The sequence below is a fragment of the Mycobacterium sp. PS03-16 genome, from assembly GCF_004570325.1.
In the GTDB taxonomy this organism is placed as follows: Bacteria; Actinomycetota; Actinomycetes; order Mycobacteriales; family Mycobacteriaceae; genus Mycobacterium.
Map to the genome: position 1 here is coordinate 1 of NZ_SPQO01000035.1, position 47,030 is coordinate 47,030.

The following is a 47,030-nucleotide window of genomic DNA, read 5'->3' on the forward strand; positions in this document are numbered from 1 at the left end:
CGGTCAGCCGAGCATTAGCGTGGGACACGAGGACCTCCGTGTGTGTGAAGACGTCAGACATCTCCACTAAGCCCGGAGGTCCTCCCCTCTCACAGCCAAACCGTCAACAACGTCCCTGCCGAGTACACCTAGGGCTCTACCGGATCGTCGCCTCGCGTGTGTGCGGACTCATCCGCCCGCGCGGCGTGTCGCGTATGACACCGCACGCCGAGACGCGTCAGACGTCGTACTCCCACGCGTCCGGGTCCGCGTTGCGCCGGCTCCGCGGGCGGCTGCGGTACTCCACGTCACGCTCACCGTCCTCGGCGCCGCGGTAGCGCACCCGCGATACCGGGTGGTGGGTGGAGCTGCCGTTGGACCCGTGCGGTTCGAGGGGTTCGTAGTCGTCGAGGCGACGGCGGCGCGGCCGCTCATAGGTGTCGCGCCGGTCGATCGGCGGCAGCCGACGGGCGTCGCGGCTCGGCCGCGGCTCCCGGCTCTCGCGTCCGGTCCGCGGCTCCCGCGATTCCCGCGGCTCTCGTTCCCGCGATGCCCGCGTCGTGCGCTCGCGCGGCTCCCGGCGTTCACGACCTTCGCGGCCCTCCCGGCGCTCCCGGCCTTCCCGGGGGGACTGGCTACGCGAACGCCGGCGCGGCTCGGCGTCATCCGACGATCGCGCCGTCGAGCGGGACCGGCGGGGCCGGTCGACCACCGGTTCCATGATCTCGGTTTCGTCGGCCCGTGGGCGGCGCGACCGCGAGGTGCCCGACGAGCGGGTGCCCGGCTTGCGGGTGGTGCGACTGTCCGACGACCGCGACGCGCGCGGCGGCGTGCTGCGAGCCGACCGCTCCGACGTCCGCGACCGGCGCGCAGGTGGTGCGTCGTCCTCGTCGTCGTCCTCGTCATCGGGCGTACTGCGACCGCCGACCAGGCCCGACACCTTCGCCGCCAGGGCCGCCGCGAGTCCGCCGGCCGCTGACCTGCGGGCCGGGGTGTCCTTCGCGGACGGTGCCTCCGCCGCCGTCCCGCTGCGCCGGGACGACATGCCGAGATACCAGCGCGCCATACCGACCAGCAGCACGGCCGCCGAGGTGAAGAACATCAGCGGGAACCGCTCGATCAGCGGGTATCCGCAGTTGATCGCGAGGTCTTTGAGGCCGTGGATCTCCGAACTGTGGAACAGGTAGTAGGCCCCGGGGACGGCGAAGAACAGCAGCAGCGGTGGCTGGATGACGGTGGTGAAGATGTTCGCCTGACGCACGGCCAGGACGGCGAGCAGGCAGCCCAGCGCGTAGCAGGCCGAGAAGACCGAACTCAGTTCCCGCGTCCCCGAGCCGGCGTCGAACGCGAACCCGGCCGTGGTGAGCGTGACCGCCAGCAGCACGGCACCCCACCACGGCAACCCGGGAAATTGCGGATGCACAGAGCGGTGGTCGGCCGGCACTGCCGACCGTGCGCGCTGTCCTGACACAGGTAGACCGTACCGGCTCGACCCCGAAGCGCGACGCCAGCGCGCGGGAGCCTCCTCGTCGGCCTCTGGCAGACTGTCATCCCTGTGGGGCTCAATCTCGGAATCGTCGGCCTGCCGAATGTCGGCAAGTCGACTCTGTTCAACGCGCTGACGCGCAACAACGTGCTGGCGGCGAACTATCCGTTCGCGACGATCGAACCCAACGAGGGTGTCGTCGCGCTCCCGGATCCCCGGCTCGACGAACTCGCGAAGATGTTTCATTCCGACAAGATTGTGCCCGCGCCGGTCACGTTCGTCGACATCGCCGGCATCGTCAAAGGGGCGTCCGAAGGCGCCGGGCTGGGCAACAAGTTCCTGGCCAACATCCGCGAGTGCGACGCGATCTGCCAGGTGGTGCGGGTCTTCACCGACGACGACGTCACGCACGTCGACGGCCGGATCGACCCCAAGTCCGACATCGAGGTGATCGAGACCGAGCTGATCCTCGCGGACATGCAGACGCTCGAGCGCGCCGTGCCCCGGCTGGAGAAGGAAGCCCGCACGCACAAGGACCGCAGGCCGATCTTCGACGCAGCCGTCGCGGCGCAGGAGGTGCTCAACGGCGGGACCACGCTGTTCGCGGCGGGCACCGACACGTCGCTGCTGCGTGAGCTCAACCTGATGACCACCAAACCGTTCCTCTATGTGTTCAACGCCGACGAGGGCGTGCTCACCGACGAGGCCCGCAAGGCCGAGCTGCGCGAACTCGTGGCGCCGGCGGACTGCGTGTTCCTCGACGCCAAGATCGAATCCGAGCTGATCGAACTCGACGAGGAGTCGGCGGCAGAACTGCTCGAGTCGATCGGCCAGACCGAGCGCGGGCTGGACGCGCTGGCCCGCGCCGGCTTCCACACCCTGCGACTGCAGACGTTCCTCACAGCCGGGCCCAAGGAGTCGCGGGCCTGGACGATCAACCAGGGCGACACCGCCCCCAAGGCCGCAGGCGTCATCCACACCGACTTCGAGAAGGGTTTCATCAAGGCCGAGATCGTCTCCTACGACGACCTGATGGAAGCCGGTTCGATGGCCGCCGCGAAGGCGGCGGGCAAGGTGCGCATGGAGGGCAAGGACTACGTCATGGCCGACGGCGACGTGGTGGAGTTCCGCTTCAACGTCTAGAGGATCTCAAGCGGCCCTGGCGTGGCGATCGCGCCAGTATTGAGTACATGACGGACGCTTCCGTTGGCCGAGGTTCGGGCGAACCTCTCCGAACTCGTCGATGAAGCCGTGCGAACTGATCAACGCATCGAGGTGACGCGCCAGGGGCGTCGTGCCGCCGTGATCTTGAGTGCCGATGACTATGACTCGATCATGGAGACGCTGGCCATCCTCAGCGACGCGGAGCTGATGCCGACGGGCGAGAGGCTGAGCAGGACGACGAGACGTCACCCATGCCCTCCCCGAACCCGTCGCTGTCGCGTGTTGGGAGTTCATCCGGGGTCCGCTTGCCGAGGATCCTCACCGCGTCTGCGAACCACTCCACGGTCAACTGGCGGGTCGAACCTCGGCTCGGCGTGGCGAATTCCGGGTCATCTACCGGATCTTCGACGACCGAGTCGTGGTCAGGGTCGTCCACATTGCGCACCGCCGCGACGTGTATCGGTGATGACGCGACGGATGCCGCCGCTATCGCCTCGGCGTTACAGTCGATCCGTGGTGGGTGAAGACCTGACCAGGCGCGAGGAGTCGCTCGCGCGGCGCGAAGGCGAGGTCTCGCGGCGCGAGCACATCGCCGACGAACGGGACCGCATCGCCGACGAACGCGACCGCATCGCCGACGAGCGTGAGCAGGCGGCAGACGACCGCGAGCGGCGCGCGGACGCTCGCGAAGGCGCCACCGCCCAACGGGAGCGCGACCGCCTGCAACGCGTCGAGGATCGCGCCGAGCGCGAGCGCGCCGCCGACCGGCGGGAGAGCGCCGAGATCGGACGTGCCGTGGCGGAGACCGAACGACGTGCCGAACGCGAATCGTCGTCCGGTGAGGCACCGCCGGACTAACTCGACGAGCCAGATGATGCGGTGTTTGGACAGCGGATCCGCGGGTATAGGCTTCGCGCGGGTTGCCAGACGTAGTTGCATCCTCGAGCTCCCCGCTAGGTGATCGCTCGGACGCAACTCAATGTGTCAAGCAGCGTGCACCTTGTCGGGCGGTCACCGCCATTTCGCCACTTGAACGCCGGACGTCGACTCTGCGGTGTGCGGCGTCGATCGCGGCGTGTACAGCGTTGCGCAAACCGGTTAGACGCCGAGGTGTGTCATGGCCGTGACCCGGCCGCGACGGTCACCCAGCACGCTCGTGGAGGTGACGGCGGTCGAGACGATCTATCTGGTGGCGGCGCTCTGCTGGATCGTCGTGGTGGCCGGCGGTCTCTGCGTCGCCGGATACGTCGCCGTACGGATGCGGGCCCGCCGCCGCCGCATCGACCACCTGCTCGACGCCATCCATCTCGCCGCCCGAATCCGGCGGCACGGCATGTCGTTCGTGCAGCGGCGAGTTCGGCGCTGATCGACTCGGAAGTGGCGAGCGCGCTACGGCGTGGCGACCTGCCGTTGCATCCCGGCCAGCCGCTCCTGCAGCGCGTCACCGAGCCGGTCGAGTGTGCGCAGTTCGACCTCGAGGGCATGAACGACACGGCGCAGTTCGCTGACCCTGGCCGCCAGTCCCGCGTTGCGGGCCTTCTGTAATTCGATGCCGTGGCGGGCGAGTTGAGAAGAGGCCGCGAGGCGCATGTCACTGAGTACGCGGCGGAAGTACTCAGCCTGTCGAGCGTCGGCCTCCCGGCTGTGCGCCGCGTCCGCATCCATCTGGGCGACGAGGCTGTCCGAGTCGGTCATTCCAAACACATTAGAACCTGACTTATGTTCTTGCGAAGGCAATGACGGATCCTCACCCACCTGTCGGTGACGTGATCCGATCGGCGGTCACCGCCACCTCGGCGCCGAGCCGGTACCCGTCGGCCAGCGGAAGGTCATCCCCGCTCCAGAACGACCCCGGGTCGAACCAGTTGTGGTGCTTCTCGGTCTGCAGCAGACCCATCTCCTCGTAGGTGATGGCGACGGTCTCCGCGCAGTATGCGGTCTGCAGACCGGCCGACATGGTGCGTTCCCTGCGGCGCTCCGCGGACTCGCGGACCTTGCGGTGCACGTAGGGAATGCCGCGGGTGAAGTCGCTGACGGTGGGCAGCCGGCCGCGCAGCCAGCGGCCCGTCAGGCGCGCCGTGGTGGGAAACGGCGTGCCGTCCATCCGGGCGATCACCCGCAGCATCCGGTCCTCCTGCGCCCGGGACGCCTCCGGGGTGAGCTGACGCAACCAGCAGCGCTGCCCGTAGCTGTGCATCCACCGCTCGACAGCCTCCCGGGCGTCGTTGAGCTGCACCCCGCGGTGATGGGTTCCGGTCCACAGGTCGAGCAGCTTGTCGCCCAGCTCGGCGTGCCAGATCAACGGCGGCAGATCGTCGAGCGCCACGGTCATGCCGACATGGTTGACCGGGGCGTTCGTCATCGTCTGGATCGCGCGGTCCGGGCCGGAGCCCCCGCGGAACAGCCAGATGTCGCCGGTCCGGGTCTCCTGCAGCGCCCGCGTCAACGACACCGTGTTCGCCTCCACCCCCGCAGCTTAGGCAGACTCACCCCATGCGCAGCATCTGGAAGTGGGTGGGGCTGGCCGGTGCGGCCGGTGTGGTCGCCGGTGGCGTGCTCGTCGCGCGGGACGAACGGCGGCGCCGGTCCTACACCCCCGACGACATCCGGGCGCGTCTGCACCAACGGCTCGCCGAGGCCGACGGCCGCTAATCGGTCACCGCGTAGAGCCGGTGGGTACCGGAGAAGCCCTTCAGGTCCGCCTCGCGGCTCTCGCCGACAGTGATGCCGTCGATGCCCGACACCGCGTCGCGCACCGCCTGGCTCACCAGCACCTCGCCGCCCTCGGCCTCGGCTGCCACCCGCGCGGCCATCGCGACGTTGCGGCCGAACAGGTCCTCGCCGCGGCGCACCGACTTGCCGGTGTGGATGCCGATGCGGACCCGGATGCCGCCGGGCTTGCGGCGCATCGCCCGCTGCAGTGCCACCGCGCAGCGCACCGCCTGCTCCGGCGCGGCGAACGCCACCATGAAGCCGTCGCCCTGGCTCTTCACCACATGCCCGTCGTGGTCGCCGACGTGGCGCTGCACCAACCGTGCATGCCTGCCGATGAGCCGTGCCCACGCCCGGTCCCCGATGCGGTTGTTCAGCGCGGTCGAATCCTCGATGTCGGAGAACAGGATCGCCACCCGACCGTCGGGCGCCAGCCGCGCCAGATCGGGCCGTTCCACTTCGAACCAGTCCGCCAGGTCCTCGATCGAAGAGCGGATCGCCCCGCCGAAGCCGCGCTCGCGGACCAGGTTTGCGGTCTGCCACATCTGCTTGACCGCCTCCCGGCCGCCCGACAGCAGCATGGCGCGGGTGTCGACGCGGCCCCGCAGTTCGTCGGCCTCGCGGCGGGCCCGGCTGAGCAGCACCCACAGCACACCCAGTCCGACCGCCTCCGCCAGCACCAGTGCGGCCAGGACGTACGCGGCGATCTCAGCTCCCGTCACCGCCTCAGTATTGGCGGTGGCGCGCTGATTCCGCGGAACCACCCCTGGCGGCGGCGCGTTCAGACGCCGGTCGAGGACCCCGGGCGCACGATCATCAGCACCGTGACGATCACCCACAGCAAGTTGAAGATCCCGGTCGTCATGGCCAGCCGCGTCACCACGGTGCCGTCGAGCGCCGCGCGCTGATCGGGCAGAATGAACGCGAGCAGCACCACGGCCGCCGCCGCGGTCAGCGCGATCGAGACCAGTACCCACGCGTCGGTCAGCACACCCATCGACACCGCCGTGGCGAAGCCGAGCACCGGAACGGCCAGCCCCAGCACGGCGTACGTGCGGCAGATGCGGTGCAGGACGGTCGCCACCGGCAGTGCCGAATCGTCCGGCCCGGACAGTGCCGAATCGTCCGGCCCGGACAGTGCCGAATCGTCCGGCCCGGACAGTGCACGGGCGTAGCGCGGGAACATGCTGGCCGCCACCGCGATCGGCCCGACGGCCAGGATCGCGACGACGACGTGGGCGCTGAGCAGGAAGGCGGACATCGCGGTCGACGCTAAGCCATTCCGCGGCACGCCACGTACGGCGAAAACGCCACGTGCCGACGGGATCCGGCCACTCACCAGCCTTCGGTGAGCACCCGGTCCAGCATGTCGACGTAGAAGTCGGCGGCATCGGTGTCGATGCACAGCGGCGGCTTGGTCTTGAGGATGTTCGAGTGGTCACCGGTCGGCTGGATGATCACGCCGAGGTCCAGCATGCGTTCGCAGATCGCCGCCGTCTCCTCCTTGGCCGGTTCCAGCGTGTGGTGATCGCGCACCATCTCCACGCCCAGATACAGGCCGACGCCGTGCACGGTCCCGATGATCGGATGCCGGGTGGCCAGCTCCTGCAGCCGGGCCTTCAGGTGCCCGCCGACGCGAACGGCGTTGCCCTGCAGGTCTTCTTCCTGCAGCACGTCGAGCACGGTCAGGCCGATCGCGCACGACAGCGGACTGCCGCCGGTCGAGGAGAAGAAGTAGCCCTGGGAGCGGAACGCCTCGGCCACCGCACGGCTGGTCACCACCGCGCCCAGCGGATAGCCGTTACCGGTCGACTTCGCCATCGAGACGATGTCCGGCACCACGCCCTGCTGCTCGAATCCCCAGAACCAGTGCCCCAGCCGGCCGTACCCGACCTGCACCTCGTCGGCGATCGCATACCCGCCGGCGGACCGCACCGCCCCGTACACCGCGGCGAGATACCCGTCGGGCAGCGCCATCCCGCCGGCGTTGCCGTACACCGATTCGCAGATGAAGCCGGCCGGCGGCCGGCCGTCGGAGGTCAGCTGCTCGATCTGGGCGACCGCGTCGACGGCGTAGCGCCCGACCTCGTCACCGCGGTACTTGCCGCGGAAGCTGTTGGGCGACTCGACCGTGTGCACCCAGTCGGGCCGGGTGGCCAGGGCGTTCGGGTTGTCGGCGGTCGACGTGGACACCGCGTCGGTGCCGTAGGTCCACCCGTGGTAGGCCTCGCGCATCGCGACCACGTCCCGGCGCCCGGATGCGGCCAGCGCCAGCCGAATGGCCAGATCGCTTGCCTCCGACCCGGAGTTGACCAGGAACACGGTGTCCAGCGGGTCGGGCAGTTCGGCGACCAGTCGCTCACTGAACTCGACCACCGACGAGTAGTTGAACCGCGAATTGGTGTTGAGCCGGCGCAACTGCCGGGAGGCGGTGTCGGCGACCCTCGGATGCGCATGGCCGAGCACCGTGACGTTGTTGACCATGTCGAGGTAGCAGCGGCCCGCCGTCGACATCAGGTGGTGGCGCCAGCCGCGCTCGATCTGCGGCGGTGTGCGGTAGTAGTACTCCTGGACGGGGGCGAAGCTGCGGTGCCTGCGCGCCACCAGGTCGTCGGTGGAGGTGACCACGGCATCGGCGGACAGGCCGAGCAGCGGCCGGGGGTCCCGGCACATCGCCAGCCAGCCCGGCGCGTACTCCGCGCGGACCAGCGGCGGCGCGGCGACGGTGCCGACCGGGCGGACCGTGATCTGCGCCCACGTGTCGGCGGCGCAGTCGGCCAGCGACGCGCCAGCGGACACCGTCTCCGAATCGATCACCGGACGCGCCCCGGTCACCGTCACCTCGAACGCGTTGCCGCGTAACGTCACCGCATTGGCGGTGCGGTCGACGACGGTGCCGTCGAACGGCGCCGCGAGGGTCAGCGGGCTCGCGGGCCACACCCGCACGCCGGTGGGCACCACCTCGGCGCTGACCGGGCTCAGTCGAGGGGCCAGGCTGAGGCGGGGCTCCCCGAAGCGGGTCACCACCAGCGCGGCGCCGTCGGCCACGGCGCGCCGTGCGGCGCGTTCCTCGATGTCGGCGGGCAACCAGCCGGCGAGGTCGAAGGCCCCGTCGAAGACCTCGGAGGTGGGCGAGAGATCGAGCGCGGCAACGCGTCCGGCGTCGATGTCCGAGACCATCGGCGCCTCCCCGCCGGCCGGCTCCGGCGGGAGCGCCACACCGAGCGCATCCCGGATGACCGCGGTCATCACGTCCATCGGGATGGAGCTGGCCTGCTCGAACATTCGCCGCTCACCGTCGGATTCCTCGGTGACATAGGTGTTGTGCGGCTCGAGCGCGGCCTGCTGGGCGCCGCTGACGATCAGCACCGCGGTCCGCAGCACCAGCAGCGGCCACAGCGCCTCGATCTCGTCGTCGGTCAGCGGCCGGATGGCGTGGAAAGCCCGCACGGCGGGCAGGATCGACACCGGCTCGGCGCCGGTGTGCGCGAGCACCGACGACGCGGTCACCGCCAATTCCGAGACGGTCCAGCTGTTGGTCAGGTCGCCGAAGTCGATCACGCCGTCGGGGTGGCGGCTGCCGTCCGGCGCCGTCGACACCACGACGTTGGCGTCGGTGATGTCGAGGTGCACCGCCTGGCGGGGCAGGTCGTCGGCCACGCGGGCGAGGCGTTCGGATGCCTCCCGGCTGACCTCGAGCACCCGGGTCCGCAGCGTGGGCTCGGAGACGTAGTCGATGAGCTTCTCGATGACGTCGGCGCTGTAGCGCAGATCCCACTGCAGGATCCGGTCCAGGCCGTCATGTTCGAAGCCGCTCAGGGCCCGGCTGATCCGCGCGGCCACCTCACCGAGCCCGGCGACCGCGGCGGGGGACAGGTAGTCGGACTCCAGCAGCGCCCCGCCGGGCAGATAGCGCAGCAGCCGGGCGAAGACCGTTGTCGGCGAGCGTCCCTCGATCGGCGTCAGGGTCTGCCCGGCGGTGTTGGGCAGCGGCACCGCGATCCGCAGATCGGGTTCGGCGAGCGCGATCCACTGGGTCGCCGCGTCCTGCGCGGCCAGCTCGACCTCCCCGAACGCGAGGTTGGCGACCTTGAGGACGCCGAGGACGTCGCCGCCGTCGCCGCGGATCAAGAAGTTGCGGTCCTGCTGGCTGCCGAGCGATTCGGCGATGCCGGACAGCCCGTAGTGCGTGGCGACGATCGCCTGCGCCTCGGCCTCGCTGACGTCGGGGCAGAGCAGCTCGGGCTGGTCGAGGAAGTTGAAGCCCGTGGTGCGGTGCTGGGTGGACATGTCCCCGGTCACCGGCTGACGAACTGCACGACGACTTCGCTGAACGCGTCGTTGTCGTCACCCGCGGCGGTGTGCCCGGCCTCGGACAATTCGACGAATTCGGCGCTGGGCACCTTGTGCAGGAAGTCTTTGACACCCTCGGGGCTGACCACGTCGGAGAGCTTGCCACGGATCAGCAGGATCGGAATGGTCAGGTCGATCGCGGCCTGCTCGAGCTTCTCCACCCGGATGAACGGGTCGTCGCCGGGTTTGGTCAGGAACGCCGGATCCCAGTGCCAGTACCACCGGCCGTCGCGCTCGCGCAGGTTCTTCTTGAGTCCCTCGGGGCTGCGCGGCTTCGTGCGGTGCGGCAGGTAGGCGGCCACCGCGTCGGCGGCGTCCTCCAGGGAGTCGAACCCGTGCACGTGGCTGAACATGAAGTCGCGGATGCGGGCGCTGCCGTCCTTCTCGTACCGGGGCACCACGTCGACGAGCACCAGCTGCGTGACCCGCTCGGGTCCGGCATCGTGTGCCACCTGGATGCCGGTCAGGCCACCCATGCTGGCGCCCACCAGCGCGACCGGCCTGCCGATCTGGTCGAGCACCCGCAGAACGTCCGCGCACAGTGTCTCGACCGCGTAGTCGGCGTCGGGGGACCGGTCGCTGTCGCCGTGCCCCCGGCTGTCCAGCGCGACGACGTGCAGACCCGCGTCGGCGAGGATCTGACCGGTCTTCTTCCACGAGAAGCGGTTCTGTCCGCCGCCGTGCAGCATCAGCACCGTGGGCCGGTCCGCGGCCGACGCGGCGCCGCGGTTCCATTCGTCGCCGACCAGGGTGAGCCCGCCGACGCCGGTGAACGTGACGGTCTGCGGTGCGCTGTGCGCGGTGTTCGCGGTGCTCACGGACATCCTTTCGGCTCGCCCCGGGGAGGAGATTACCTGCGCCGCCGGGCGGCGCCGGGACCGCCGCCGCGATGACTTCCCCGGCCCAGGCCGGTCTGTTCCGATGACCCATCCGCACGAACAGGAGACCGAGATGCCCGCGATCACCCCGTCGCTGTGGTTCAACGGCGATCTGGAGGACGCCGCGGCGTTCTACACGTCGATCTTCCCCAACTCGACGATCGAGAAGTTCGACCGCTACACCGATGCCGGGCCCGGCACCCCCGGCGAGGTGGTGTCCGGGACCTTCGTCCTGGACGGGACCCGCTTCATCGGCATCAACGGCGGACCGCAGTTCCCATTCACCGAGGCCGTGTCGTTCACCGTGCACTGCCGCGACCAGGCGGAGGTCGACTACTACTGGGACCACCTGGTCGCCGGTGGCGAGGAGTCGCAGTGTGGGTGGCTCAAGGACCGTTTCGGCGTGAGCTGGCAGATCGTGCCCACCCGCCTCGACGAACTGGTCGGCGACCCCGACCCGGCGCGGGCCGCGGCGGCGACCAAGGCGATGCTCGGGATGCGCAAGATCATCGTCGCCGACCTCGAGGACGCCGTCCGCGGAATCTGATCCGCACGGCACGTCGCCGACTGACACCCCGGGCCCGCCACGTAACGTTTGGCGGACGGCACAGACGAGGCGGTGCCGCGGGCCGCAGAGGAGCAGATATGGGCGACGACGCCCTCTCAGGCGACGGTGCACCGGTCGCCTCCGAGGCCGGGCCGGACCCCTCGGACGTCGCACCGCAGACCGCGGCCGAGGACCCGGCCGGTGACCGGTCGCCTCTGCGGTGGGTGCTCATCGCGGGGTTGGCGGTGGTCGTCGCGCTGGCCGGGCTGACCGGCTGGCTGGGCTACCGGGCCCACCAGCAGCAGCAGGACGACGCCCAACGCGAGGTGTTCCTGCAGGTGGGGCGGCAGGCGGCGCAGAACCTGACCTCCATCGACTGGGAGCAGGCCGAGGCCGACGTGCAGCGCGTGCTCGACGTCGCGACCGGGACCTTCTACGACGACTTCCATAACCGCGCCGAGCCGTTCATCGAGGTGGTCCGGGAAGCCAAGTCCCGGTCGGTCGGCACCCTCGGCGAGGCCGGGATCGAGTCGATGTCCGGAGATCAGGCGACGGTGCTGGTCGCCGTCACCGTGACGTCCTCGAACGCCGGCGCCCCGGAACAGGCCCCGCGCGCGTGGCGGATGCGGCTGACCGTCCAGCGTGTCGGCGATGACGCCAAGGTCTCGCAGGTGGAGTTCGTGCAGTGACCGACAAGCCCGACCAGGACACCATCGCGGACACCAATGAGGTCACCACCACCCAGGGGACCGAGGCGCCCGAGGCGACCGAGGCGCCCGAGGCGCCCGAGGCGTCGGAGGCGCCCGAGGCGACCGGTGGGGACACCGTTGGTGGGCGCCGGCGGCCGTCCCGGGCGCGGCTCGTCGCGTTCGGGGTGCTGCCCGCGCTGGCGGTCGTGCTGGCCGCCGTGGCCGGATACCTGGGGTGGCGCGCCCTGTCGGCGGCCGAGATAGACCGGGCGCGTGCGCAATCCGTGGACGCCGCCCGTGACATCGCGATCGAGATGCTGACCTACCAGCCCGACACCGTCGAACAGCAGCTGGCCGCTGCGCGCGAACGGCTCACCGGCGAGTTCCGCGACACCTACGGGTCGATGGTGGACACCGTCGTCATCCCCGGGGCCAGAGACAAGCGCATCTCCGCGGTCACCGAGGTGCCCGCGTCCGCGTCGGTCAGCGCGCAACCCGACCACGCCGTGGTGCTGCTGTACGTGAACCAGACCGTCACCGTGGGCGCCGACCCGCCCACCGGCACCGCGTCGAGCGTGCGCGTCACCCTCGACAAGATCGACGACCAATGGAAGATCTCCCGATTCGAGCCGATCTGATGACACCCCGATGGCTGGACATCACCGCCCCCACCGTGCAGTTGCGCGCGCTGGTCTGGGGTCCCGACGACGGCCCGATAGCGTTGTGCCTGCACGGTTTCCCCGACACCGCGTACGGGTGGCGCAAGGTTGCGCCGGTGCTGGCCGCGGCCGGCTGGCGGGTGGTCGCGCCGTTCATGCGTGGGTACGTGCCGTCGTCGGTGCCGTCGGACCGCAGCTACCACGTCGGTGCGCTGATGGACGACGCGCTGCGGGTGCTGCAGGCCGCGGGGCCGACCGGCCGCGACGTCCTGATCGGGCACGACTGGGGGGCGATCGCCGGGGCGGGGCTGGCGGCGATGCCCGACAGTCCGTTCCAGCGCGCCGTCATCATGTCGGTGCCGCCCGCCGCGGCCTTCCGTCCGCTGGGCACGGTGCCCGACGCCGCGCGGCTGGCCGCGCAGCTGCCCCGCCAGTTGCTGCGCAGCTGGTACATCATGTACTTCCAGTTGCCCTGGGCGCCGGACCGCTCCGCGTCCTGGGTGGTGCCCAAGCTGTGGCGGCAGTGGTCACCGGGCTATCCAGCCGCCGAGGACGTCCGTCACGTCGACGCCGCCATCGGCGCCCGCCGCCGCTGGCGTGCCGCGCTCGGCTACTACCGCGCCACGGTGCGCAACTCCACCCCGCCCGCGCAGTACTCCGAGCTGCACCGGCACTGGCTGTCGGCGCCCGCGATGCCGACGCTGTACCTGCACGGCCGCGATGACGGTTGTGCCACCCCGGAGTACGCACCGTGGGTGCAGCGGGTGCTGCCCGACGGCAGCGACCTCGCGATCGTCGACGACGCAGGCCACTTCCTGCAGCTCGAACAGCCCGACGTGGTCGGCGGGCACATCGTCGACTTCATCGGCACCGGCCGCTAGGACGTCGTGGCGGCGCGTCGGCTCGCGGCGTTCGACGCCCAGACGCTGTGGCTGGCGGTCAAGATCCCCAGTGACCAGCTGCTGCTGTACGCGTTCGCGGGCACGCCCGACCCGGTGACCGCCGTATCCGGTGTGCTGGCCCGAGCGCGCGCCTGCGGCGACCTCCGCCTGCGCGTCGCCGACCGCGGTCCGCTGACGTATCCGGTGTGGGTGGACGCCGGCGTCACCGCCGATCAGGCGGTGGTGCATCCGCCGGTCGGCGACTGGGCCGACTGCCTCACCGCGGTCAGCGCCCTCGCCGACGACCCTCTCGACCCGCAGCGCGCGACATGGCGGCTGCACGTCATCAGCCCGGTCCGCGGAGTGCCCGGCGTGCCCGGCGACGCCACCGTGGCCGTGGTGCAGATGAGCCATGCATTGGCCGACGGGCAGCGCTCGGCTGCGCTGGCCGGGTGGCTGTTCGGCCGCCCCGCGATGGTGCCGGACATCCCGCCGGTGCCCCGCTGGCTGCCCGCCGCCCTGCCGGTGCGGGCAGTGCGCGCCGCCCGCGCCCACCGCCTGCTCATGCGCGACGAGGCGGCGGGAGTCGTTGTGCGCCCGGCGCAGTCGCGTCCCGCGCTGCGCAGCAACGCCCGCCCCGACGGGGGTCGCAGCGTGCGGACCCTGGTGCGGTGCAGGCGGGCGCTGCCCGGGCCGACCGTGACCGTCGGGGTGCTCGCGGCGGTGGCGGAGGCGCTGGCCGAGCACCTGCGTGCGCAGGGGGATGACCCGGCCACGCTGGGCGCCGAGGTGCCTATGGCCAAGATCGGTCCGCGGCTGGCGCACAACCACTTCGGCAACGTCGGGGTGGACCTGCATCCGGATGTGCCGTTTGACAGACGCGCCGCGCGCATCGCCGCCGAACTCGCCGAACGCCGGCGACGCGCCCATCACCCCGGCATGCAGACGGCGAACCGCGCCTTCGCCGCGCTGCCCGCCCCGCTGCTGCGCCGCGGTGTCGTCCAGTTCGACCCCACGCTGCGGTCCCCGACGGTGACCGGCAACACCGTGGTGTCGAGCGTCGATCGCGGCCCGGCCGACCTCACGTTCGGCGGCGCCCCGGTGGTCATGACGGCCGGCTATCCGATGCTGTCGCCGATGATGGGTCTGGTGCACGGGGTGCACGGCATCGGCGACACCATCGCGGTCAGCGTGCACGCCGCCGCATCGGCCGTCGGCGACATCGACTCCTACGCCGACCGGCTGGCGGCCGCCCTGGACCGCGACCGGTAGCCGGCGGGGGCTGGGCAGCGACTTAACAGATGGCCTAGATTCTGTTACATGACTGCGGTGGATGTCGGTGTTCTGATCCTGCGCGTGGTGCTCGGCCTGACCATGGCCGCACACGGCTACAACAAGTTCTTCGGCGGCGGACGGATCCCCGGCACCGCCGGCTGGTTCGACAGCATCGGCATGAAGCCGGGCATGTTCCACGCGCGCGTCGCCGCCACCACCGAGATGGCCGCGGGCATCGGGCTGGCGGTGGGCCTGCTGACGCCGGTGCCGGCCGCCGGGTTCGTCGCGCTGATGCTGGTCGCCGCGTGGACCGTGCACCGCGCCAACGGCTTCTTCATCGTCAAGGAGGGCTGGGAGTACAACCTGGTGCTGGCGGCCGCCGCGGTCGGTGTGGCGACCATCGGCGCCGGCCGGCTCAGCCTCGACTACGCCCTCTTCGGTTCGAGCGGCTTCTACGATCTGCTGCACGGCTGGTGGGGTCTGCTCATCGCGCTGGGCCTCGGGCTCGCCGGGGGCATCGGCCAGTTGGCGATCTTCTACCGCCCACCGGCCAAGACCGGCACCTGACGCCTCCGTCTTCTGCGCGCGCGAGTAGGGAGAACCTCGCGCGAGTAGGGGAGAACCGGTTCCGCGGGACTAGAACACGTTCTAATCTTTGAGGCTATGGGATTTCTCAAGCCCGACATGCCCGTCGTCGACTTCGCGGAGTGGAGCGCGGGCACGCGCTCGGAGAAGATCAAGCCGATGGCCCGCCACTGGGCCGAGGTCGGCTTCGGCACGCCCGTGGTGATGCACCTGTTCTACGTCGCGAAGATCCTGCTCTACATCCTCGGCGGCTGGTTGTTCGCGCTGGCCACCCACGGGGTGGACGGCTTCACGAACGTGGCGCAGTGGTGGACCGAGCCGATCGTGTTCCAGAAGGTCGTGCTGTACACGATGCTGTTCGAGGTCGTCGGCCTCGGCTGCGGCTTCGGCCCGCTGAACAACCGGTTCTTCCCGCCGCTGGGATCGATCCTGTACTGGCTGCGCCCCGGCACCATCCGCCTGCCGCCGTGGCCGGACCGGGTGCCGCTGACCAGAGGGGACACCCGCACGCCGGCCGACGTCGCGCTGTACGGGGCGCTGCTCGTGGTGCTGCTGATCGCGCTGTTCTCCGACGGCACCGGGCCGGTGCCCGCGCTCGGCACCACGGTCGGCGTGCTGCCGATGTGGCAGATATGGACCATCCTCGGTCTGCTGGCGGTGCTGGGCCTGCGCGACAAGGTGATCTTCCTGGCCGCCCGCGGCGAGGTCTACGGCTCGTTCACCGTCGCGTTCCTGTTCGTCGGCTACGGCGTCGACATGCTGCTGGCCGCCAAGCTCGTATGCGTCGCGATCTGGATGGGTGCGGCGACGTCGAAGCTCAACAAGCACTTCCCGTTCGTGATCTCGACGATGATGTCGAACAACCCGCTGATCCGGACGAAGTGGCTGAAGCGCAAGTTCTTCGAGAGGTTCCCCGACGACCTGCGGCCGGGCCGGGTCTCGCGCGTCATCGCGCACTTCAGCACCGCGATCGAGATGCTGGTGCCGCTGGTGCTGCTGTTCTCCCACGGCGGCTGGCCGACGGCGATCGCCGCGTTCGTGATGCTGGTCTTCCACTTCGGCATCCTGTCGGCGATTCCGATGGGCGTGCCGCTCGAGTGGAACGTCTTCATGATGTTCAGCGTGGTGACCTTGTTCGTCGGCCACGCGGACCTCGGTCTGTCCCAGATGAGCACGCCGCTTCCTGTCCTGTTGTTCGCCGTGCTGGCCGCCACCGTGGCGCTCGGCAACCTGTTCCCGCGCAAGATCTCGTTCCTGCCCGGCATGCGGTACTACGCGGGCAACTGGGACACCTCGTGGTGGTGCATCACACCGTCGGCGAACGAGAAGATCGAGCGCGGACTCGTGGCCATCGCCAGCATGCCCGCCTCCCAGCTCGAGAAGTTCTACGGCAGCCAGGAACAGGCCATGATCTACCTGTACAAGGGATACGCGTTCCGCGGATTCAACTCTCACGGCAAGGCGCTGCTGACGCTGGTGCACAACGCGCTGGCCGGGCGCGACCAGAACGACTACGTCATCACCGAGGGAGAGCGGTTGTGCAGCACGGCCGTCGGCTGGAACTTCGGCGACGGGCACATGCACAACGAGCAGTTGATCGCGGCGATGCAGAAGCGCTGTCACTTCGAGCCGGGCGAGGTGCGCGTCATCCTCCTCGACGCACAACCCATCCACCGGCAGCGCCAGGAGTACCGCTTGGTCGACGCCGCCACCGGTGAGTTCGAGCGCGGCTACGTGAACGTGGCCGACATGGTGACCGGCCAGCCGTGGACCGACGACATCCCGGTGCAGGTGACGTGGCGGCGGGACAGAGACGAGGCGCCGAGACTGCGCACAGATCACAAATCCGCGCAGTGAGGTGATCTCACCGCAGTCTCGAGGAACTCACCCCATCACGTCGCGGACTTTGACGTCCTCCAGACCCTGCAGCAGGAGGCCCCGTGCGGTGTCGAGGTGTTTGCGCCAGTGCGCTTCGGCCGCGACGCCGTCCCCGGACCGCATCAGCTGCATCAGCCGGCGGTAGGAGCGCATCAGCTTCTCGTAGTCGGCACGCGACGGCGGATTGCTCTCCTTCATGGCAAAGGCCGTGTGGCGCACCGTGATCTCGTGCAGCATGCCGGCGATGATGTCGAGTGTCGCGTTACCCGACAGCTCCACCATCCGGCGGTGGAACTCCCCGGTGGTCTCGGCGAGCCGGCCGGAATCCCAGCCTTTGGGCACATCCTCGCTGAGCGTGCGTTCGAGTTCGTCGAACGCGGCGGTGTCGCCGGCCTCGGTGAGCAGCCGCACCGCCATCGGCTCGATCCCCGAGCGCGCGGTCATCACGTCGGCGATGGTCGCCCCCGACAGCTCGAGCAGCAGTCCGGCCGGGCGGGCGACGATCTCGGGACCGGGCACCCGGACGCGGGCGCCGGTGCGCGAGCCGCGACGGACCTCGACCAGGCGTTCGGATTCGAGCACGCGCACCGCTTCGCGTAGCGTCGGGCGGCTGACCCCGAAGTGCGCCATCAGTTCGGCCTCGTTGGGCAGGAAGTCGCCTTCTTTGAGCTGTCCGTCCACCACCATCCGGCGTAGCGTGCCGGCCACCAGCTCGGCCGTCTTGGGGGAGCGCACAGCGGTGCCCGCAGCGCTTGCCCCCATCATGGGGGCCAACGGTGTCGTTCGAGCCACCTGTTCTCCCGGTAACGCCTTCGCCGGCCGGCGGCCAGCTGTACAACTCAGTAAACCATCTGCGCAGCCCACGCCGCGACCAGTCAGCTCTACCAACCAGTAGGTTGACCTAGTAAACCTGGTCCTCTACCGTCGGGTGCACACGCGCGTTCATTCGAGCGGATTCGACTTCGAAGGAGAAGTGTCATGGCTGAAGCCGTCATCGTCGAGGCCGTCCGGTCCCCGGTCGGCAAGCGCAACGGGGGACTGTCCGGAGTGCACCCGGCGGAGCTGTCCGCCCAGGTGCTCAACGGCCTGGTGCAGCGGGCCGGCGTCGACCCGGCGCTGGTCGACGACGTCATCTGGGGCTGCGTCATGCAAGCCGGTGAGCAGGCGCTCGACATCGGTCGCACCGCGCTGCTGACCGCCGGCTGGCCCGAGTCGGTGCCCGGCGTCACCGTCGACCGCCAGTGCGGATCGAGCCAGCAGTCGGTGCACTTCGCCGCCGCCGGCGTGGTCGCCGGCCACTACGACGTCGTCGTCGCCGGTGGCGTCGAGTCGATGTCGCGCACCCCGATGGGCGCCTCGCTGGCCAACGGCGGCAACCCCTACCCGGCCGGCTTCAAGGACCGCTACAGCCAGACCCCCAACCAGGGCATCGGCGCGGAGATGATCGCCGAGCAGTGGGGCTTCGACCGCAAGACCCTCGACCAGTTCTCCCTCGACTCGCACGAGAAGGCCGCGGCGGCACAGGATGCCGGTGCGTTCGACGATCAGATCGTGGCGATCAAGGACCAGGACGGGAACACCATCCTCAAGGACGAGGGCATCCGCCGCGGCACCACGCTGGAGAAGATGGGTCAGCTCAAGCCCGCGTTCAAGGAGGACGGCGTGATTCACGCCGGCAACTCGTCGCAGATCTCCGACGGTTCGGCCGCGCTGCTGTTCATGTCGGCCGAGAAGGCCAAGGAACTCGGCCTCAAGCCGATCGCCAAGGTGCACACCGCGGTGCTCGCCGGCGCCGACCCGGTCATCATGCTGACCGCGCCGATCCCGGCGACCCAGAAGGCGCTCAAGCGCTCCGGACTGTCCCTCGACCAGATCGGCGCCTTCGAGGTCAACGAGGCGTTCGCGCCCGTGCCGATGGCGTGGCTCTCCGACATCGGCGCCGACGAGAAGAAGCTCAACCCCAACGGCGGTGCGATCGCGCTCGGCCACCCGCTGGGCGGCTCCGGCGCCCGGATCATGACCACGCTGCTGTATCACATGCGCGACAACGGCATTCAGTACGGCCTGCAGACCATGTGCGAGGGCGGCGGTCAGGCCAACGCCACCATCCTCGAGCTGCTGTGACGTCGGAGACCGAGGCGCCCCCCGCCGCGCTGGTCGAGCGGCGGGGAAACGTCCTGATCATCACGCTGAACCGGCCCGAGGCGCGCAACGCGGTCAACGGGGCTATGAGCACCGGCGTCGGCGACGCGCTGCAGCAGGCACAGGACGACCCCGAGGTGCGGGCCGTGGTCCTCACCGGGGCCGGTCAATCCTTCTGCGCCGGTGCGGATCTCAAAGCGATCGCCCGCCGCGAGAACCTCTACCATCCGGACCGTCCGGAATGGGGGTTCGCCGGCTACGTGCACCATTTCATCGATAAGCCGACCATCGCCGCGGTCAACGGCACCGCGCTCGGCGGCGGCACCGAGATCGCGCTGGCCAGTGATCTGGTGGTGGCCGAGGAGCGCGCGAAATTCGGTCTGCCCGAGGTGAAGCGGGGGCTGATCGCCGGCGCGGGCGGCGTGTTCCGCATCGTCGACCACCTGCCGCGCAAGGTCGCCATGCAGATGTTGTTCACCGGCGAACCGATGACGTCGGCCGACGCGCTGCGCTGGGGGCTGATCAACCAGGTGGTGCCCGACGGCACAGTGTTGGATGCGGCACTCGCGCTGGCCGAGCGCATCACCGTCAACGCGCCGCTGGCCGTCTGGGCCAGCAAGCGGGTGGCGTACGGCGCCGAGGACGGCGTCATCGCCGACGAAGAGCCTTCGTGGGCGCGCACCGTGCGCGAGATGGGCGCGGTGCTGCGATCCGAGGACGCGAAAGAGGGACCGCTGGCCTTCGCCGAGAAGCGCGAGCCGGTGTGGAAGGCACGGTAAGCCAAGTGAGGGGAAACCTATGAAGCGCACGATCTACGACGAAGAGCACGAGGCGTTCCGCGACACCGTCCGCGGGTACATCGAGAGCGAACTCGTCCCCAACGCCGAGAAGTGGGAGGCCGAGCGCCTCGTCGACCGGTCGGCCTACGTGGCCGCCGGCAAGCACGGACTGATCGGGTTCAACATGCCCGAGGAGTACGGCGGCGGCGGCGCCGACGACTTCCGGTTCAACGCGATCATCGACGAGGAGATCGCCAAGGCCGGCGTCCCGGCGCCCGCGCTGAGCCTGCACAACGACGTCGTCGGCCCGTACTTCAAGGATCTGGCCACCGACGAGCAGAAGCAGCGCTGGCTGCCCGGCATCGTCAGCGGGGAGCTCGTCATCGCGATCGCGATGACCGAACCCGGCGCCGGCAGCGACCTGGCCGGTATCCGCACGTCTGCCGTGCGCGACGGGGACGACTGGATCGTCAACGGCTCCAAGACCTTCATCTCGGCCGGCATCAACAGCGACCTGGTGGTCGTGGTCGCCCGCACCGATCCCGAAGCCGGGCACAAGGGCTTCACGCTGCTGGTCGTCGAGCGCGACATGCCGGGGTTCACGCGCGGCCGCAAGCTCGACAAGATGGGCATGCACGCCCAGGACACCGCCGAGCTGCACTTCGAGAACGTGCGCGTGCCCAACGCCAACGTGCTGGGCAAGGAAGGCCGCGGCTTCTATCACCTGATGCAGAACCTGCCCTCGGAGCGACTGTCGATCGCGATCTCGGCGATCTCCGGTGCGCGCGAGACGTGGCGCCAGACCCTGCAGTACTGCAAGGACCGCAAGGCGTTCGGCCAGCCGATCGGCAGCTTCCAGCACAACCGGTTCCTGCTCGCCGAGATGGACACCGAGCTCGAGGTCACCGAGTGCTACATCGACCGGTGCCTGCAGGGTGTCGTCGACGGTGAGCTGACCGCGGTCGAGGCCGCCAAGGCGAAGTGGTGGGCCACCGAGACCGCCAAGAAGGTGATCGATCAGTGCGTGCAGCTGCACGGCGGCTACGGCTACATGATGGAGTACCGCGTCGCCCGCGACTACGTGGACTCGCGCATCCAGACGATCTTCGGTGGCACCACCGAGATCATGAAGGAGATCATCGGCCGCGACCTCGGCGTGTAAGGGCTCGCGATCAGACACGAAAGTGCCCCAGAACCACGGTTCTGGGGCACTTTTGTGTCTGATCGGTGCGGCTGGTGACGCGGTCAGCCGGCCGGGGCGGGTGCCGGAGCCGGGCTCTCGGCCGGCAGCGGCGCGGGCTCGGTGGTCGGCGACGCGGTCGTCGTCGGGGTGGTGGTGGTGGTCGTCGCGGTCGACGAGGTGCCCGACGGCGTGATCGGCTCCGGCGCGTCGGCCGGGCTGAGCACGGTGTCGATCAGGTAGACGCGCGCGTTGGCGGCCTGGATGCCACCGCACACCACCTTGGCCGTGTCGTTGACCTTGATGTCCCCGCCGGTTCCGGTCACGTTGATCTCGGCGCCCTGCTGGGTGGGCCGCTGACCCTTGACGTCGTTCGGGCCGAGCAGGCCGAGGAACGCGTGGTAGTACACCAGGTCGGTCAGCGCGGCCGGGTCGTTGCGCAGCGCCTCGAGCTGCTCGGGCGGCAGCTTCGCGAACGCCTCGTTGGTCGGGGCGAACACCACGTACGGGCCGTTGTCGAGCACCGACACGATGTTGACGGCGGGATTGAGCCCACCGGAGATCGCGGAGTTGAACGTGGTGATGTCGGGGATTCCGGCCAGCACCTGGCCGACGGGCTGCGTGGAGAAGCTCTTCCACGACGGCAGCGCATCCTTGAACGCGCCGCACGCCGGACCCTGCGGGTCGGGGACCTCCACGGTCGGCGCGGGCGTCGGCGTCGGCGCCGGCTGGGCGTAGGCGTTGACGGACAGCGGCAGGGACACCGCGATCGCGGCGACGCCGACGGCGGCTCCCAGTGTCCTGGTGCGGGTCTTCACGGTTTGGCTCCTCAGCTCGTCAGGACGCCTGCCGATGGGCGGCGTCGGGCCGGCTACCTGTGGCGGCGCCGTCTCGGATGGTAAGGGCATGCTTCGGCGACAACCAAGTCGTAGGCCGCGCGGGTGCTCGCCCGACCGGCCGCGGATGTGGCGTGGCAAACGTCATTCCGACGGTTCCGCCGCGGCGGGCCCGGGTACCTACCTACGGTGAACAACGTGCGAGTGCTGGTCACCGGCGCCACCGGATACGTCGGATCGCGGCTGGTCAGCGCCCTGTTGGCGGAGGGTGCCGACGTCGTCGTCGCAAGCCGCGATCCCGAGCGGCTGAGCGCCTTCGGGTGGTACGACGATGTGACGTCGGTCTCACTGGACGCGCAGCAACCGGAGTCGGTCACCCGCGCCCTCGCCGACGCGGGCCACGTCGACGTCATTTACTACCTGGTGCACGCGATCGGTCAGCCCGACTTCCGCGAATCCGACAACCGGGCGGCCGCGAACGTCGCGCAGGCCGCCAAGGACGCCGGCGTGCGCCGGATCGTCTACCTGGGTGGTTTCGTGCCCACCGACGACACGTTGTCCGAGCATCTGGCCGGTCGCGCCGAGGTGGCCGAGGCGCTGCAGATCGACGGCGGCGCCGACGTGGTGTGGTTGGGCGCCGCCATCATCATCGGCGCGGGGTCGACGTCCTTCGAGATGCTGCGCTACGTCGGTGACCGGTTCCTGGTCATCCCGATGCCGGCGTGGGCGGCCAACCCGATCGACCCGATCTCGATCCGCGACGCCCTGCACTACCTCGTCGCCGCCGCCGACGCCGACAAGGTGCCCGCGGGCGCCTACGACATCCACGGCGAGGAGACCACCACGTACGGCGACCTGCTGCTGCGCTATGCGCGCATCGCGGGCAAGTGGCGGGCGCCGCTGCCGGTGCGCGGCATCGACACCAGCGTCGTCTCCCAGCTGACCGGCCTGGTGCTGCCCGTCCCCGGCGGGCTGGCCGCGGATCTGGTCCAGTCGCTCGACCACCCGATGACCGCGTCGGACGACGGTCTGCACCGCCTGGTACCCGACCCGCCGGGTGGGCGGACGCCGATCGACGAGGCGATCAAGCGGTCACTGTCCCCGCAGCGACCGCGGCCGGTGGACCGACTGGTCGACGTGCACCACCTCGCCGACACCGACCCCGACTGGGCCGGGGGCGACAACCTGCGCATCAGACGACTGATCCGGCCGATGATGCCGCCGATCGCGCGCCCGGCGCTCGGGCTGCTCGGGGCGGTCCCCGGCCCGGTCGCCGCCGCCCTGCGCACCGGGCTCGACACCCTCGTCCACCTGGCACCGAAAGGGAATTCGGCATGACCGAAACCCGTACCGAGTCACCGACGCCCGCACCGTGCGACGGCCGCACCGGCTTCCTGCAGGAGGCGCGCGCCGTCGTCACCAGCGTCGCCACACCGGCGGCGGAGTGGCCCGCGGTGGTCCGGCGGCGACGCATCGTCGTCGCCGTTTTCGTCGTGGGCGGGTTCGCACTGCTCGGCTACTCCCTGCGCATCCCGCCGGGAGATCCCGACTTCTACTGGTTCACCGCTGGATTGGCGGTGTGGTGGACCCTCGGGGCGTTCCTGTCGGGGCCGGTGCACCTGGGCCGCATCTGCTTCCGCGGCCGCAACCAGCGCCCGGTGATCACCGGTACGGCGGTCGGCCTGCTGCTCGGCGGCGCCTTCCTGGTGGCCGGGCTGGTCGCGCGCGAGATCCCGTTGATGCGCGAGTTCGCCGTGCGCGTGCTCGAACACGCCAACGTCGGTGCGCTGTGGCTGGTGGTCATCATCACGGTGGTCAACGGGCTCGCCGAGGAGGTGTTCTTCCGCGGGGCGCTGTACAGCTCGCTGGGTCACCGGTCCAACGGCTGGTTCGCGGTGATCTGTTCGACGGCGGTCTACGTGGTGGTGACCGGCGTCAGCACCCAGAACTTCATGCTGGCGATCGCCGCGATCGTGCTCGGCACGGTGTGCGCGCTGGAGCGCCGCGCCACCGGCGGCGTGCTGGCGCCGATGCTCACCCACTTCTTCTGGGGGCTGGTCATGGTGCTCGCGCTTCCGCCTATTTTCGGCGTCTGACGACGCCGAGGCTGCCTATTTTCGGCGTCTGACGACGCCGGGGCTGCCTATTTTCGGCGTCTGAGTCACCGCAGGGGATGGGCGATCTCGTCGCGCGGCATCCGCGCGGCGACCAGTGCGACCGCGGCCAACAGCACCGGTACGACCCCCGCCACAAGGAAGATGGTCTGCATCGGGACGATCTTCGCCAGCGGTCCGACGATCGCGAACGACAGCGGCATGAACGCCAGTGACACGAAGAAGTCGAGGCTCGACACCCGGCCCAGCATGTGCGTCGGGACGCGGCGCTGCAGCAGCGTTCCCCAGATCACCAGCCCGGCACCGTCGGTCACCCCGACGATGAAGCTGGCCAAGGCCATCCACTCGAACGACGACGTGGTGCCGATGACGACGAGCGGCAGCGAGCCGGCGCCCCACATCGTCATCATCACCGTGAGGTAGCGGCGCGGCATGCGCATCGAGGACACCGCCAGCGCGCCGACGGCGCTGCCGGCGCCGAAGAACGCCAGCAGGAAGCCGTACATCTGCGCGCCGTTGGTGAACCGGTCCTGGGCGATGAACGGCAGCAGCACCTCGATGGGGCCCAGCACGACAAGGACGAACATGCTCGCGAACAGCAGCGTGGACAGCAGCCACGGCGTACGGAGCATGAACCGGAAACCGTCGCGGAGGTCGCGCAGGACATGGGCCCGCTGGGCGGGCGGTTGCTGCGGCGTGGCCGCGGGTCGGGTGGCCACCAGCAGCAGAAGCGCCAGCGCGAATGTGGCGGCCACCAGGACGGCGCCGACCGACGGCACGGTGGCGCCGACGACCATGCCGGCCACCGCAGGGCCGACCGAACGCTGGAACACCGGGCGCACCACACCCTCCACACCGTTGGCCGCGAGCAACTGCTCGGGCGGCAGGATGCGGGGCAGGATGGCGCTGTAGGCGGGGAAGAAGAACGCGGCGGCGATACCCAGCGTCGCGGCGGCGACGGCCAGGTGCCAGATCCGCAGCGCGCCGACGAGGCTCAGGGTGGCGACCGCGGTGACGGCGGCCAGGTTGACCGCCTCGACGACGATGATGATGACGCGCTGGCTGACCCGGTCGGCGGTGATGCCGCCGACGAGGACGAACGCGACCAGTCCGCCGCCCAGGCAGGCGGCCACCAAAGACAGTGCCGCCGGATCGTTGTCGAGCGCGATGACCTGCAGGGCCATCACGACCGTCCACATGCCTTCGGCGAAGATGGACAGCGAGACCGCGGCGATCAGCAGCCGGTACTCGCGTGAGGAGAACGGGGCGAGCACGCGCCATCGGCCGGCGCCGCGCGCCCGGTGGTCGATGTCGATCGGAGTGCTCACGTACCGATGGTCGCGGACGGGAGCGCGCCCGGTCCAATGGTTTTCGTGCGGTGCGGCCGTCTCGCCCTGGCACAGACCGCGAGATCGCTACGAGTCGGTGAACGTCGCGGGGCGCCGCTGCTGGAAGGCCCGCGTACCTTCGCGGAAGTCGTGCGAATTCAACAGCGCCAGTTGCCCTTCCGTCTCCCGCTCCAGCGCCGCTTCCAACTCGGTCAACGTCGACGCGTTGATCGCCTGTTTGGTCTTGCGCAGTGCCACCGCCGGACCCGAGGTCAGCAGTTCCAGGATCTTGGCGGCTTCGGCCTCGAGGTCATCGGCGGCGTGCACCGCGGTCACCAGCCCCCAGTCATACGCCTGCCCGGCGGGGATCCGCTCGGCCAGCAGCGCCATCCGCATCGCCCGCACCCGGCCCACCGCCGCGGCGAACAACGCCGACGCGCCACCGTCGGGCATCAACCCGATCTTGGTGAACGCGAGCATGAAAAACGCCTTCTCCGAAGCCAGGACGACGTCGCACGCCAGTGCCAGCGACGCGCCCACCCCGGCCGCGGGCCCCTGGACCACCGCCACCACCGGCTTGGGCGCCGCCACGATCGCGCGCACCGCACGGTTGGCCGCATCGAGCACCGCGTTGATTCCGGCCTCTTCCTTCTTGGCCTGGTCGTCCTCGCTGATCCCCGCACCCGACGAGAAGCCGCGGCCCGCACCGCCGAGGCGTACCACCCGTACCCGCGGATCGTTCCCCGCCCGGTCGAGTGCGTCGGCGACCCCGTTGAGCATCTCCGCGGTCAACGAATTGAGGCTGTCGGGCCGGTTGAACGTCAGCGACAGCACCCCGTCTTTGAGTTCGACGCTCAGGTCGTCGATGCTCACGTACGTGCCGGTACCGGAGTCGGTGGTCGTCATGGCTACACCTTCGCATGCGCGGGAATGGCCCGTGGCCGGTCGAGAAGGTTATACAAGTAAGCTATGTCGGCGGTCAACTACTCCGAAGGGGCGGTAGATACATGGCGGGACCACTGCAGGGATTGCGCGTCGTCGAGTTGGCCGGTATCGGCCCCGGCCCGCACGCGGCGATGATCCTCGGCGACCTGGGTGCGGACGTCGTCCGCATCGAACGGCCGGGTAAGGGGCCGGGCATCCCGGCCAAGGGACGCGATCAACTGCTGCGCAACCGGCGCTCGGTGGGCGCCAACCTCAAGACCGACGAGGGCCGCGAGCTGGTCCTGCGCCTGGTCGCGAAAGCCGACGTCCTGATCGAGGGCTTCCGGCCGGGCGTCACCGAACGGCTCGGGCTGGGTCCCGACGACTGCGCGAAGGTCAACGACAAGCTGATCTACGGCCGGATGACCGGCTGGGGACAGACGGGACCGCGCAGCCAGCAGGCCGGGCACGACATCAACTACATCTCGCTCAACGGTGTGCTGCACGCCGTCGGCCGGGCCGGGGAGCGCCCGGTGCCGCCGCTCAACCTCGCCGGCGACTTCGGCGGCGGGTCGATGTTCCTGCTGGTCGGCATCTTGGCGGCGCTGTGGGAGCGGGAACGCTCCGGCAAGGGGCAGGTGGTGGACGCGGCCATGGTCGACGGCTCCAGCGTGCTGGCCCAGATGATGTGGGCGTTCCGGGCGATGGGCATGTGGACCGACGAGCGCGGCGTCAACATCCTCGACACCGGCGCCCCGTACTACGACACCTACACCTGCGCCGACGGCCGCCACGTCGCGGTCGGCGCGATCGAACCGCAGTTCTTCGCCGAACTGCTCGACAAGCTCGATCTGGACCCGGCGCAGTTGCCCGACCAGAACGACACCGCCCGCTGGCCGGAACTGCGGGCCGCGCTGACCGAGGCGTTCGCGGCGCAGGACCGCGATCACTGGGCGAAGGTGTTCACCGGCAGCGATGCCTGCTGCACGCCGGTGCTGTCGTTCGGCGAGGTGGAGACCGAAGCCCACAACACCGAGCGTGAAACCTTCTACCGCGACGGCGATTTCCTGTTTCCGGCGCCCGCGCCGCGCTTCTCGCGGACGGTCACGGACCGTCCCACCCCGCCGGGGGAGCCCGGTGCCGACACCGAAGCCGTGCTGAACGACTGGGTATAGTCCCAACCAACCAGTAGGTCGGTCACGCGGACCGGCCGGAAAGGAATGTGCGAGTGGAAATCAGGGACGCTGTCGCCGTCGTGACCGGAGGGGCCTCCGGCCTCGGTCTGGCCACCACCAAGCGGCTGCTCGACCGGGGCGCCTCCGTGGTGGTCATCGACCTCAAGGGCGAGGAAGCCGTCAAGGAACTGGGCGAGCGCGCGCAGTTCGTCGAGGCCAACGTCGTCGACCCCGAGCAGGTCACCGCCGCGCTCGACGCCGCCGAGAAGATGGGCCCGGTGCGCATCAACGTCAACTGCGCCGGCATCGGCAACGCCATCAAGACGCTCGGCAAGGAGGGGCCTTTCCCGCTCGACGGGTTCCGCAAGGTGGTCGAGGTCAACCTGATCGGCACGTTCAACGTGCTGCGGCTGTCGGCCGAGCGGATCGCGAAGACCGAGCCCATCAACGGCGAGCGTGGCGTCATCATCAACACCGCGTCGGTCGCGGCGTTCGACGGCCAGATCGGGCAGGCCGCGTACTCGGCGTCCAAGGGCGGCGTGGTCGGCATGACGCTGCCCATCGCCCGCGACCTGTCGCGGGAGCTCATCCGCGTGGTGACGATCGCTCCGGGTCTGTTCAAGACCCCGCTGCTGGGCTCGCTGCCCGAAGAGGCGCAGGCCTCGCTGGGCAAGCAGGTGCCGCACCCGGCGCGACTGGGTGACCCCGACGAGTACGGCGCCCTGGCGACCCACATCGTCGAGAATCCGATGCTCAACGGTGAGGTGATCCGCCTCGACGGGGCGATCCGGATGGCGCCGCGATGAGCCGCTTGCGCGAAGAGAAGAATGCCGAGGTAGACCGATGGCGCTGAACACCAAGTTCACCGAGACGTTCGGGGTCGAACACCCGATCGTGCAGGGCGGGATGCAGTGGGTGGGCCGCGCGGAACTCGTTGCCGCCGTGGCCAATGCGGGTGCGCTGGGCTTCATCACCGCGCTGACCCAGCCGACGCCGGCCGACCTGGCCGACGAGATCGCCCGCTGCCGGGACATGACGGACAAGCCGTTCGGCGTGAACCTGACCATCCTGCCGACGATCAACCCGCCGCCGTATGACGAGTACCGCCAGGTGATCGTCGACTCCGGGGTGAAGATCGTCGAGACCGCCGGATCCAACCCCGCCCCGCATCTGCCGATGTTCCACGACAACGGCATCAAGGTGCTGCACAAGTGCACGTCGGTGCGGCATGCGGTGAAGGCGCAGAGCCTCGGCGTGGACGGCATCAGCATCGACGGGTTCGAATGCGCCGGGCACCCCGGTGAGGACGACATCCCGGGGCTGGTGCTGATCCCGGCGGCAGCGTCGAAGATCGACATCCCGATGATCGCCTCCGGCGGTTTCGCCGACGCCCGCGGCCTGGTCGCGGCGCTCGCGCTCGGGGCCGACGGCATCAACATGGGCTCGCGGTTCATGTGCACGGTCGAGTCGGCCATTCACCAGAAGGTGAAGGAGGCGATCGTGGCGGGCACCGAACTCGACACCGAGCTCATCTTCCGGCCGTTGCGCAACACGGCGCGCGTCGCGAGTAACACGGTGTCGCGGGAGGTGGTGGAGATCCTCAACCGCGGGGGTCAGTTCGAGGACGTGAAGGATCTGGTCGCCGGTAAGCGCGGCGTGAAGGTCTACGAGATCGGCGATCTGGACGCCGGGATCTGGAGCGTCGGCACGTCGATGGGGCTGATCAACGACATCCCGACGGTGGGCGAACTGGTCGCCCGGATGGTCTCCGAGGCCGAGGAGCTGATCACCGGCCGGTTGGCCGGCATGGTCGGCGCGTCCGACGAGATGGCCGGGGCGTCGGTATTTGCGTAGGTGTCAATTAACGGTTGACCACGCAAGCGGCAGCAAAACGGAATGACGAGCACGCGCGCCCCGGAGGGGCGCGCGTGTCTCATCCGGCCTGAGCCAGCGGGGTCCAGTCGTCGAGCTGCTCGGAGGTTTCGCCCTCGACGAGGAAATCGCCGTGGTAGAGCGCCTCGAAGTCAACCTTGATGACATCAGCGTTGGTGTCGTCGATCCACATGACACTGAGCCTATGAGTCACCTTTAAGAGTTCTTTGAGTCTCGTTTCGGAAAACTGTGGCAATCCTACTTCCGGGTAGGTTTCTAGCCAGTAGGTGCGGAGAAGTGGATCGGGTTCGACCCGTTGAGCGCCACCCAGGTCAGCACCGCGGCCACCACCGCGACCACCAGCAGCGCCACCGCCACCCGCACTCCCGGCCGCACCCTTGCCCCGAGGCGGGCGTCGACCGCGTACCCCCCGGCGCCCGCGAACAGCAGTGCCGCGGCTCCGACGGCCACCAGGAACGGGACGTTGAACGGTTGCGACCAGAACGCGCCGGCCGACACGTTCACCGCCCACGCATCGAGCATCGCGGCGATCACGGCGGTGGCGGCCAGCGGCGTCAGCAGCCCGAGCAGCAGGCCCAGACCGCCGAGCGTCTCCGTCGCGGTCACCATGAACGCCGCGAGTTCGGGTAGGCGCCAGTCCGCGCGCATGAACTCCACGGTGGTGCCGAAATCGAACGCCTTGATCAGGCCGGCCTGCAGCATCGTCGCTCCGACGCCGATGCGCAGGATCAGCAGCGCGATGTCGGTTCCGGTGCCGGCCCGCGCGCTGTCGACGGTGAGTACCTCGGTGTTGGTCATGGTGCCTCCCTGTCGGTGCGGTCTCATGATCACCTAGACCACCGACGCGGGTGTTTCTCATCGCAGAACCGGGCAGGAAAAGTCAGGCGCCGGGCGGTTCGGTGCCCGCGGGGCCAAGCCGACCCGGCCGCAGGCCCGAATGGTGAGTGGACGGACGCGGCGCCGGCCACGACCGACCACGGACCGGCGAAGGGACACGCGTGCTGATTCGAATGGCCCATTTGGCGCTCGACCGGCCGAGACGGATTCTCCTGGCCGCCGTGTTGGTGATGGTCGGCGCCGGCGTCTTCGGTATCCCGGTCATCCAGAGCCTGTCGGCGGGGGGGTTCCAAGACCCGACCTCCGAGTCGGCGCAGGCCACTCGCGTACTCGTGGACCGGTTCGGTCAGGGCGACATGGACCTGGTGATCACCGTGACGTCCGAGGCCGGCGCCCAGAGCCCGACGGCCACCGCCGTCGGCGCGGACATCACCGCGCAACTCGAGTCGTCCCCGCACGTCGCCGACGTGACCTCGGCCTGGACCGCACCCGCCGACGCGGTTCCCGCGCTGCTGAGCCGCGACCGCACCACCGGGCTGATCGTCGCAGGCATCACCGGCGGTGAGAGCGGCGCGCAGAAGCACGCCAAGGCGCTGGCCGAACGCCTCGTCCACGACCGCGACGGGGTGACCGTCCGCGCGGGCGGCGAGGCCATGACCTACGTCCAGATCAACACTCAGACCGAGAACGACCTGTTGACCATGGAGCTGATCGCGCTCCCGTTGAGCTTCGTGGTGCTGGTGTGGGTGTTCGGCGGACTGCTCACCGCGGCGCTGCCGGTGGCGGTCGGCGCGTTCGCGATCGTCGGCTCCATGGCGGTGCTGCGGCTGATCACGCTGGTCACCGACGTCTCGATCTTCGCGCTCAACCTGTCCGTCGCGATGGGCCTGGCGCTGGCCATCGACTACACGCTGCTGATCGTCAGCCGCTACCGCGACGAACTGGCCGACGGCGCCGACCGCGACCGCGCGCTGATCCGGACCATGGCCACCGCGGGACGCACCGTGCTGTTCTCGGCACTCACCGTGGCGCTGTCGATGGCGACGATGGTGGCGTTCCCGATGTACTTCCTCAAGTCGTTCGCCTACGCGGGCATCGCGGTGGTCGGCTTCGCCGCGGTGGCCGCCATCGTCGTCGCCCCGGCCGCGATCGTGGTGCTCGGCGACCGCATCGACGCCTACGACGTGCGGCGGCTGCTGCGGCGGCTGCGCGGCAGGCCCGAACCCACACCGGCACCGGTCGAGCAGACGTCGTGGTACCGCTCGACGACGTTCGTGCAGCGCCGGTCGGTGCCGATCGGCGTGGCGATCGTCGCGCTGCTGCTCCTGCTGGGCGCCCCGTTCCTCGGCATCAAGTGGGGCTTTCCCGACGACCGGGTGCTGCCGCCGTCGTCGTCGGCCCGTCAGGTCGGCGACCAACTGCGCACCGACTTCGCGATCGACTCGGCGACCGACGTCACGATCGTCCTGCCCGACACTCGCGGTCTGACGCCGACCGACCTCGACCGCTACGCGGCCACCCTGTCGGAGGTCGGTGACGTGCTGACCGTGGCCGCGCCGGGCGGGACCTACGCCGGCGGCGACCGGGTCGGGCCACCGACCGCCGCGACGGGGGTCGCCGACGGCAGCGCCTACCTGACCGTCGCCAGCGACGCCGACCTGTTCTCCGAGGCCTCCGAACGCCAGCTCGACGCCCTGCACGCGGTCGCCGCACCGGGCGCGAAACCCGTGCTGTTCACCGGCACCGCGCAGATCAACCGGGACAGCTCCGAGTCGATCACCTCGCGGCTGCCGCTGGTCCTCGGCATCATCGCCGCGATCAGCGTGGTGCTGCTGTTCCTGCTCACCGGCAGCGTCGTCATACCGCTCAAGGCGCTGATCCTCAACGTCCTGTCGCTCTCGGCCGCGTTCGGTGCGCTGGTGTGGATCTTCCAGGACGGACACCTCGGCGCGCTCGGCACGACGCCGACGGGCACGCTGGTCGCGAACATGCCGGTGCTGTTGTTCTGCATCGCGTTCGGGCTGTCCATGGACTACGAGGTGTTCCTGATGTCGCGGATCCGCGAGTTCTGGCTCGAGTCGGGCCGCACCCGCGCCGACAACGACCGGGCCGTCGCGCTCGGGCTGGCGCGGACCGGCCGGGTGGTGACGGCCGCCGCGCTGCTGATGACGATCTCGTTCGCGGCGCTGATCGCCGCCCAGGTGTCGTTCATGCGGATGTTCGGCGTCGGGTTCACGCTCGCGGTGCTCGCCGACGCGACCTTGGTCCGCATGCTGCTGGTGCCGGCGTTCATGCACGTGATGGGCCGCTGGAACTGGTGGGCGCCCGCGCCGCTGGCCCGCCTGCACGACCGGATCGGGCTCACCGAAGGAGGCCGGCGAGAACTCGAGCCGATGGCCGCCGCGCCACCGTCTTCTCGGGCATGATCGAGGCGACGGACCTCGCGAGGGGCCGTCGCGTCGCCGGGAAGGGATGCAGCCGATGAGCACAGTCGTGGACAATCCGTTCTTCGCCCGCGTGTGGACCCTGCTCTCGGGCCACGAGAACGCGGCGCTGCGCCGCACCCGCACCGAGAACCTCGCCGGTCTGACCGGCCGGGTGCTTGAGGTCGGCGCCGGCACCGGCACCAACTTCGCGCACTATCCCGCCACGGTCACCGAGGTGGTGGCGATCGAACCCGAACGCCGGCTGGCGGCCATCGCCCGCGACGCGGCCGCCACGGCGTCGGTCCCGGTCACCGTCACCACCGATACCATCGAACAGTTCAGCGCCACCGCACCGTTCGACGCGGTGGTGTGCTCTCTGGTGTTGTGTTCGGTCGACGACCCCGCCGGTGTCCTGCGCGGCCTGCGGTCGATGCTGCGGCCCGGCGGCCAGCTGCGCTACCTCGAACACGTCGCGGCAACGGGTCCGCGGGCCCGGCTGCAACGGCTGGCCGACGCGACCGTGTGGCCGCGCCTGGCAGGCAACTGCCACACCCATCGCGACACCGAGGCGGCGATCACCGGCGCGGGCTTCGACGTCGAGCGGTCGGCGCGGGTCAGGTTGTTCCCGGCGTGGACGCCGCTGCCGATCACCGAGGTGGCGCTGGGACGCGCGGTGCGGCCGGCCTGACCGTCAGGGCAGCAGGTCGGGCAGCCGCTGCAGCAGGTTCGGCAACGCGGTGGTCGCGGTCTCGCGCAACGACACCGTCGCGCTGTCCGACAGCGGTGTGCGTTCGGGGTTCACCTCCACCACCGCGGTGCCCCGGGCCAGCGCCAGCTCGGGCAGCCCGGCGGCGGGGTACACGATCGACGACGTCCCCACCACGACGACCACGTCGGCGGTGGTGACCGCCTGCACCGACCGCTGCCAGGCCAGTTCGGGCAGCGCCTCGCCGAACCACACCACGTTGGGCCGGATCAGGCCGCCGCACGGGCACACGGGCGGGTCGACGGTCTCGACCGGCTCCGGCATGTCGGGCAGGGTGCCCTCGAAGCGGGATCCACATGCGTCGCAGTGGAATTCGAACAGGCTGCCGTGCAGGTGGTAGACCTCGGTGCTGCCGGCGCGTTCGTGCAGGTTGTCGACGTTCTGGGTGACCACCCGCACGTCGGCGTAGTCCTGCCAGGCGGCCACCGCCCGATGGCCGCTGTTGGGCTGCACCGCGTCCATCATGTAGTGACGCCACAGATACCAGGCCCACACCCGCTCAGGATGCGCCTGCCAGCCGTCGGCACTGGAGATCTCATAGGGGTCGACCTTCGCCCAGAGCCCTGTCTCGACGTCGCGGAACGTCGGCACCCCGCTCTCGGCGGAGATGCCGGCTCCACTCAGCACCGTCACCTGCACATGACCAAAGTAGCCGGTGTGGGTGATACTGGGCACGTGGCCGAATTGGGGGATTGGGTTCAGATCGACGAGCGCGCGGCACGGCCACTGTTCGACCAGCTCAGAACGCAGATCATCGACGGGGTGCGCGACGGGAGGCTGTCGCCGGGCACCCGGTTGCCGACCGTGCGCGAACTCGCCGGCCAGATCAACCTGGCCGTCAACACCGTCGCGCGGGCCTATCGTGAGCTGGAGACGGCGGGCATCCTCGAGACGCGGGGCCGGTTCGGCACCTACGTCGCCCGGGTCGATCCCGCGGACACCGCGATGGCGACCGCCGCGCACACCTACGTCTCGGCGGCGCGGGCGCTGGGCGTCGGGAAGGACGAGGCGATGCGCTACGTCGAGGCCGCCTTCGGCTGACCCCGGGTCAGCCGAATTCCAGCAACGTCCACAGCGGACGGACCGGGTCGAGGATCGGCAGCCGCTGCATCGTCCACACGGCCGCGTTGAGCACCCTCCCGCGGCCGGCGGGCAGCGGCAGGTCGTGCACCGCACGGATGCCCGGCACGGTGTTCACCAGGTCGGCCGCCTCGGCCACGCTCAGGCTGAACGGCATCGGAGGCACCTTGTAGCGCAGCGACGTTCGCATCCCGCGCCGCGCCCACCAGGCGAACCACGACGGCGGCAGGTCGAACATCATCTGGCCGCCGGGAAAACGTTGCGCGCACGCCCGGATCAACGACATGGACTCCTCGGGCTGCAGGTACATCAGCAGACCCTCGGCGGTGACGAACACCCCGTCGGCCGGGTCGACGCGGTCCATCCAGCTGAAGTCCAGCGCGGACTGCGCGCAGACCTGCACCCGGTCGGAGTGGGGGAGCAGCTTCTCGCGCAGCGCGATGATCGGCGGCAGGTCGACGGTCAGCCAACGGAATTCGTGTCCGGCGCCGGCCGCGTCGAGGCGGTGGAAACTGGTCTGCAGCCCCTCGGCGAGCGCGACCACGGTGGCCTTCGGATGGTCCCGCAGGTAGCGGCGGGTGTAGGTGTCGAAACCCTTGGCCCGCAACGCCATGTCCTGGCGGCGGCTGGGCCCGAACTTCGCGAAGTCGAAGTCGATGGAGTCGACCAGCCGGATGGCCATCGGGTCGTCGATGAGAGAGTCGGGCCGGCGCGCCTCGTTGGCCCGTACCTGCAACGTCAGCAACGCGGTCTCCGAGACCCCGGTCAGGGCGCTGCCGTCGACTTTGGCCGGTGTGTCCGTCACCCCGCCGAATCTACCGAACGCAGCACTTTGTCCAGCGTGCGCAGGTTTCGGGTGGTGGTCGACGACTTGTAGCGCTTCTTGCCCATGGTCTTGCCGATGGTCGTGGCCAACGTGCCCGACTTCGGCACCTGCCAGTAGACGACGCCCTCGCCGCGTGCGATCTTCTCCTCCGGCGGGGCGTCGGCGGCCAGGGCGGCGATCTCCGCGAGCACCTCCGGATCGGTCACGAACGTCACGTAGGAGTGGTGGCCCGGCTTCTCCCGTTCGAACGGGTACGCCGCCGCGATCGCGGCCACGGTGTCCACGTCATAGGCCAGCACCCAGGCGTCGTAGCCGAACGCCTCCCGCAGCGCGCGTTCGGCCGTGGCACGCACCGCCGCGGTCTTCGACGGGCTCTCCAGCAACACGTTGCCGCTCGCGAGAATGGTTCGCACAGAGGTGAATCCGGCCCCCTCGAACGCCTTCGCCACGTCGGCCATCCTCAGGTTCACCCCGCCGACGTTGACCCCGCGCAGGAAGGCCGCGTAGCGGGTCACTCCGCGAACTCCAGCACGGTCATGGCGGGCCGGCCGTTGCGGTGCAGCGGTGACCGGTCCAGCGGCGGCCAGAACAGCGCGTTGAACAGGCCGCGGCCGCGCGGCCACGGCACGTCGCGCGCGGCGCGCACCCCGGGGATGCGGCCGGGCAGCGCGAGCGCTTCGTCGACGGTGAGCGCGAACGGCATCGGCGGCGTCACGTACCGGTCGGAGAGCTTCATCCCCGCCATGGTGCGGCGGCTCAGCCAGTGCGGGATCGAATCGAACATCATCCGCCCGCCGGGAAACCGGGCCGCGCAGTCGGCGATCAGGTCGACCACGTCGCCGGGTTCCAGGTACATCAGCAGGCCCTCGGCGGTGATGAACACGCCGTCGGAGACGTCCACCCGGTCCATCCAGCTGCGGTCCAGCGCCGACTGCGCCAGCGCGACGATCCGGTCGTCGGCGGGCAGCAGCTGCTCCCGCAACGCCATCACCGGCGGAAGGTCGACCGAGAACCAGCGGATGTCGTCGGCGACGCCGAGCCGGTGCAGCCGCCACAGGCTGGTCTGCAGTCCTTCGGCGAGCGCCACGACCGCGGCCCGCGGATGTGCGGTCAGATAGTCGGCGGTGGCCGCGTCGAAGGCGCGGGCGCGCAACCCGTGCGACTGGTTGGGCCGACCGAATTTCCGGTAGTCGTAAGAGATGGCGTCGAACAGCGTGACCGCCCACGGGTCGCGGATGACGCCGTCGGACCGCTTGGCCTCCGAGGCCCGGTTGTGCAGCGTCCACAGCGTGGTCGCCGAAACCCCGTCCAGGGTGCTGCCGTCGATGACCGTCACGGCACGAGTGTAAGAAGTGCCGGTTCGGCCGGGGCGGCTTCCCGCGGGCGTAGGCTCGGCGCATGAGCCGCCAGGTGTTCGACGACAAGCTGTTGGCCGTGATCAGCGGTAACTCGCTGGGCGTCCTCGCGACCATCAAACGCGACGGACGGCCGCAGTTGTCGAACGTCTCCTACCATTTCGACGCCCGCGCGGTCGCACTCGAGGTGTCGATCACCGAGCCGAGGGCCAAGACCCGCAACCTGCGCCGCGACCCGCGCGCCTCGATCCACGTCAGCTCCGACGACGGGTGGGCCTACGCGGTGGCCGAGGGCGACGCCGTCCTCACCCCGCCCGCCGCGGCACCTGACGACGACACCGTCGAAGCTCTGATTGCGTTGTACCGCAACATCGCCGGTGAACATCCCGACTGGGACGACTATCGCCGGGCGATGGTCGACGACCGGCGGGTGCTGCTCACGCTGCCCATCTCGCACCTCTACGGGATGCCGCCGGGACGGCGCTGAAATTCGGGCGACGACGGTGTGCCGGCCGCGCTAGGCTGCCGGCATGGCTGAGCAACCGGACGACGACACCAAGCGCAAGTTCCGGGAGGCGCTCGAACGCAAGAAGGCCGCGTCGGCAGGCGGGGAAGACCACCGCGACGGCGGGCGCAAGCAGCCGAAGGCCCACGGGCGCGCGGAGAACCGCCGCGAATTCCGCCGCAAGAGCGGCTGATCCGTGACCCCCGAGTTCCTGCTCACCACGCTGGTGGTGGTCGCGACGCCCGGCGCCGGCGTGCTGTTCACCGTCGCCGCCGGGGTGGCGCGCGGCTGGCGGGCCGGCCTGGTCGCCGCGTTCGCGTGCACGCTGGGCATCGTGCCGCACATGGTCGCCGCGGTGACCGGCCTCGCGGCGATCATGCACACCAGCGCGCTGGCGTTCTCGGTGATCAAGTGGCTGGGCGTGGCCTACCTGCTGTACCTGGCGTGGCGCACCGTGCGTGACCGGTCGGTGTTCGGCGTGAAGGCCGATCAGGCCCCGGTGTCGCCGTGGCGGGTGATCGGCGCAGGCATCCTGCTCAACCTGCTCAACCCGAAGCTGACGATCTTCTTCTTCGCGTTCCTGCCCCAGTTCGTCACGCCCGGCACGGTGCCGACGATGGTGGGCCTCAGCGCGGTGTTCATGGCCGCGACGCTGGTGGTGTTCAGCATCTACGGCGTGTTCGCGGCCGCGGTCCGGCGCGAGGTGATCTCGCGTCCCGCCGTGATGGCGTGGATCCGGCGCAGCTTCGCCGCGACCTACGTGATGCTGGCCGGGCGACTGGCGCTGCAGACCCGCTGACCGGAGGCCGGCCGGCGTGCGGTGGCACTCAACTCGCGCGGCGTTCCCGTGCGACGATGGCGATCAGGCACAGCGTGGCGAGCACCGCCACGGCGACCGCGAAACCGACCCCGGCGGTGCGTAGTCCGAGCGCCTGCGCCGCGAGTCCCTCACCGACCACGGGCACGGAGATGGCGACGTAGGCCACCACGAAGTAGGTGGAGCTGACCTCGGCCCGCCGATCCGGCGGAGTTCGGTCGGATACCGCGGCGAGGCCCCGGCTGAAGCTCATACCCTGCCCGACCCCGGCGACGACGGCGGCGACGATGAGACCTGGCAGCGACGAAAAGTACAGCGCCACCGCGAGGATGACCATCCCGGCCACCAGGATCGCGCAGCCCACCGCCACCGCGCGCGCCGGCGCGACGCGGTTGGCGAGCACCTGCGTGACCGCGGAAGTGGCGAAGATCGAACACGCGATGGCCCCCGCGACGGCGTGGTTGGACACACCGACGACCTCGGCGAGGAACGACGGGGCCACCGCGGTGTACAGGCCGGTCACCGCGAATCCCGCGAAGGCCGCGAGGCCGGCGATCACGAACACCGCGCGCAGGTTCGCGGGCACCGAGAGACGTTGCAGCCCAGGGCGGCCGGTGCGTCCCGAGCTCTCCGGCACGAGGAACACCGCGATGCCCGCGAGCACGGCCATCACGATGTGGACGACGAACGACAGGTGCAGCGGCCAGGGCGCGTACTGCACGAGAATCCCGGCCAGCAGTGGGCCTGCGCCCACCCCGCCGATGTTGGCGACGGTGGCGACCGCGGCGGCGCGGGTGCGCCAGGACTCCGGCGCCGCCTCGATCACCGCGGCCGTGGCGGTGCCGGTGAAGATGGCCGCCGAGAAGCCCGACAGCACCCGCCCGATCAGCAGAGCGGGTACCGAGTCGGCGACGAGGAACACCGCGGCGCTGACCACCGCGAACCCGACGCCGGCCAGCAGCATCGGCCGCCGGCCCACCGCGTCGGACCAACGTCCGACGGCCAGCAGCGCGACGAGCACGCCGCCGGCGAAGGCGGCGAAGATCACGGTGGTGGTCAGCACCGAGAAGTGCATCCGCTCGGCGTAGAGCGCGTACATCGGTGTCGGCATCGTGGTGCCGAGCATCATCGCGACGAACGCGTAGGTCAGCAGGGGGAACGCGAAACGGCGGGCGCTCTCGCGGAAGGCGGATACGGCACCGGCCGGCGCGTCAGCATGCACATCGCATGGTATCGACGCCCGGCCGGGCCGCTACTCCACGGTGGATCTCGTCAGTGCGCGACGGCCTTCTCCGCGCCCACCCCGGTCAGGGAGCGCACCTCCATCTCGGCATTGCGTTCGACCTCGCCGCGGTCGCCCGGTGAGGTGAGCGTCCCGATGATGCCCAGCAGGAACGCCAGCGGGATCGACACGATGCCGGGGTTGGCCAGCGGGAACCAGGAGAAGTCGGCGCCCTTGATCATCGAGGTGGCCGTACCCGAGACCGCGGGGGAGAAGATGATCAGCACGATGGTGCTGATCAGCCCGCCGTACATGCTCCACAGCGCACCCCGGGTGTTGAACCGCGCCCAGTACAGCGAGTACAGGATGGTCGGCAGATTCGCCGAGGCCGCCACGGCGAAGGCGAGCGCCACCAGGAACGCCACGTTCTGTTCTCGCGCCAGGATGCCGAGCCCGATCGAGAGCACGCCGAGCACGACGACGGTGATGCGCGATACCCGGACCTGCTCGGCCTCTGTGACGGCGTGCCCCTTGCGCACCGTGGCGTAGATGTCATGGGCGAATGACGCCGACGCGGTGATGGTCAGACCGGCGACCACGGCGAGGATCGTCGCGAAGGCCACCGCCGAGATGATGCCGAGGAGCACGACACCGCCGAGTTCCAGCGCCAGCAGCGGCGCCGCCGAGTTCACCCCGCCCGGTGCGGCCAGAATGCGGTCCGGGCCGACAAGGGCCGCCGCGCCGTAGCCGAGCACCAGCGTGAACAGGTAGAAGGCCCCGATCAGTGCGATGGCCCACACCACCGAGCGGCGGGCCTCTTTGGCCGTGGGCACCGTGTAGAAGCGCATCAACACGTGCGGCAGGCCCGCGGTGCCGAGTACCAACGCCAAGGCCAGCGAGATGAAGTTGATCTGCGTGGTCAGGGAGGCGCCGTACTGCGCGCCGGGGGCCAGCACGTCGCGCGCGGCGACCTTCTCGTCGGCACTGCCGCTGATCATCGACTGCGCGGAACCCAGAATCTCGGAGAGGTTGAAGCCGAACTTGAACAGGACGAGCAGCGTCATGATGCCCGCGCCGCCGATCAGCAGCACCGCCTTGATGATCTGCACCCAGGTGGTGCCCTTCATGCCGCCGATCAGCACGTAGACGATCATCAGCAGGCCGACCACGGCGATGACCAGGGACTGGCCTGCCGCGCTCTCGATGTTCATCAGCAAGGCCACCAGCACCCCGGCGCCTGCCATCTGCGCCAGGAGGTAGAACAGCGACACCGCGAGCGTGTTCGTGGCCGCGGCCAGCCGGACCGGCCGCTGCTTGAGCCGGAAGCTCAGCACGTCGGCCATCGTGAACTTGCCGGTGTTCCTGAGGAGTTCGGCCACCAGCAGGAGTGCGACGAGCCAGGCCACCAGGAACCCGATCGAATACAGGAAACCGTCATAGCCGTAGACGGCGATGGCGCCCGCGATACCGAGGAAGCTGGCCGCCGAGAGGTAGTCGCCGGAGATGGCCACACCGTTCTGCGTTCCGGTGAACGCCCGGCCTGCCGTGAAGAACTCGGTCGCCGTGGCGTTCTTCTTGCTGGCCCGGATGACGATGAACAGGGTGACCAACACGAACACCCCGAAAATCGCCATGTTGGCGATGGGATTTCCGATCGTCTCGTTCACGGCGTCGGCTCCTCGAGTTCGGCGCGGATGGCCTCGGCGCGGGGGTCGATCTCCCGATTGGCGAAGCGCACGTAGATGAAGGTGATCAGGAAGGTGGTCACGAACTGGCCGAGCCCGATCAGCAACCCGACGTTGATGTTGCCCCAGACCCGGACGGCCATGAAGTCGGTGGCGAAGGCGCCCAGCAGGACATAGGTCGCGTACCAGATGAGGAATGCCGCGCTCATCGGGAACACGAAGCGGCGCAGCTTGCTTCGCAGTTCCTGGAACTCCGGGCTGGCCTGCATGGCCAGATACTGGTCGCCGCTGGGCATGGTTGCCGCCTGCGGTGGACGATCGGTTTCGGGCACCGTGACTCCTGATCTCGTGTGTGAACCGGTTCGCCGCTGACGCTAATTGAGATGTGGATCACAAAGGTGGCTTTCCCGGACTTGCAACGGCGAACCCGTCGGGCACTGCGGTGAACGGTCGGTCGGCGACGACGAACGGCACGGTGCGAGGACTCAGTCACGCGGGACGCGTTCGATGCCCATCCCGAGCCGCTCCGGCACATGCATGCGCGCGAAGATCTGCGCGACGTCCGGCGGGACGCTGCGCCGGGTGAACCGGCTGACGGTGATCATCGTCGCGAACGCCAGCGGCACCGTGACGGCGGCGGGATAGCCGACCAGCACTGCGGCCCAGCCGTCCAGCGCCTGCTCGTCGATCACCCCGGCGATCGCCAGCGTGACCGCCGTTCCGGAGGCGGCGCCGCCGACCACCAGGCCGCACGCCGCACCGGCCGCGGTCAGGCCGCGCCACCAGATCCCCAGCACGAGCAGCGGGCACAGCGTGGAGGCGGCCACCGCGAACGCCAGCCCGACGCTGCGCGACAGTTCGAGGCCGGAGGTGATGAGCGACAACGGGATCGGGATCAGGCCGCCGACGATCGCCGCGATGCGGAAGTCGCGGACCCGTCCGCGCAGCACGTCGGTGGCGAGCGCGCCGGCGATGCTCACCAGCAACCCCGACGAGGTGGCCAGGAACGCCGCGATCGCGCCGGCGGCGACCAGGGCGCCGAGCAGCTGACCGAGCACCCCGCCCACCGCCGCACCGGGCGCGAGCAGCACCGCCGCGTCGGCGGCGCCGGTGATCAGCAGCCGGGGCACGTACAGCCGGGAGAACACTCCGAGCAGCGTCGGGAACAGGTAGAACAGCGCCAGCAGCGCGATCACCGCCAGCGCGGTGCGCCGGGCGGCGCGGCCGTCGGGATTGGTGTAGAAGCGCACCAGCACATGCGGCAACCCCATGGTGCCCAGGAACGTGGCCACGATGATGGACAGCACCTGGAACAGCGGATGCGCGCCGCCGAGCCCGCCGCCCGAGGCGATCCACTCGGTGCCCGCGGCGGGCGTGCCGGCCAGCACCGGGGTGGTGCTGCCCTCGGCCAGCGTCATCGTCGTCCCCGCGCCCAGCAGGTGTTCGCCGGGCGCCCCGATCGGCGCCGAGGTGACCGGGGTGCCGTCCAGCCTGCCGGTGACCGTGATCCCGGCGGGCGCGGCGACCTGCACGACGACGTCGGTCTCGATCGCGACCGTGGTGTCCTTGGTGACGGTCGGCGGCAGCGGGCCGCCCAGTTCACCGCGGTCGGCGAAGAACAAACCGGTCAGCGCCAGGGCGGGGATCGCGACCGCGGTCAGCTTCAGCCAGTACTGGAACGCCTGGACGAAGGTGATCGACCGCATGCCGCCGGCCACCACGTTGGCGATCACGATGCCGCCGACCACGAGCGGGCCGATCCACACCGGCATCCCGAGCAGCGTCTTGAGCGCGAGCCCGGCACCCTGGTACTGCGGTACCAGGTACACCACGCAGATCCCGATGACCACGACCATCGCCGTCTTGCGCAGCCGCGCCGAGCCCAGCCGGAACTCGGCGAAGTCGGGCACCGTGTAGGCGCCCGAACGACGCAGCGGTGCCGCCACGAACAGCAGCAGCCCGAGATAGCCGGCAGTGAACCCGACCGGGTACCACAGCGCGTCGGCGCCGTACTTGGCGATCAGCCCGGCGACGCCGAGAAACGATGCGGCCGAGAGGTATTCACCGGAGATCGCGGCGGCGTTCCACTGCGGTCCGATGGTGCGGGAGGCGACGAGGAAGTCCGACGTGGTGCGGGAGAAGCGCACCCCGTAGGCGCCGATCGCGATGGTGGCGATCGCGGCGGCCAGCAGGGCCGCCGCCGTCAGCGGAGACCCGGTCACGGCTCGCTGTCGATGACGCGGACGAAGTCGCGCTCGGCCTGCTCGGCCAACCGGACGTAGAGCCGTCCCACCCCGTAGAGCAGCGGATACACCAACCCGGCGAGCAGGATCCAGTTCAGCCGCACCCCCGCCACGGTGACCGCGGCCCAGCCGGGAAACAGCGCGGAGGCCAACGGGATCGCGGCCACCACGCACACCACCACCGCGGCCAGGCGCAGGGCCAGCCCCAGCTGGGCGCGCACCAGCCCGCGCACCAGCGCGTCGCCGACCTGGGTCTGCTCCTGCACCTCCACCCGGGTACGCACCATGCGGGCGCCGCGCCGGTGCGCCAGCACGACGCGTTCGCGGTGCGGTCTGCCGGGCTCAGTCATCGCCGCCGGCGGGACGCAGCTGACGCATCGGGTCGCGCACCAGCCGGTCCCGCAGTTCGCGGGCCTGCCTGCGGCTCACGGGCAGTTCGATCGCCGGGGACGCGCCGTTGGCCCGCACCCGCACCAGCACCGCGCCGTCGGTGGTGCGCAACCCGGTCACCAATCGCAGCGCCACGAGGTACGACCGGTGGATGCGCTGGAAGCCGTGGTCGCGCCACCGGGTCTCCAGCGTCGACAGCGGGATGCGCACCAGATGTGAGCCCGTCGCCGAGTGCAGCCGTGCGTAGTCGCCCTCGGCCTCCACCCAGCCGATGCTCTCGCGCGGCACCAGATGGGTGATGCCGCCCAGCTCGGCGGGGATGACGTCGGAGTCGGGTTCGTCGTCGGTGACCGGCGGCTCGGCCGCGCGGGCCGCGCACACCCGGCGGACGGCCTCGTCCAGGCGGTCCTGGCGGATCGGTTTGAGCAGATAGTCGATCGCCCCGACATCGAACGCGGCGACGGCCTTGTCGTCGTGTGCGGTGACGAACACGATCGCCGGGCGGTGTGCGAAATTGGTGAGCACACCCGCCAATTCGATACCGGACAGCCCGGGCATGTTGATGTCGAGGAAGATCGCGTCGATGCTGCGCTGATTGAGTTCGCGCAGCGCCGAGGTGGCGTCGCCGACCCGGCACACCTCACCGATGTCGGGATGGCGCCCGAGCAGGTAGGCGAGTTCGTCGAGGGCGGGCGCTTCGTCGTCGACCGCCAGGACGGTCAGCCCCGCGCTCACCGGACACCCCGGTGTCGTGTCACCCGAACGCACCTCCGCTGGCCCGCACGCCGGACCGGAACTTGGGCACGCGCATGAGAACCTTGGTGCCCGCGCCGATCGCCGTTTCGACCACCAGACCGTAGTCGTTGCCGAAGGCCGCGCGCAGGCGATGGTCGACATTGGTCAGACCCACGTGCGCCCCGGTGTGGGTGGGCTGCCCGGACGCGGCCGAGCCGTTGCCACCCAACGCATCGCCGGGGCCCGAGCGCAGCGCGTCGGGATCCATGCCGACGCCGTCGTCCTCGACGGAGATGACGCAGTCGGCCCCCTCGTCGCGGGCGATGATCTCGATGGAGCCACCGCCGCGGCCGGCCAGCCCGTGCCGCACGGCGTTCTCCACCAGCGGCTGCAGCGCCAGGAACGGCACCACCACGCCGAGCACCTCCGGGGCCACCTGCAGGCGCACCTCGAGCGAGGCGCCGAACCGGGCGCGCTCCAGTGTCAGGTACCGATCGATGTTGCGCAGTTCGTCGGCCAGCGTCGTGTACTGCCCGGCCGCCCGGAACGAGTAGCGGGTGAAGTCGGCGAACTCCAGGATCAGCTCGCGGGCGCGGTCGGGGTCGGTGCGCACGAACGAGGCGATGGTGTTGAGCGCGTTGTAGATGAAGTGTGGGCTGATCTGGGCGCGCAGCGCGAGTACCTCGGCGCGGTCCAGGCGGGCGCGCGAGGCGTCCAGTTCGGCGAGCTCGAGCTGGCTGGCGGCGTAGCGCGCGACCTCGCCGACGGCGCCGAGCATGCCGGGACCGGGGGTGCGCGCGGTGACGACGACCAGCACGCCCAGCACGTCACCGCCGTCGGCGAGCAGCGGCTGGGCGATCACCGTGGTGGTGCGCACGGCGGTCAGCATCCGCCGCTGTCCGGTGACCGATTCGCGGGCGGTGCGGGCGGCCGCGTCGGCGACGTCGGCCGCCCACACCGGGTCGTCGCGCGGGTCGCGGGCCAGCCGCCCGCCGTCGCGGTCGTAGAGCGCCACCCCTTCGGCTCCGGTCAGCTCGCGCAGGAACGGCGCGGCGGATTCGGCGGAGGCGGTGTCGAGGCCCTGGCGCAGCGCGCGGGCGGCCAGCGACGCGGTGTGCAGCGCGGCGTGTACGGCGCGTTCGGTCGGGGTGGCCACCACGCGGCGGGTGCGCACCACCACGACCGCGGCGGCCACCGCGGCCACGATCAGCACCGCCGCCAGGACTATCGCGAGCTCGCCGGACATCTCACCTTCATCGGGTTGCGGCCACTCTAAACTCAACGCCGTGGCGAAACTGCAGCTAGTCCAGGACCCGGCGGCCGATGCGCTGCTCGAGGCGAACCCGTTCGCGTTGCTGGTCGGCATGCTGCTCGATCAGCAGATCCCGATGGAGGTCGCCTTCGGTGGGCCGAAGAAGATCGCCGACCGGATGGGCGGGGTGGACGCCCGCGAGATCGCCGAGTACGACCCGGAGGCGTTCGCCGCGCTGTGCGCCACGACGCCTGCGGTGCACCGGTTTCCGGGCTCGATGGCCAAGCGGATCCAGACGCTGGCGCAGATGATCGTCGACCGCTACGACGGCGACGCCGCGGCGCTGTGGACGGCCGGCGACCCCGACGGCGCCGAGGTGCTGCGCCGGCTCAAGGCGCTGCCCGGGTTCGGCGAGCAGAAGGCGAAGATCTTCCTCGCGCTGCTGGGTAAGCAGTACGGTGTGACGCCGCCGGGCTGGCGCGAGGCCGCAGGGGATTACGGCCGCGCCGGCGCGTACATGTCGGTGGCCGACGTGACCGACGCGGGCTCGCTGGACAGGGTGCGGTCCTACAAGAAGCAGATGAAGGCCCAGGCGAAGGCCGCGAAGGGCTGACCCGCCGACTTTCCCGCCTCGCATGCCCGGGTGTGCATATGGTGAACCCATGAAGACACACCTGAACTGCCCGTGCGGTGAGGCCATCACCGGTAAGGACGAGGACGACCTGGTCGAGAAGGCTCAGGCGCATCTGTCCGAGGCTCATCCCGGCCGCGACTACGACCGCGACGCCATCCTGTTCATGGCGTACTGACCGCTACGCGCTTCGTCGAGTTCTGCACCAGGGTCGTTGGGGCGACCGATCCACGACCCTGAGGTGGAAATCGGCGGACCACACAAGAATCCCCGGCCGCCAAGCGACCGGGGATTTCTCGTGTGTGGCGGGTCAGGGCACGACCGTGGACCCGATGGTCGGCATGAACTGGCACTGCATCTCGGTGGTGGTCACCTGGCCGAAGATCGTCGACATGATGCTGCCCGACCCGGTGTCCACGATCGCGGTCAGCGTGGTCGGCCCGTCGGGGTTGATGTCCGAGCGCGGCTTGAGCGTCGCACTGCCCGACTTGCCGGTGGTCAGGTTCACCCACGTGACGTTCAGCGGCAGCTTCTGCTCGGCCGCCGGGCCGGGAGTGCCGACCGCGGTGAACACGTAGGCCGTCTGCCCCGGGCCGGGCCCCGGCGCGGGGATCTTCGCCGGCCCGGCCACCGAAATCGCTGTGGCCAGAACGTTTCCGCCGTCCTTGAGGCACCCGTTGCTGATCGACGGGTACATGAAGTCCTGCTTCGGCGGGCTGTCCGGCGCGAAGCCGGCCGGTGCCGGCCCGGGCGCCGCTCCCGTCGCGGCGCCGGGCGATCCCGCGCCGGAAGCGCCGGTCCGG

At 70.1% G+C, this 47,030-nt stretch carries 52 protein-coding genes and 2 pseudogenes; 29 read left to right on the forward strand and 25 right to left on the reverse strand.

Annotated features, from left to right (window positions below; all coding sequences use genetic code 11):
* Positions 1 to 217: 217 nt before the first annotated feature.
* Positions 218 to 1,450, reverse strand: a complete 1,233-nt coding sequence (locus E4P42_RS22155) for a DUF6542 domain-containing protein (RefSeq protein WP_135128265.1) — start codon at positions 1,448 to 1,450, stop codon at positions 218 to 220.
* Positions 1,451 to 1,534: 84 nt separating this feature from the next.
* Between E4P42_RS22155 and ychF the strand changes: the two genes are divergently transcribed.
* The 5 genes and pseudogenes from ychF (at position 1,535) to E4P42_RS22180 (ending at position 3,995) form a co-directional block, all read left to right on the forward strand.
* Entirely contained in the window at positions 1,535 to 2,608 is a 1,074-nt protein-coding gene (gene ychF / locus E4P42_RS22160) for a redox-regulated ATPase YchF (RefSeq protein WP_135128266.1), read from the forward strand.
* Between the two features lie 63 nt (positions 2,609 to 2,671).
* Positions 2,672 to 2,821, forward strand: a pseudogene (locus tag E4P42_RS27605) (type II toxin-antitoxin system Phd/YefM family antitoxin); the annotation flags it as partial.
* Positions 2,822 to 2,921: 100 nt separating this feature from the next.
* A complete protein-coding gene (locus E4P42_RS22170; protein WP_135128305.1) occupies positions 2,922 to 3,095 on the forward strand; it encodes a type II toxin-antitoxin system RelE/ParE family toxin in 174 nt (57 codons plus the stop codon).
* Positions 3,096 to 3,142: 47 nt separating this feature from the next.
* Positions 3,143 to 3,487, forward strand: a complete 345-nt coding sequence (locus tag E4P42_RS22175; RefSeq protein ID WP_245234172.1) for a hypothetical protein — start codon at positions 3,143 to 3,145, stop codon at positions 3,485 to 3,487.
* Positions 3,488 to 3,746: 259 nt separating this feature from the next.
* Positions 3,747 to 3,995: a hypothetical protein gene (locus E4P42_RS22180; RefSeq protein ID WP_135128267.1), complete on the forward strand. Its 249-nt coding sequence runs from the start codon at positions 3,747 to 3,749 to the stop codon at positions 3,993 to 3,995.
* A gap of 23 nt (positions 3,996 to 4,018) precedes the next feature.
* Here E4P42_RS22180 and E4P42_RS22185 read toward each other — a convergent pair whose 3' ends face one another.
* Positions 4,019 to 4,324, reverse strand: a complete 306-nt coding sequence (locus E4P42_RS22185) for a hypothetical protein (protein WP_135128268.1) — start codon at positions 4,322 to 4,324, stop codon at positions 4,019 to 4,021.
* 52 nt (positions 4,325 to 4,376) lie between these two features.
* Complete coding sequence (locus E4P42_RS22190; protein ID WP_135128307.1) at positions 4,377 to 5,081, reverse strand: guanylate cyclase; 705 nt, start codon at positions 5,079 to 5,081, stop codon at positions 4,377 to 4,379.
* 41 nt (positions 5,082 to 5,122) lie between these two features.
* Here E4P42_RS22190 and E4P42_RS22195 point away from each other — a divergent pair, with 41 nt between their 5' ends.
* Positions 5,123 to 5,281 carry a hypothetical protein gene (locus E4P42_RS22195; RefSeq protein ID WP_135128269.1) on the forward strand — a complete coding sequence of 53 codons (159 nt, stop codon included), beginning with the start codon at positions 5,123 to 5,125 and terminating at the stop codon, positions 5,279 to 5,281.
* Here the strand turns inward: E4P42_RS22195 and E4P42_RS22200 are convergent.
* The 4 genes from E4P42_RS22200 to E4P42_RS22215 form a co-directional block, all read right to left on the reverse strand.
* Positions 5,278 to 6,063, reverse strand: coding sequence for an adenylate/guanylate cyclase domain-containing protein (locus E4P42_RS22200; RefSeq protein ID WP_135128270.1), 786 nt, complete (start codon positions 6,061 to 6,063; stop codon positions 5,278 to 5,280). The two genes, E4P42_RS22195 and E4P42_RS22200, sit on opposite strands and share 4 nt — an antisense overlap.
* Positions 6,064 to 6,122: 59 nt before the next feature.
* Entirely contained in the window at positions 6,123 to 6,602 is a 480-nt protein-coding gene (locus E4P42_RS22205; protein WP_135128271.1) for a hypothetical protein, read from the reverse strand.
* A 74-nt stretch (positions 6,603 to 6,676) separates the two neighbouring features.
* Positions 6,677 to 9,631 (reverse strand): aminotransferase, encoded by a 2,955-nt coding sequence (locus tag E4P42_RS22210; protein WP_135128272.1) that lies wholly within the window; start codon positions 9,629 to 9,631, stop codon positions 6,677 to 6,679.
* Positions 9,632 to 9,639: 8 nt separating this feature from the next.
* Positions 9,640 to 10,512, reverse strand: coding sequence for an alpha/beta fold hydrolase (locus E4P42_RS22215; protein ID WP_245234171.1), 873 nt, complete (start codon positions 10,510 to 10,512; stop codon positions 9,640 to 9,642).
* A gap of 133 nt (positions 10,513 to 10,645) precedes the next feature.
* Here E4P42_RS22215 and E4P42_RS22220 point away from each other — a divergent pair, with 133 nt between their 5' ends.
* The 7 genes from E4P42_RS22220 (at position 10,646) to E4P42_RS22250 (ending at position 17,065) form a co-directional block, all read left to right on the forward strand.
* A complete protein-coding gene (locus tag E4P42_RS22220) occupies positions 10,646 to 11,119 on the forward strand; it encodes a VOC family protein (protein ID WP_135128308.1) in 474 nt (157 codons plus the stop codon).
* Between the two features lie 98 nt (positions 11,120 to 11,217).
* A complete protein-coding gene (locus E4P42_RS22225) occupies positions 11,218 to 11,808 on the forward strand; it encodes an Mce protein (protein WP_135128274.1) in 591 nt (196 codons plus the stop codon).
* Positions 11,805 to 12,446 (forward strand): hypothetical protein, encoded by a 642-nt coding sequence (locus tag E4P42_RS22230; protein ID WP_209305849.1) that lies wholly within the window; start codon positions 11,805 to 11,807, stop codon positions 12,444 to 12,446. Before E4P42_RS22225 ends, E4P42_RS22230 begins: the two co-directional genes overlap by 4 nt.
* Positions 12,446 to 13,348 (forward strand): alpha/beta fold hydrolase, encoded by a 903-nt coding sequence (locus E4P42_RS22235; RefSeq protein WP_135128275.1) that lies wholly within the window; start codon positions 12,446 to 12,448, stop codon positions 13,346 to 13,348. The genes E4P42_RS22230 and E4P42_RS22235 overlap by 1 nt, the downstream gene beginning before the upstream one ends.
* 6 nt (positions 13,349 to 13,354) lie before the next feature.
* Positions 13,355 to 14,620: a WS/DGAT domain-containing protein gene (locus tag E4P42_RS22240; RefSeq protein ID WP_135128276.1), complete on the forward strand. Its 1,266-nt coding sequence runs from the start codon at positions 13,355 to 13,357 to the stop codon at positions 14,618 to 14,620.
* Between the two features lie 48 nt (positions 14,621 to 14,668).
* Positions 14,669 to 15,190: a DoxX family protein gene (locus tag E4P42_RS22245; RefSeq protein ID WP_135128277.1), complete on the forward strand. Its 522-nt coding sequence runs from the start codon at positions 14,669 to 14,671 to the stop codon at positions 15,188 to 15,190.
* A 96-nt stretch (positions 15,191 to 15,286) separates the two neighbouring features.
* Positions 15,287 to 17,065, forward strand: a complete 1,779-nt coding sequence (locus E4P42_RS22250; RefSeq protein ID WP_135128278.1) for a DUF3556 domain-containing protein — start codon at positions 15,287 to 15,289, stop codon at positions 17,063 to 17,065.
* Positions 17,066 to 17,092: 27 nt separating this feature from the next.
* On the opposite strand, the gene E4P42_RS22255 is transcribed toward E4P42_RS22250, so the two are convergent.
* On the reverse strand, positions 17,093 to 17,878 hold the full coding sequence (locus tag E4P42_RS22255; protein WP_135128279.1) for a FadR/GntR family transcriptional regulator: 786 nt from the start codon (positions 17,876 to 17,878) through the stop codon (positions 17,093 to 17,095).
* 186 nt (positions 17,879 to 18,064) lie between these two features.
* Here E4P42_RS22255 and E4P42_RS22260 point away from each other — a divergent pair, with 186 nt between their 5' ends.
* The 3 genes from E4P42_RS22260 to E4P42_RS22270 are packed head-to-tail and all read left to right on the forward strand — an operon-like array spanning position 18,065 to position 21,169.
* Positions 18,065 to 19,210, forward strand: coding sequence for an acetyl-CoA C-acyltransferase (locus tag E4P42_RS22260; protein WP_135128280.1), 1,146 nt, complete (start codon positions 18,065 to 18,067; stop codon positions 19,208 to 19,210).
* Positions 19,207 to 20,007, forward strand: coding sequence for a crotonase/enoyl-CoA hydratase family protein (locus tag E4P42_RS22265; protein WP_135128281.1), 801 nt, complete (start codon positions 19,207 to 19,209; stop codon positions 20,005 to 20,007). The genes E4P42_RS22260 and E4P42_RS22265 overlap by 4 nt, the downstream gene beginning before the upstream one ends.
* A gap of 19 nt (positions 20,008 to 20,026) precedes the next feature.
* Positions 20,027 to 21,169: an acyl-CoA dehydrogenase family protein gene (locus tag E4P42_RS22270; RefSeq protein ID WP_135128282.1), complete on the forward strand. Its 1,143-nt coding sequence runs from the start codon at positions 20,027 to 20,029 to the stop codon at positions 21,167 to 21,169.
* An 83-nt stretch (positions 21,170 to 21,252) separates the two neighbouring features.
* Here the strand turns inward: E4P42_RS22270 and E4P42_RS22275 are convergent, their stop codons facing one another.
* On the reverse strand, positions 21,253 to 22,005 hold the full coding sequence (locus E4P42_RS22275; RefSeq protein WP_135128283.1) for a fasciclin domain-containing protein: 753 nt from the start codon (positions 22,003 to 22,005) through the stop codon (positions 21,253 to 21,255).
* 207 nt (positions 22,006 to 22,212) lie between these two features.
* Between E4P42_RS22275 and E4P42_RS22280 the strand changes: the two genes are divergently transcribed.
* Complete coding sequence (locus E4P42_RS22280; protein WP_135128284.1) at positions 22,213 to 23,361, forward strand: NAD(P)H-binding protein; 1,149 nt, start codon at positions 22,213 to 22,215, stop codon at positions 23,359 to 23,361.
* Positions 23,358 to 24,119 carry a CPBP family intramembrane glutamic endopeptidase gene (locus E4P42_RS22285; protein ID WP_135128285.1) on the forward strand — a complete coding sequence of 254 codons (762 nt, stop codon included), beginning with the start codon at positions 23,358 to 23,360 and terminating at the stop codon, positions 24,117 to 24,119. Before E4P42_RS22280 ends, E4P42_RS22285 begins: the two co-directional genes overlap by 4 nt.
* Positions 24,120 to 24,184: 65 nt before the next feature.
* Here the strand turns inward: E4P42_RS22285 and tet(V) are convergent, their stop codons facing one another.
* Positions 24,185 to 25,447 (reverse strand): tetracycline efflux MFS transporter Tet(V), encoded by a 1,263-nt coding sequence (gene tet(V), locus E4P42_RS22290; RefSeq protein WP_135128310.1) that lies wholly within the window; start codon positions 25,445 to 25,447, stop codon positions 24,185 to 24,187.
* A gap of 105 nt (positions 25,448 to 25,552) precedes the next feature.
* Positions 25,553 to 26,371, reverse strand: a complete 819-nt coding sequence (locus E4P42_RS22295) for an enoyl-CoA hydratase (protein WP_135128286.1) — start codon at positions 26,369 to 26,371, stop codon at positions 25,553 to 25,555.
* 101 nt (positions 26,372 to 26,472) lie between these two features.
* Between E4P42_RS22295 and E4P42_RS22300 the strand changes: the two genes are divergently transcribed.
* From E4P42_RS22300 to E4P42_RS22310, 3 genes are read left to right on the forward strand one after another with little or no spacing between them, the layout of a single operon-like run.
* Positions 26,473 to 27,564, forward strand: coding sequence for a CaiB/BaiF CoA-transferase family protein (locus E4P42_RS22300; protein WP_135128287.1), 1,092 nt, complete (start codon positions 26,473 to 26,475; stop codon positions 27,562 to 27,564).
* A 53-nt stretch (positions 27,565 to 27,617) separates the two neighbouring features.
* The gene (locus tag E4P42_RS22305) at positions 27,618 to 28,370 is read left to right on the forward strand and encodes a 3-hydroxyacyl-CoA dehydrogenase (protein WP_135128288.1); all 753 of its coding nucleotides are present in this window, start codon (positions 27,618 to 27,620) and stop codon (positions 28,368 to 28,370) included.
* 37 nt (positions 28,371 to 28,407) lie between these two features.
* Complete coding sequence (locus tag E4P42_RS22310) at positions 28,408 to 29,418, forward strand: nitronate monooxygenase family protein (RefSeq protein ID WP_135128289.1); 1,011 nt, start codon at positions 28,408 to 28,410, stop codon at positions 29,416 to 29,418.
* Between the two features lie 79 nt (positions 29,419 to 29,497).
* Here the strand turns inward: E4P42_RS22310 and E4P42_RS27610 are convergent, their stop codons facing one another.
* The gene (locus tag E4P42_RS27610; protein ID WP_256371175.1) at positions 29,498 to 29,629 is read right to left on the reverse strand and encodes a hypothetical protein; all 132 of its coding nucleotides are present in this window, start codon (positions 29,627 to 29,629) and stop codon (positions 29,498 to 29,500) included.
* 83 nt (positions 29,630 to 29,712) lie between these two features.
* On the reverse strand, positions 29,713 to 30,255 hold the full coding sequence (locus E4P42_RS22315; protein ID WP_135128290.1) for a DoxX family protein: 543 nt from the start codon (positions 30,253 to 30,255) through the stop codon (positions 29,713 to 29,715).
* A 200-nt stretch (positions 30,256 to 30,455) separates the two neighbouring features.
* On the opposite strand from E4P42_RS22315, the gene E4P42_RS22320 reads away from it, so the two are divergent.
* Positions 30,456 to 32,720 (forward strand): MMPL family transporter, encoded by a 2,265-nt coding sequence (locus E4P42_RS22320; RefSeq protein WP_135128291.1) that lies wholly within the window; start codon positions 30,456 to 30,458, stop codon positions 32,718 to 32,720.
* Positions 32,721 to 32,775: 55 nt separating this feature from the next.
* On the forward strand, positions 32,776 to 33,408 hold the full coding sequence (locus E4P42_RS22325) for a class I SAM-dependent methyltransferase (RefSeq protein WP_135128292.1): 633 nt from the start codon (positions 32,776 to 32,778) through the stop codon (positions 33,406 to 33,408).
* 3 nt (positions 33,409 to 33,411) lie between these two features.
* Here E4P42_RS22325 and E4P42_RS22330 read toward each other — a convergent pair whose 3' ends face one another.
* On the reverse strand, positions 33,412 to 34,125 hold the full coding sequence (locus tag E4P42_RS22330; protein ID WP_135128311.1) for an NAD-dependent deacylase: 714 nt from the start codon (positions 34,123 to 34,125) through the stop codon (positions 33,412 to 33,414).
* A gap of 36 nt (positions 34,126 to 34,161) precedes the next feature.
* Between E4P42_RS22330 and E4P42_RS22335 the strand changes: the two genes are divergently transcribed.
* Positions 34,162 to 34,527 (forward strand): GntR family transcriptional regulator, encoded by a 366-nt coding sequence (locus E4P42_RS22335; protein WP_135128293.1) that lies wholly within the window; start codon positions 34,162 to 34,164, stop codon positions 34,525 to 34,527.
* Positions 34,528 to 34,534: 7 nt separating this feature from the next.
* Here the strand turns inward: E4P42_RS22335 and E4P42_RS22340 are convergent, their stop codons facing one another.
* Genes E4P42_RS22340 through E4P42_RS22350 form a run of 3 tightly spaced genes read right to left on the reverse strand, consistent with a single transcriptional unit; the run spans position 34,535 to position 36,728 of the window.
* Entirely contained in the window at positions 34,535 to 35,371 is an 837-nt protein-coding gene (locus tag E4P42_RS22340) for a class I SAM-dependent methyltransferase (RefSeq protein ID WP_135128294.1), read from the reverse strand.
* Entirely contained in the window at positions 35,368 to 35,907 is a 540-nt protein-coding gene (locus tag E4P42_RS22345) for a DUF1697 domain-containing protein (protein ID WP_135128295.1), read from the reverse strand. Before E4P42_RS22345 ends, E4P42_RS22340 begins: the two co-directional genes overlap by 4 nt.
* Entirely contained in the window at positions 35,904 to 36,728 is an 825-nt protein-coding gene (locus tag E4P42_RS22350) for a class I SAM-dependent methyltransferase (RefSeq protein ID WP_135128296.1), read from the reverse strand. The genes E4P42_RS22345 and E4P42_RS22350 overlap by 4 nt, the downstream gene beginning before the upstream one ends.
* A 62-nt stretch (positions 36,729 to 36,790) precedes the next feature.
* Between E4P42_RS22350 and E4P42_RS22355 the strand changes: the two genes are divergently transcribed.
* From E4P42_RS22355 to E4P42_RS22360, 3 genes are read left to right on the forward strand one after another with little or no spacing between them, the layout of a single operon-like run.
* On the forward strand, positions 36,791 to 37,234 hold the full coding sequence (locus tag E4P42_RS22355) for a PPOX class F420-dependent oxidoreductase (protein WP_135128297.1): 444 nt from the start codon (positions 36,791 to 36,793) through the stop codon (positions 37,232 to 37,234).
* Between the two features lie 43 nt (positions 37,235 to 37,277).
* The gene (locus tag E4P42_RS27075) at positions 37,278 to 37,445 is read left to right on the forward strand and encodes a DUF5302 domain-containing protein (protein ID WP_167759577.1); all 168 of its coding nucleotides are present in this window, start codon (positions 37,278 to 37,280) and stop codon (positions 37,443 to 37,445) included.
* A 3-nt stretch (positions 37,446 to 37,448) separates the two neighbouring features.
* The gene (locus E4P42_RS22360) at positions 37,449 to 38,051 is read left to right on the forward strand and encodes a LysE family translocator (protein ID WP_135128298.1); all 603 of its coding nucleotides are present in this window, start codon (positions 37,449 to 37,451) and stop codon (positions 38,049 to 38,051) included.
* Between the two features lie 28 nt (positions 38,052 to 38,079).
* Here the strand turns inward: E4P42_RS22360 and E4P42_RS22365 are convergent, their stop codons facing one another.
* The 7 genes from E4P42_RS22365 to E4P42_RS22395 all read right to left on the reverse strand — a co-directional run bounded on the left by E4P42_RS22365 (position 38,080) and on the right by E4P42_RS22395 (position 45,590).
* Positions 38,080 to 39,198 carry an MFS transporter gene (locus tag E4P42_RS22365; protein WP_135128312.1) on the reverse strand — a complete coding sequence of 373 codons (1,119 nt, stop codon included), beginning with the start codon at positions 39,196 to 39,198 and terminating at the stop codon, positions 38,080 to 38,082.
* A gap of 143 nt (positions 39,199 to 39,341) precedes the next feature.
* Entirely contained in the window at positions 39,342 to 40,925 is a 1,584-nt protein-coding gene (locus tag E4P42_RS22370) for a cation acetate symporter (RefSeq protein ID WP_135128313.1), read from the reverse strand.
* A gap of 29 nt (positions 40,926 to 40,954) precedes the next feature.
* Positions 40,955 to 41,308, reverse strand: coding sequence for a DUF485 domain-containing protein (locus tag E4P42_RS22375; protein ID WP_371287065.1), 354 nt, complete (start codon positions 41,306 to 41,308; stop codon positions 40,955 to 40,957).
* Positions 41,309 to 41,461: 153 nt separating this feature from the next.
* On the reverse strand, positions 41,462 to 43,198 hold the full coding sequence (locus tag E4P42_RS22380) for a cation acetate symporter (RefSeq protein WP_135128299.1): 1,737 nt from the start codon (positions 43,196 to 43,198) through the stop codon (positions 41,462 to 41,464).
* Positions 43,195 to 43,569 (reverse strand): hypothetical protein, encoded by a 375-nt coding sequence (locus tag E4P42_RS22385; protein ID WP_135128300.1) that lies wholly within the window; start codon positions 43,567 to 43,569, stop codon positions 43,195 to 43,197. Before E4P42_RS22385 ends, E4P42_RS22380 begins: the two co-directional genes overlap by 4 nt.
* Positions 43,562 to 44,344 (reverse strand): LytTR family DNA-binding domain-containing protein, encoded by a 783-nt coding sequence (locus E4P42_RS22390; RefSeq protein WP_135128301.1) that lies wholly within the window; start codon positions 44,342 to 44,344, stop codon positions 43,562 to 43,564. Before E4P42_RS22390 ends, E4P42_RS22385 begins: the two co-directional genes overlap by 8 nt.
* Before the next feature lie 19 nt (positions 44,345 to 44,363).
* Positions 44,364 to 45,590 (reverse strand): sensor histidine kinase, encoded by a 1,227-nt coding sequence (locus E4P42_RS22395; protein ID WP_135128302.1) that lies wholly within the window; start codon positions 45,588 to 45,590, stop codon positions 44,364 to 44,366.
* A gap of 40 nt (positions 45,591 to 45,630) precedes the next feature.
* On the opposite strand from E4P42_RS22395, the gene E4P42_RS22400 reads away from it, so the two are divergent.
* Complete coding sequence (locus E4P42_RS22400; protein ID WP_135128303.1) at positions 45,631 to 46,209, forward strand: HhH-GPD-type base excision DNA repair protein; 579 nt, start codon at positions 45,631 to 45,633, stop codon at positions 46,207 to 46,209.
* 49 nt (positions 46,210 to 46,258) lie between these two features.
* Positions 46,259 to 46,405, forward strand: coding sequence for a DUF1059 domain-containing protein (locus tag E4P42_RS22405; RefSeq protein ID WP_135128304.1), 147 nt, complete (start codon positions 46,259 to 46,261; stop codon positions 46,403 to 46,405).
* A 132-nt stretch (positions 46,406 to 46,537) separates the two neighbouring features.
* Here the strand turns inward: E4P42_RS22405 and E4P42_RS22410 are convergent.
* A pseudogene (locus E4P42_RS22410) lies at positions 46,538 to 47,030 on the reverse strand (hypothetical protein); the annotation flags it as partial.

What these genes read in the sequence shown, in the direction of transcription:
- E4P42_RS22180 (WP_135128267.1), top strand. Translation starts at nt 3,747, where the DNA reads ATGGCCGTGACCCGGCCGCGACGGTCACCCAGCACGCTCGTGGAGGTG.
- E4P42_RS22185 (WP_135128268.1), bottom strand. Translation starts at nt 4,324, where the DNA reads ATGACCGACTCGGACAGCCTCGTCGCCCAGATGGATGCGGACGCGGCG.
- E4P42_RS22195 (WP_135128269.1), top strand. Translation starts at nt 5,123, where the DNA reads ATGCGCAGCATCTGGAAGTGGGTGGGGCTGGCCGGTGCGGCCGGTGTG.
- E4P42_RS22205 (WP_135128271.1), bottom strand. Translation starts at nt 6,602, where the DNA reads ATGTCCGCCTTCCTGCTCAGCGCCCACGTCGTCGTCGCGATCCTGGCC.
- E4P42_RS22210 (WP_135128272.1), bottom strand. Translation starts at nt 9,631, where the DNA reads ATGTCCACCCAGCACCGCACCACGGGCTTCAACTTCCTCGACCAGCCC.
- E4P42_RS22220 (WP_135128308.1), top strand. Translation starts at nt 10,646, where the DNA reads ATGCCCGCGATCACCCCGTCGCTGTGGTTCAACGGCGATCTGGAGGAC.
- E4P42_RS22225 (WP_135128274.1), top strand. Translation starts at nt 11,218, where the DNA reads ATGGGCGACGACGCCCTCTCAGGCGACGGTGCACCGGTCGCCTCCGAG.
- E4P42_RS22235 (WP_135128275.1), top strand. Translation starts at nt 12,446, where the DNA reads ATGACACCCCGATGGCTGGACATCACCGCCCCCACCGTGCAGTTGCGC.
- E4P42_RS22245 (WP_135128277.1), top strand. Translation starts at nt 14,669, where the DNA reads ATGACTGCGGTGGATGTCGGTGTTCTGATCCTGCGCGTGGTGCTCGGC.
- E4P42_RS22250 (WP_135128278.1), top strand. Translation starts at nt 15,287, where the DNA reads ATGGGATTTCTCAAGCCCGACATGCCCGTCGTCGACTTCGCGGAGTGG.
- E4P42_RS22260 (WP_135128280.1), top strand. Translation starts at nt 18,065, where the DNA reads ATGGCTGAAGCCGTCATCGTCGAGGCCGTCCGGTCCCCGGTCGGCAAG.
- E4P42_RS22270 (WP_135128282.1), top strand. Translation starts at nt 20,027, where the DNA reads ATGAAGCGCACGATCTACGACGAAGAGCACGAGGCGTTCCGCGACACC.
- E4P42_RS22285 (WP_135128285.1), top strand. Translation starts at nt 23,358, where the DNA reads ATGACCGAAACCCGTACCGAGTCACCGACGCCCGCACCGTGCGACGGC.
- E4P42_RS22295 (WP_135128286.1), bottom strand. Translation starts at nt 26,371, where the DNA reads ATGACGACCACCGACTCCGGTACCGGCACGTACGTGAGCATCGACGAC.
- E4P42_RS22300 (WP_135128287.1), top strand. Translation starts at nt 26,473, where the DNA reads ATGGCGGGACCACTGCAGGGATTGCGCGTCGTCGAGTTGGCCGGTATC.
- E4P42_RS22310 (WP_135128289.1), top strand. Translation starts at nt 28,408, where the DNA reads ATGGCGCTGAACACCAAGTTCACCGAGACGTTCGGGGTCGAACACCCG.
- E4P42_RS27610 (WP_256371175.1), bottom strand. Translation starts at nt 29,629, where the DNA reads ATGTGGATCGACGACACCAACGCTGATGTCATCAAGGTTGACTTCGAG.
- E4P42_RS22315 (WP_135128290.1), bottom strand. Translation starts at nt 30,255, where the DNA reads ATGACCAACACCGAGGTACTCACCGTCGACAGCGCGCGGGCCGGCACC.
- E4P42_RS22325 (WP_135128292.1), top strand. Translation starts at nt 32,776, where the DNA reads ATGAGCACAGTCGTGGACAATCCGTTCTTCGCCCGCGTGTGGACCCTG.
- E4P42_RS22355 (WP_135128297.1), top strand. Translation starts at nt 36,791, where the DNA reads ATGAGCCGCCAGGTGTTCGACGACAAGCTGTTGGCCGTGATCAGCGGT.
- E4P42_RS27075 (WP_167759577.1), top strand. Translation starts at nt 37,278, where the DNA reads ATGGCTGAGCAACCGGACGACGACACCAAGCGCAAGTTCCGGGAGGCG.
- E4P42_RS22365 (WP_135128312.1), bottom strand. Translation starts at nt 39,198, where the DNA reads ATGATGCTCGGCACCACGATGCCGACACCGATGTACGCGCTCTACGCC.
- E4P42_RS22370 (WP_135128313.1), bottom strand. Translation starts at nt 40,925, where the DNA reads ATGGCGATTTTCGGGGTGTTCGTGTTGGTCACCCTGTTCATCGTCATC.
- E4P42_RS22385 (WP_135128300.1), bottom strand. Translation starts at nt 43,569, where the DNA reads ATGACTGAGCCCGGCAGACCGCACCGCGAACGCGTCGTGCTGGCGCAC.
- E4P42_RS22395 (WP_135128302.1), bottom strand. Translation starts at nt 45,590, where the DNA reads ATGTCCGGCGAGCTCGCGATAGTCCTGGCGGCGGTGCTGATCGTGGCC.
- E4P42_RS22405 (WP_135128304.1), top strand. Translation starts at nt 46,259, where the DNA reads ATGAAGACACACCTGAACTGCCCGTGCGGTGAGGCCATCACCGGTAAG.